54 protein-coding genes are annotated in these 55,712 nt (G+C 65.1%); 38 read left to right on the top strand and 16 right to left on the bottom strand.

Features of this window, described 5'->3' with window-relative positions; all coding sequences use genetic code 11:
• Window positions 1-1,320: 1,320 nt before the first annotated feature.
• Entirely contained in the window at window positions 1,321-1,548 is a 228-nt protein-coding gene (locus tag CVM73_RS27890; RefSeq protein ID WP_100235005.1) for a hypothetical protein, read from the bottom strand.
• A gap of 584 nt (window positions 1,549-2,132) precedes the next feature.
• Window positions 2,133-3,536 (bottom strand): MocR-like pyridoxine biosynthesis transcription factor PdxR, encoded by a 1,404-nt coding sequence (pdxR, locus tag CVM73_RS27885; RefSeq protein ID WP_100235004.1) that lies wholly within the window; start codon window positions 3,534-3,536, stop codon window positions 2,133-2,135.
• A 143-nt stretch (window positions 3,537-3,679) separates the two neighbouring features.
• Here pdxR and CVM73_RS27880 point away from each other — a divergent pair, with 143 nt between their 5' ends.
• From CVM73_RS27880 to CVM73_RS27865, 4 genes are all read left to right on the top strand, one after another.
• A complete protein-coding gene (locus CVM73_RS27880; RefSeq protein ID WP_100235042.1) occupies window positions 3,680-4,597 on the top strand; it encodes an NADP-dependent oxidoreductase in 918 nt (305 codons plus the stop codon).
• A 97-nt stretch (window positions 4,598-4,694) separates the two neighbouring features.
• A complete protein-coding gene (locus CVM73_RS27875) occupies window positions 4,695-5,348 on the top strand; it encodes a nitroreductase family protein (protein ID WP_245452447.1) in 654 nt (217 codons plus the stop codon).
• A gap of 711 nt (window positions 5,349-6,059) precedes the next feature.
• On the top strand, window positions 6,060-6,470 hold the full coding sequence (locus CVM73_RS27870) for a phasin family protein (RefSeq protein WP_100235040.1): 411 nt from the start codon (window positions 6,060-6,062) through the stop codon (window positions 6,468-6,470).
• A gap of 207 nt (window positions 6,471-6,677) precedes the next feature.
• Complete coding sequence (locus tag CVM73_RS27865) at window positions 6,678-6,872, top strand: hypothetical protein (protein WP_100235003.1); 195 nt, start codon at window positions 6,678-6,680, stop codon at window positions 6,870-6,872.
• Window positions 6,873-7,761: 889 nt separating this feature from the next.
• Here CVM73_RS27865 and CVM73_RS27860 read toward each other — a convergent pair.
• The 3 genes from CVM73_RS27860 to CVM73_RS27850 form a co-directional block, all read right to left on the bottom strand.
• Entirely contained in the window at window positions 7,762-7,944 is a 183-nt protein-coding gene (locus CVM73_RS27860; protein WP_146006668.1) for a hypothetical protein, read from the bottom strand.
• Window positions 7,945-7,955: 11 nt separating this feature from the next.
• Window positions 7,956-8,348: a hypothetical protein gene (locus tag CVM73_RS27855; RefSeq protein WP_100235001.1), complete on the bottom strand. Its 393-nt coding sequence runs from the start codon at window positions 8,346-8,348 to the stop codon at window positions 7,956-7,958.
• Between the two features lie 702 nt (window positions 8,349-9,050).
• On the bottom strand, window positions 9,051-11,072 hold the full coding sequence (locus CVM73_RS27850) for a YgiQ family radical SAM protein (RefSeq protein ID WP_100235000.1): 2,022 nt from the start codon (window positions 11,070-11,072) through the stop codon (window positions 9,051-9,053).
• Between the two features lie 210 nt (window positions 11,073-11,282).
• On the opposite strand from CVM73_RS27850, the gene CVM73_RS40510 reads away from it, so the two are divergent.
• On the top strand, window positions 11,283-11,447 hold the full coding sequence (locus tag CVM73_RS40510) for a hypothetical protein (protein WP_167407103.1): 165 nt from the start codon (window positions 11,283-11,285) through the stop codon (window positions 11,445-11,447).
• Window positions 11,448-11,453: 6 nt separating this feature from the next.
• On the opposite strand, the gene CVM73_RS27840 is transcribed toward CVM73_RS40510, so the two are convergent.
• Both CVM73_RS27840 and CVM73_RS27835 read right to left on the bottom strand, forming a co-directional pair.
• Window positions 11,454-12,131, bottom strand: a complete 678-nt coding sequence (locus tag CVM73_RS27840) for a GntR family transcriptional regulator (RefSeq protein ID WP_100234998.1) — start codon at window positions 12,129-12,131, stop codon at window positions 11,454-11,456.
• A 7-nt stretch (window positions 12,132-12,138) separates the two neighbouring features.
• Entirely contained in the window at window positions 12,139-13,551 is a 1,413-nt protein-coding gene (locus CVM73_RS27835; RefSeq protein WP_100234997.1) for an FAD-binding oxidoreductase, read from the bottom strand.
• 178 nt (window positions 13,552-13,729) lie between these two features.
• Here CVM73_RS27835 and CVM73_RS27830 point away from each other — a divergent pair, with 178 nt between their 5' ends.
• From CVM73_RS27830 to CVM73_RS27775, 12 genes are all read left to right on the top strand, one after another.
• Complete coding sequence (locus CVM73_RS27830) at window positions 13,730-14,614, top strand: dihydrodipicolinate synthase family protein (protein WP_167407102.1); 885 nt, start codon at window positions 13,730-13,732, stop codon at window positions 14,612-14,614.
• A 263-nt stretch (window positions 14,615-14,877) separates the two neighbouring features.
• Window positions 14,878-17,151, top strand: coding sequence for a TonB-dependent siderophore receptor (locus tag CVM73_RS27825; protein ID WP_167407107.1), 2,274 nt, complete (start codon window positions 14,878-14,880; stop codon window positions 17,149-17,151).
• A gap of 2 nt (window positions 17,152-17,153) precedes the next feature.
• Window positions 17,154-18,332, top strand: a complete 1,179-nt coding sequence (locus CVM73_RS27820) for a PepSY-associated TM helix domain-containing protein (protein ID WP_100234994.1) — start codon at window positions 17,154-17,156, stop codon at window positions 18,330-18,332.
• Window positions 18,333-18,403: 71 nt separating this feature from the next.
• Window positions 18,404-19,639, top strand: a complete 1,236-nt coding sequence (locus CVM73_RS27815; protein WP_100234993.1) for a rhodanese-like domain-containing protein — start codon at window positions 18,404-18,406, stop codon at window positions 19,637-19,639.
• 290 nt (window positions 19,640-19,929) lie between these two features.
• Window positions 19,930-21,174 (top strand): phosphoglycerate dehydrogenase, encoded by a 1,245-nt coding sequence (gene serA, locus CVM73_RS27810; protein ID WP_100234992.1) that lies wholly within the window; start codon window positions 19,930-19,932, stop codon window positions 21,172-21,174.
• Window positions 21,175-21,255: 81 nt separating this feature from the next.
• Complete coding sequence (locus tag CVM73_RS27805; RefSeq protein WP_167407101.1) at window positions 21,256-22,917, top strand: tannase/feruloyl esterase family alpha/beta hydrolase; 1,662 nt, start codon at window positions 21,256-21,258, stop codon at window positions 22,915-22,917.
• Between the two features lie 48 nt (window positions 22,918-22,965).
• The gene (locus CVM73_RS27800) at window positions 22,966-23,415 is read left to right on the top strand and encodes a MarR family winged helix-turn-helix transcriptional regulator (RefSeq protein WP_100234990.1); all 450 of its coding nucleotides are present in this window, start codon (window positions 22,966-22,968) and stop codon (window positions 23,413-23,415) included.
• Window positions 23,412-24,182 carry an enoyl-CoA hydratase gene (locus tag CVM73_RS27795; protein ID WP_100234989.1) on the top strand — a complete coding sequence of 257 codons (771 nt, stop codon included), beginning with the start codon at window positions 23,412-23,414 and terminating at the stop codon, window positions 24,180-24,182. The genes CVM73_RS27800 and CVM73_RS27795 overlap by 4 nt, the downstream gene beginning before the upstream one ends.
• 116 nt (window positions 24,183-24,298) lie before the next feature.
• Window positions 24,299-26,380, top strand: a complete 2,082-nt coding sequence (locus tag CVM73_RS27790; RefSeq protein ID WP_100234988.1) for a methyl-accepting chemotaxis protein — start codon at window positions 24,299-24,301, stop codon at window positions 26,378-26,380.
• A 287-nt stretch (window positions 26,381-26,667) separates the two neighbouring features.
• Entirely contained in the window at window positions 26,668-27,606 is a 939-nt protein-coding gene (locus CVM73_RS27785; protein WP_100235039.1) for a dihydrodipicolinate synthase family protein, read from the top strand.
• A 409-nt stretch (window positions 27,607-28,015) separates the two neighbouring features.
• Complete coding sequence (locus CVM73_RS27780; protein ID WP_100234987.1) at window positions 28,016-29,416, top strand: selenium-binding protein SBP56-related protein; 1,401 nt, start codon at window positions 28,016-28,018, stop codon at window positions 29,414-29,416.
• A gap of 83 nt (window positions 29,417-29,499) precedes the next feature.
• On the top strand, window positions 29,500-30,093 hold the full coding sequence (locus CVM73_RS27775; protein ID WP_100234986.1) for a hypothetical protein: 594 nt from the start codon (window positions 29,500-29,502) through the stop codon (window positions 30,091-30,093).
• On the opposite strand, the gene CVM73_RS27770 is transcribed toward CVM73_RS27775, so the two are convergent.
• The 3 genes from CVM73_RS27770 to CVM73_RS27760 are packed head-to-tail and all read right to left on the bottom strand — an operon-like array spanning window position 30,071 to window position 32,676.
• Entirely contained in the window at window positions 30,071-30,796 is a 726-nt protein-coding gene (locus CVM73_RS27770) for a DUF1045 domain-containing protein (RefSeq protein WP_100234985.1), read from the bottom strand. The two genes, CVM73_RS27775 and CVM73_RS27770, sit on opposite strands and share 23 nt — an antisense overlap.
• Window positions 30,797-30,814: 18 nt before the next feature.
• On the bottom strand, window positions 30,815-32,008 hold the full coding sequence (locus CVM73_RS27765) for an alpha-D-ribose 1-methylphosphonate 5-triphosphate diphosphatase (RefSeq protein WP_100234984.1): 1,194 nt from the start codon (window positions 32,006-32,008) through the stop codon (window positions 30,815-30,817).
• Window positions 32,005-32,676, bottom strand: a complete 672-nt coding sequence (locus CVM73_RS27760) for a transferase hexapeptide repeat family protein (RefSeq protein ID WP_167407099.1) — start codon at window positions 32,674-32,676, stop codon at window positions 32,005-32,007. The genes CVM73_RS27765 and CVM73_RS27760 overlap by 4 nt, the downstream gene beginning before the upstream one ends.
• A 173-nt stretch (window positions 32,677-32,849) precedes the next feature.
• Here CVM73_RS27760 and phnC point away from each other — a divergent pair, with 173 nt between their 5' ends.
• From phnC to phnE (CVM73_RS27740), 4 genes are all read left to right on the top strand, one after another.
• Entirely contained in the window at window positions 32,850-33,650 is an 801-nt protein-coding gene (phnC, locus tag CVM73_RS27755; protein WP_100234982.1) for a phosphonate ABC transporter ATP-binding protein, read from the top strand.
• Window positions 33,651-33,712: 62 nt separating this feature from the next.
• A complete protein-coding gene (gene phnD, locus CVM73_RS27750; RefSeq protein WP_100234981.1) occupies window positions 33,713-34,648 on the top strand; it encodes a phosphonate ABC transporter substrate-binding protein in 936 nt (311 codons plus the stop codon).
• A 73-nt stretch (window positions 34,649-34,721) separates the two neighbouring features.
• Window positions 34,722-35,606: a phosphonate ABC transporter, permease protein PhnE gene (phnE, locus tag CVM73_RS27745; RefSeq protein ID WP_100234980.1), complete on the top strand. Its 885-nt coding sequence runs from the start codon at window positions 34,722-34,724 to the stop codon at window positions 35,604-35,606.
• A gap of 29 nt (window positions 35,607-35,635) precedes the next feature.
• Entirely contained in the window at window positions 35,636-36,451 is an 816-nt protein-coding gene (gene phnE / locus CVM73_RS27740; RefSeq protein WP_430641321.1) for a phosphonate ABC transporter, permease protein PhnE, read from the top strand.
• 198 nt (window positions 36,452-36,649) lie between these two features.
• On the opposite strand, the gene phnF is transcribed toward phnE (CVM73_RS27740), so the two are convergent.
• A complete protein-coding gene (gene phnF, locus CVM73_RS27735) occupies window positions 36,650-37,381 on the bottom strand; it encodes a phosphonate metabolism transcriptional regulator PhnF (protein ID WP_100234978.1) in 732 nt (243 codons plus the stop codon).
• Window positions 37,382-37,500: 119 nt separating this feature from the next.
• On the opposite strand from phnF, the gene phnG reads away from it, so the two are divergent.
• Genes phnG through CVM73_RS27690 form a run of 9 tightly spaced genes read left to right on the top strand, consistent with a single transcriptional unit; the run spans window position 37,501 to window position 44,467 of the window.
• A complete protein-coding gene (phnG, locus tag CVM73_RS27730; RefSeq protein WP_167407098.1) occupies window positions 37,501-37,965 on the top strand; it encodes a phosphonate C-P lyase system protein PhnG in 465 nt (154 codons plus the stop codon).
• 4 nt (window positions 37,966-37,969) lie between these two features.
• The gene (phnH, locus tag CVM73_RS27725; RefSeq protein ID WP_167407097.1) at window positions 37,970-38,578 is read left to right on the top strand and encodes a phosphonate C-P lyase system protein PhnH; all 609 of its coding nucleotides are present in this window, start codon (window positions 37,970-37,972) and stop codon (window positions 38,576-38,578) included.
• Between the two features lie 3 nt (window positions 38,579-38,581).
• Entirely contained in the window at window positions 38,582-39,685 is a 1,104-nt protein-coding gene (locus tag CVM73_RS27720) for a carbon-phosphorus lyase complex subunit (protein ID WP_100234975.1), read from the top strand.
• Window positions 39,682-40,578: an alpha-D-ribose 1-methylphosphonate 5-phosphate C-P-lyase PhnJ gene (locus CVM73_RS27715; protein ID WP_100234974.1), complete on the top strand. Its 897-nt coding sequence runs from the start codon at window positions 39,682-39,684 to the stop codon at window positions 40,576-40,578. The genes CVM73_RS27720 and CVM73_RS27715 overlap by 4 nt, the downstream gene beginning before the upstream one ends.
• Window positions 40,571-41,368, top strand: a complete 798-nt coding sequence (phnK, locus tag CVM73_RS27710; RefSeq protein ID WP_100234973.1) for a phosphonate C-P lyase system protein PhnK — start codon at window positions 40,571-40,573, stop codon at window positions 41,366-41,368. The genes CVM73_RS27715 and phnK overlap by 8 nt, the downstream gene beginning before the upstream one ends.
• Window positions 41,369-41,376: 8 nt before the next feature.
• Window positions 41,377-42,075 carry a phosphonate C-P lyase system protein PhnL gene (gene phnL / locus CVM73_RS27705; RefSeq protein ID WP_167407096.1) on the top strand — a complete coding sequence of 233 codons (699 nt, stop codon included), beginning with the start codon at window positions 41,377-41,379 and terminating at the stop codon, window positions 42,073-42,075.
• A 12-nt stretch (window positions 42,076-42,087) separates the two neighbouring features.
• On the top strand, window positions 42,088-43,236 hold the full coding sequence (locus CVM73_RS27700; RefSeq protein WP_100234971.1) for an alpha-D-ribose 1-methylphosphonate 5-triphosphate diphosphatase: 1,149 nt from the start codon (window positions 42,088-42,090) through the stop codon (window positions 43,234-43,236).
• Window positions 43,233-43,829, top strand: coding sequence for a phosphonate metabolism protein/1,5-bisphosphokinase (PRPP-forming) PhnN (gene phnN, locus CVM73_RS27695; protein WP_100234970.1), 597 nt, complete (start codon window positions 43,233-43,235; stop codon window positions 43,827-43,829). The genes CVM73_RS27700 and phnN overlap by 4 nt, the downstream gene beginning before the upstream one ends.
• A gap of 26 nt (window positions 43,830-43,855) precedes the next feature.
• The gene (locus CVM73_RS27690) at window positions 43,856-44,467 is read left to right on the top strand and encodes a pyridoxamine 5'-phosphate oxidase family protein (RefSeq protein WP_100234969.1); all 612 of its coding nucleotides are present in this window, start codon (window positions 43,856-43,858) and stop codon (window positions 44,465-44,467) included.
• Between the two features lie 164 nt (window positions 44,468-44,631).
• Here CVM73_RS27690 and CVM73_RS27685 read toward each other — a convergent pair whose 3' ends face one another.
• The gene (locus CVM73_RS27685; protein WP_100234968.1) at window positions 44,632-45,363 is read right to left on the bottom strand and encodes an SDR family NAD(P)-dependent oxidoreductase; all 732 of its coding nucleotides are present in this window, start codon (window positions 45,361-45,363) and stop codon (window positions 44,632-44,634) included.
• Window positions 45,364-45,756: 393 nt separating this feature from the next.
• Here CVM73_RS27685 and CVM73_RS27680 point away from each other — a divergent pair, with 393 nt between their 5' ends.
• Window positions 45,757-45,978, top strand: a complete 222-nt coding sequence (locus CVM73_RS27680) for a hypothetical protein (RefSeq protein ID WP_100234967.1) — start codon at window positions 45,757-45,759, stop codon at window positions 45,976-45,978.
• Between the two features lie 21 nt (window positions 45,979-45,999).
• A complete protein-coding gene (locus CVM73_RS27675) occupies window positions 46,000-46,953 on the top strand; it encodes an aliphatic sulfonate ABC transporter substrate-binding protein (RefSeq protein ID WP_100234966.1) in 954 nt (317 codons plus the stop codon).
• Between the two features lie 14 nt (window positions 46,954-46,967).
• Here the strand turns inward: CVM73_RS27675 and CVM73_RS27670 are convergent, their stop codons facing one another.
• The 4 genes from CVM73_RS27670 to CVM73_RS27655 form a co-directional block, all read right to left on the bottom strand.
• A complete protein-coding gene (locus CVM73_RS27670) occupies window positions 46,968-47,471 on the bottom strand; it encodes a DUF6496 domain-containing protein (RefSeq protein ID WP_100234965.1) in 504 nt (167 codons plus the stop codon).
• 70 nt (window positions 47,472-47,541) lie between these two features.
• The gene (locus CVM73_RS27665) at window positions 47,542-48,324 is read right to left on the bottom strand and encodes an alpha/beta fold hydrolase (RefSeq protein WP_100234964.1); all 783 of its coding nucleotides are present in this window, start codon (window positions 48,322-48,324) and stop codon (window positions 47,542-47,544) included.
• A gap of 3 nt (window positions 48,325-48,327) precedes the next feature.
• Window positions 48,328-49,623: an O-acetylhomoserine aminocarboxypropyltransferase gene (locus tag CVM73_RS27660; protein WP_100234963.1), complete on the bottom strand. Its 1,296-nt coding sequence runs from the start codon at window positions 49,621-49,623 to the stop codon at window positions 48,328-48,330.
• Between the two features lie 133 nt (window positions 49,624-49,756).
• Entirely contained in the window at window positions 49,757-50,554 is a 798-nt protein-coding gene (locus CVM73_RS27655; RefSeq protein WP_167407095.1) for an IclR family transcriptional regulator, read from the bottom strand.
• Between the two features lie 141 nt (window positions 50,555-50,695).
• Between CVM73_RS27655 and CVM73_RS27650 the strand changes: the two genes are divergently transcribed.
• Genes CVM73_RS27650 through CVM73_RS27625 form a run of 6 tightly spaced genes read left to right on the top strand, consistent with a single transcriptional unit; the run spans window position 50,696 to window position 55,313 of the window.
• Entirely contained in the window at window positions 50,696-51,661 is a 966-nt protein-coding gene (locus tag CVM73_RS27650; RefSeq protein ID WP_167407094.1) for a Bug family tripartite tricarboxylate transporter substrate binding protein, read from the top strand.
• Window positions 51,662-51,664: 3 nt separating this feature from the next.
• The gene (locus CVM73_RS27645) at window positions 51,665-52,282 is read left to right on the top strand and encodes a flavin reductase family protein (protein WP_100234961.1); all 618 of its coding nucleotides are present in this window, start codon (window positions 51,665-51,667) and stop codon (window positions 52,280-52,282) included.
• Between the two features lie 53 nt (window positions 52,283-52,335).
• On the top strand, window positions 52,336-53,196 hold the full coding sequence (locus CVM73_RS27640) for a fumarylacetoacetate hydrolase family protein (protein ID WP_100234960.1): 861 nt from the start codon (window positions 52,336-52,338) through the stop codon (window positions 53,194-53,196).
• Between the two features lie 3 nt (window positions 53,197-53,199).
• A complete protein-coding gene (gene hpaH / locus CVM73_RS27635; protein ID WP_100234959.1) occupies window positions 53,200-54,003 on the top strand; it encodes a 2-oxo-hept-4-ene-1,7-dioate hydratase in 804 nt (267 codons plus the stop codon).
• A 25-nt stretch (window positions 54,004-54,028) separates the two neighbouring features.
• A complete protein-coding gene (locus CVM73_RS27630) occupies window positions 54,029-54,424 on the top strand; it encodes a RidA family protein (RefSeq protein ID WP_100234958.1) in 396 nt (131 codons plus the stop codon).
• A gap of 13 nt (window positions 54,425-54,437) precedes the next feature.
• Window positions 54,438-55,313: an amidohydrolase family protein gene (locus CVM73_RS27625; protein WP_100234957.1), complete on the top strand. Its 876-nt coding sequence runs from the start codon at window positions 54,438-54,440 to the stop codon at window positions 55,311-55,313.
• Window positions 55,314-55,712: the final 399 nt, after the last annotated feature.

Below are 55,712 nucleotides of genomic sequence, written 5' to 3'. Positions count from 1 at the left end.
CTGATCACTTGACGCAAGTTAAGTAGACGGAGGGCCACGCCGGTTTGATCGAGCGCAAATTCAGCTCAACCCTACGTGCTTGCCTGTAGGAATTGCCACGCGCAGGGTTGACGGAAGACCGTCGGAGCGGACGTAACCAAGCTCGCGCAGGCCCGCCACGACGCGCCGGAACACCCCGCGATTTGGATACGGCTCATCACCGTGACGATCCCAGATCGGGCATCGTCCGCCGATGCCAAAGCCTCGACGGGGCCAAGGAAGGCCAAGGAACGGTTCAAAGTGGCGTGGGGCAACTTCAAACGGAAGCGCGGGCCTGAGAAGCTGGAAAAAGCGGATGCCGAGATGGTGCTCGCGGATGGGGCGGGGCGGTTTCGGCGGCGATCAGTGCGCTCCGCTCCGCCTCGAGCACGCGGGCGCGAAGACGTTCCAGTTCGGACAACAGAGACGTGAGCTGCTCCAGGCGCTCATGCAGCAGCGCAGCGGCGTCAACCGCTAGACCATGATGTTCACGCATGTCGTGTAACCCCCAACCAAGCCCTTGAACGAGCCTGGATCATGGCCCGCCATTGGACCAATCGGGAAAATGATGCAGTCGCGACTGAAATCCGCCGACGCTGTTCCGGCATCTACATATGTGAATCGTATATTGCTCTAGCCGAAAGTTAATTCGGCGGAGACTGCGCCAGGCGCGGCGCGAAGGTGCGGCCGAAGTGTCCGGGGCGTGAGCGCCGTCCCACGGCGCGGCGCAGTTCGCAGAGGCGTCACTCTCGCTTGGACCGGGTTCTAAGGGGCACCACCTTGTCCGGCCCATTGGCGTCTGAACTCGCGCTCTGCTGCTTGATCACTAGTTCGAGCTCAAGAGCTTCAATCGCGAGTTCCTCCGCCAAGCGTCCGAACAGGTCTCGCTTTCCCGCGTCACTCGCCCGTCTGCTCATGAGGGCGAGATCTGCAGCATCGGCGCGGAGCTTCTCTAACCTTTCCCTGAGGTCCTTCATGGCATTTGGCTCAGGTTCCTAACCACCTCGCGTCCCGCGCGGGTCGTGTACAGTACAACGACAAGAACGCGCCACAGGTTCTCCAATTCAGAACGTTGAGAGGTGGCCGATGCTATACTCTTCATGGGGAAAAAGAGGCAACCAGAACTGAACCGGCGCCGTTCCAGGAGAGCCGATCTCGACCAAGAAGGTCACGGCCACGATTGCGCCGGCGGGCAACACAGGAGGGGCCATGGCGCCTCGCACATTGCGCAGCCCCGAAGCTCAATAGGCCACCTCGCGAAGCCCGGAATGTTTCAGGTCCGAGCGCGTCAGGCAATGAGACCTATCGCATGTCGATTTCCTTGATCGCCAAAGCTGCGATTTCCGCCGGATCATGGATATCGGATTGTGCAATCTCGATGACCTTTCTCGCAACGACGTCCGCAAGCGGGTCGTGGTCGTCGCGATCCTCGATGCAAAGCGTATGGAGCGCGCGCTTGTAGGCTGCCGTGATGCGGCCGACCATTTCCGGGTCCAAATCGGCGGTTTGCAAACGTAGGAAGGTAGACATTTCTTGCCTCCTAAGCCCACGAAGTACCAAGTGATAGGATACCACGGGAACTCGGTCGGGCCGCAGAAATCAGGTGCGCTTGGCCGCCCGCCGGGCAGCAAAAAGAACAGCCTCGTCGGAGCAACCCAAGGCACAACCCAAGGCACAACCCAAGGCCCTTGCGCGTTAAAGGCGGAGGAAAGCTGCGTGCACATCCAGAACGGTCGCAGCCATGGCGGACAGCCCACCAACCCGCGCCCATGGTTCACCCCCCGATATAGCGCCGGGGTATCGCCGGGCAATCTGCGACGAGATCGGTCAGCAGCTTCGCGGGACCCTTGCGGACGATCTCACCCCGCTACCATCGCGGCTGGAAGGCATGGTGGAGCGGCTGACCGAATTGGACGCCGACGCACCGTCGACCCCGCCGGATGGCCGGGACGATGCGCCATCCCGGCCACTCTGGAAATTTGTGTCGGCCCTTTGGCGGGTCCTCCGAAACGGGCCTCTAGGCCTCGGTGGAAGACGAGGCGCGCGAGGTCAGCAACGGGCCAAGCAGCATTGAAACGATCCGGCAATGCGTAGCCGCGTTACTTCGGTGAGCGCTATCGCGCCAATTCCAACAGCCTGCGACAGTCCGCCGGCAATCGCCTTTCGTTGAGATTGGTCACGCAGAGCAATAGTCCCTGCTGCCGGGGAGCTTGCATGCACCACACCGACATCGGACGCGGCGCGAGGCCAAACTCTCGCGCACGTGAAGCGATATCTACGTCTGACGCGGATTTGGGGAGGGAGATAACCACCGCAAGACCGGCGGTCGCCCGCACTTTTATCGAGTCTGGCGCCATTTCTCCCAAGTAACGAAGCAAGGTCTCTCGTCGGGCGGCATAAAGCCGCTTCATTCGGCGCAAATGGCGAAGATAGTGACCCTCCCTCAGGAATTCCGCCACAGCGAGCTGCATGCCCGCAGCCGGCGCCGGCGCCAGGGAAGCAGCCAGCTCAGCGAACCGACGACTCAGTTCCGGCGGCACGATCATGAAACCCAGGCGCAGCGAAGGGCTAATGGTCTTGCTGAAGCTGCCTATGTGGAGCACCCGTCCTCCATGATCGAGAGATGCAAGGGCGGGAGCCGCCCGTCCTTTCAGTTGCAGTTCGCTCAGGTAATCGTCCTCGATGATCCAGGCGTCGCTTCGCCGAGCCCAGTCGAGCAGTGCAAGACGCCGTGACAGCGACATCGTCATCCCGAGCGGCGCCTGTTGGCCCGGTGTCACAACTGCCAATTTCGCTCCGGCAGCGGTCTGGATACCAGCGGCAACATTTAATCCCTCTGCATCGACTGGGACAGCCGTCACAGCCATGCCGGCCAGGCCGAGTGCGGTGCGAGTAAGTGGGAAGCCTGGATCCTCGATCCAAGCTCCCATGCTTCCAAGTTGAAGTCCTCGGATCGCCAGACCGAGCGCACCGGAGAATCCACCCGTTATGAGGACCTGAGAGGGATTGCACCTGATGCCGCGAGCCAGCCCCAAATAAGCCGCGACCTCCTTTCGCAGCTCCGGATCGCCGCGCGGATCTGGATACGTCACCGGCGCTGCCGCGGCGCGCCTGGTCTCACGAGTGAGGATGCGCGACCACAGCTTGAACGGGAAGGCATCTTGAGCGGGTACGCCCATCTGAAAAACCAGCGGCGCGTTTCCGAACTCGTAGAAGAGGTCTGGGAGAGGCGCAGCGTCAGGCGACCAGTCGGCCATTGGGGATCGGGACGGCCGCTCGGCCACGCGCGTTCCTGCCGGCCCGAGACCGATCGCGAATTGCTCCGCGATGAGACGCTCGTAAGCCACACGCACGGTGCCGCGGGAGACGCCGAGTTGAGCGGCCAGATCCTGCCAAGAGGGCAACCGCGCGCCAGAGGCGAGCCGTCCGTCCTCGATGCCTTCGCGGATCGCCGAATAAATCTGGGCAGCCAGCGGAGTCGTTCTCGCACGATCGAGTCGGATGGGGAGGACAGCCATCGCGCGATGGTACAGCCGAAATCATCAATCTTGGTACTGTTTTATGACCAGGCGGAAGGCATCTATTGGGTGACACCAGCGACCAGAGCGATCTCTATCCCTCAGCTTGAGTGGGAGCCGGGTCGGCCGAGGAGAAAATTATCATGAAGGCAATTGTTGTGACGGACCGGGCGGCAGGAACCGCCGGGATGAAGCTGGTGGAGCGGCCAGAGCCGCGGGCAGCGATAAACGACGTCATCGTTCGGGTTCATGCGTCGGGATTCGTCCCGACTGAGCTGTCGTGGCCCTCGACCTGGACCGATCGCCTCGACCGTGACCGGACACCATCGATCCCCGGCCATGAGCTTGCCGGAGTGGTCACCGCTCTCGGCTACGGCACGACAGGGCTGTCGGTGGGACAGCGAGTGTTCGGCCTCGCCGACTGGTATCGCGACGGCTCCCTGGCGGAGTATGTAACCATGGAGGCCCGCAACCTTGCGCCGCTCCCGGGCGACGTCGACTTCACGGTGGGTGCGAGCCTGCCGATCTCGGGCCTCACCGCCTGGCAGGGACTGTTCCAGCATGGTCGCCTTCAGGCGGGGCAGAGCGTACTCGTGCACGGCGCGGCCGGCGCAGTCGGTTCGATGGTGACGCAGCTCGCACGAGAGTTCAGCGCCCACGTCATCGGCACCGGACGCGCCGCCGACCGTCAGACGGTGCTCGACTTCGGTGCGAAGGAGTTCGTCGACCTCGACAACGACGCCCTGGAAGGCGTCGGCAGAGTCGATCTGGTTTTCGATGGCATCGGCGGCGACATTGGGAAGCGGTCCGCACGTCTTGTTCGAGCCGGAGGAACGTTGGTGTCCATCGTCGGGCCGGTCGAGGCGCGGCTCGACGGCGGCCTCGCGGTCGACTTCGTCGTCGAGCCCGATCGTGCCCAACTGAGTGAGATCGTCCAGCGGGTGCGGGACGGACGACTGCGAACGAACATCGATAACGTCTCGACCCTCGACGATGCCATCGCCGCCTTAAACCCGACCAAGCGACGCAAGGGGAAGACGATCATCCGCGTTAGCGCCTGAGCGACGCAAACCCGTTGACGCACGCGACCGGCCGGCGCGCGCCGCATTCGGCGAAAACATGCCTCTACTTCAACTATCCCTTCCCACAGGAATCCCCATGACCGACGGAATCACCTCGACCGACGGAATCACGATGACCAACGCCGTCATCGAATGCATCCTGAGCCGCAGCGCTGCCAAGTACTACGACGCTGCTGCGACCTTGAGCGACGACCAAATTGGCGAGCTGGTGCGAATCGGCACCACGGCGCCGACATCCTTCCACTTGCAGAACTGGCGCTTCATCGCCGTACGCACGGCCGAAGCCAAGGCTCGGCTGCATCCGATCGCCTGGCATCAGCCGGCGATCACCGAAGCAGCCGTTACCTTCATCGTCTGCGGCCAGTTGGCCGATTCCAGCGTAATACCGGCGCGCCTGGCACCGCTGGTGGAAGCGGGCATCATGCCGGCAAAGATGGTGCCGGATTGGGAAATCCCCGCGCGCGACCTTTATATGGCGTATCCGCAGCGCCAGCGCGATGAGGCGGTCCGCTCCGGCACCTTCGGCGCGGCGGCGATGATCTACGCGGCCGTCTCGTTGGGCCTGGGTTCGACTCCGATGATCGGTTTCGATGCCGAAGCAGTGGCCCGCGAGTTCGCACTGGCCGCGGACGAAGTGCCGGTCATGCTGTTATCCGTGGGAGCGGTGCGTTCGGGAAACGCGCCTCAGAAGCCGCGCCGTCCGGTGGCTGATGTGCTGGAATTCGCATAGTTGCGAAGACTGGTCTTGACAGGGCGGCCGCCAGGCGGCGCGGGTTCGGGCTGCTGGCCAATGAACTCGCGAGCCACGAGTGCTCAACCTCATCTGAGGGATCAGACCGTGAGCAGCGCGTCCATGATCCTGACCGACCGCACGTTGACGCTCTCCATTGTGCTACAGCCAAGCGACCGCCCATCGGAGCGGATGTCCGCTTAGGGTCTTGGTTGTGTGCAAACTTTTTACACAGCCAGGGCCAGAAGCTGACATCGACCACCGCGTCTGCAGCGGTCAAAGGGATCGGTGATGCGAAGTCGGGACTGCGCTCAACGGCACGTTGCGTGATGTCCGTTCTTGCTCGAACGTAGCGCATCCCAACCAGGCCTCCTTTGCAATGCGAATGCTGAGGAAGGAACTTCCCAAGCCCTTGGGATATCCCTGTTATGCACACTCCTCACATATACGTTCGTTTGTATTGACAATCTTAAAAAAAGTTTGGGCGAGAGTCGCAAACCGAACCGACATTCCCGCTTCTCTTTAACAAAGTCGTATTGGGTCGGGGCTAAATCACGGCTCATCCAAAATCTGATCGAACACAGAGCGTGAGCTCTCGTGACGCAAGCGAGCGTCGCGAGGAATGCTTTCGCTTGAGAAAGGGAATGTTGCGTGAGTGAAAGCGAAATGAAATTGACGCCGAACGGAACGAATGTTTTCGGGATGCCATGGTTGGATTTCTCGAAGGTTGCCTTGCCTGGCGTGGGGCGCGAGCTTACCGAGCGAGGCCTCGCCCGCGCACGGGAAGGTTGCGAGAAGATCAAGGCCGCATCGGAAGAGATGACGGAGGCCCTGCGCGAGACCTATTCGAGCAATGCGAGATGCACGACCGACTACGGGCTCAAGGTGTTCGAAATCTCAAACGCCAATGTCGCTTCTGCGCTCGATTTCTTCGTCCATCTGTTCGGCAGCAAGTCAGCGACCGACGTCTATACCTTATCGGCGGCGCAAGCGCGCAAGGCGTTCGACACCGCCTCCGACCAGAACAAGGAATTGTGGGCGCTTGCCCAGAAGCTCGCGACGGAAACGGGTGAGCCGATCAGGAAGCACTTCACCAGGGTTCTCCACCAAGGCGGCGGCTAAAAAAGCGCGCTCAATTTCACATCCAGATTCGTTTGAGGAGGGACCCGGCCGGTTGGAGCAAGCCGAACTGAGCGAGCACGCCCACTGCCCCATGCTCGATCAACAAGGTGCGCGATGCCCCCAACCCCGCACCGACAAGAGGCGTATTCCAACCGGCCGGTGCTTTTCTGCAAAATACAACAAAGACAAATCGCAAGGGAGGGCAACATGGGAATGGTTATGGTCAAATGTCCGCAAACCGGACACGCGATTCCCACCGGTATCCAGACTGATCGCGAGAGCTTTGGACGCCGCGCGGTGTTTTTCTCGCGCACCCGTTGTCCGATCTGCCGCACCGATCACGCGTGGTTTGCGCGGGAAGCCTGGGTCGACGAGCCGGGCATCCGGATCGCGCCGTCGTAGCGGCGGCTCCCGAAAGTACTGGCGATGGCTTTGTTGACCTTGTCTCGGTCCCGGCGGTCTTCAGACACAAGCTACATGACCGGCGAGACATCACCCGTGGTCGCAGAAGGGTCAACAGCGCCGTATTGAACGCCGATCAGGGCTTTCCGCTCAACCCCGATCAGCGGACAATGGCCGCGCCTTGGCAAACTTCGCCTGCGGGCCACAATCTGACATCCACAGCACAATGCCAGACTCAAGACGGCAAAGTCATGGACTTGTCGGCCATAGCATCCGATGCGCTTTTTGATTGAGATATCGTCACTGCCACGACCACTCACCCATGACGCCGATAAACCAGCCGGCATTGAAGGCGACAACAAGCATGAGGAGACAGGTCAATGAAGAGGGCTCGACGTCCTGAACACCTTGAGCACGCCAAATTGCGAGTAGTCCCAGCGCACAAATTCCCGAGCAAGGAGCAGGCCAGATCGCTGCGAACCGCCCTTGACGGGTCCGTGGCAGATGCCTGGCCCGGCGAGACGCCACCAAGGCAGTCAAGGCCAACACTATCAGACGGGCGGTGAGCAGGTACATTCGACGGGCGTCCTGGCGCAACCGCCACCTCGAAGGTTGCGAGCGAACCACTAGCGTGCAATGATTTCCTCAACCTTAAAGCGATAGGAAAAACTGTCGTTCGTCCGCCAACGTCGTTACACAATTCGTCTTCATTCATTCTCACGGCGTCAGCTGAGATGGCGCCATGACAGGTCAGAAAGTCAGAATCTCTCGCAGAACCGATGCGATGCGCACATGTCCTCCGGACGGTCCACCGGGGCGCTCGATTTGAAGGGCTCAACTCAGAGTGCGGCTCGTCAGTTCGGCCTCCGGCTTACGCTATCGTGTCGTCTCAGATAAGGCCGAAAGTGATCGCGATTGAGAAGAATACGACCAACCCGATCGCGACCAGCTTGAAGATGTAAGCAGCCTCGACATCGTGCCCAAGCCATTCGAAGTCTGGCCCCCATAGGGTGGTTGCAACGAACCCCAGAACCAAGGTCGTGATCAGCAGGATCACGTAGACAGTGTCCATCAATTGAGCCTTCACTCGCGGAGGCTGGAGTGTCTCACAAGCTGAGGCACATCTGCGTGCTGTTCGTGCTCGGATCCGTACAGCCAAAGGCCGTAGCCAACGGCAAAATGAAAGAGAGTGAATAGAAGGAGTGCTTCCAATACGTGTCCATCCAGAGGGGATTGCTCAACAACGCCCCACCCGACGATCATAAAGAAACACTTCGCGAATACGATGCAAGCGAGCGCACGCCAAAATTTGCGAGGAAGGAAAGTCAATTCGAACGACATCAGCACAAGACCGATGGCCGAAAGTACCTCTATCGCAAAGTTGATGATCTGGCCCGGGTCATATGACCCTAAATAGCGAAGGCTGAAACTCGCGAGCAAAACATTGACGAGCGCAAAAAGCTTCCAAGCGCCCATGTTGATCTCCCACCACCAGTGCCACTCTAGGTAGATGGCATGAGTGAATTTCTCGGTTACAAAGATGGCTTAAGTAGAATTACGGCAATAGCTCAAAATTTTGAAACGCGACTGTGGAACCAGCCATCGAACCGAACACTCAACGTCCGCAACGGGTCACAAGCTGCCCATCCCGCTGACATCGGCTAACATCCGCGTTGCCTCGGAAAGCCGACGCCGATGAGCACAGTGAACCAAGATAGGAAGCACTTTGAACCCGGCGCCGGCAAGGCAGAGCCGGCGGCGGTGTTTCGCAGACGTTGCTGGGCTGCCGGGTGAGCAGGCGATCAAGGACGCCATCTCCTGCAGCGCGTCGAACAGCAGAACAGCCTGCGCGCGGGACGCGGTGTGAAGCTCGAGGATGTTGATACGGAGCAGCGGACGGGGCTCGCCCTATCCTGGTTCTTCCGATGCTGCCATCATGCCCCTGTTTTGCCCGACGGTGCAACAGTTTCGTAAAATCAGCAAAATGCGCAGCGGTCTTTCGAAAAGATCATGCTCGATCAACGAGCCAAGGGGCGGTGAGGATCGGTCCGATCCCATCGCGCTCTAAGCCATTGATCTTGCTGCCCCCGTCTACTGTGCATGGGGTTGTTTTCGACATTTTTATTTTGGAGGCGCGAAAGCGCCACGCCGAGCCGGATCTGGTCCGGCTCTCGCCCGCTACTTCATCACCCGTAGGCCCTTGGTCGTGAACCGCTGCGTCTTGCCGCCGGGCCGCACCGGCCGCCGCGTGCCGGCGGCTTTGCCGGTGCCGGGCGGCTGGTGCGCGGGGACGAGCTGGTGCGGCTGCGAGCCGATCAGGTCGGCGCGGCCCATCTCCTTCAGCGCCTCGCGCAGCACCGGCCAGTTGTCGGGGTCGTGATAGCGCAGGAAGGCCTTGTGCAGGCGGCGCTGGCGCAGGCCCTTGATCGCCTCGACCGTGTCGCTGCCGCCGTGGCGCACGCCGCGCAAGGGGTTGACGCCGGTGTGGTACATCGCGGTCGCGGTCGCCATCGGCGAGGGCAGGAAGGTCTGCACCTGGTCGGCGCGATAGCGGTTCTTCTTGAGCCAGAGCGCGAGGTTCATCATGTCCTCGTCGGTCGTGCCCGGATGCGCCGCGATGAAATAGGGGATCAGGTAATATTTCTTGCCGGCCTGCTCGGCCGCAGCGTCGAACATCCGCTTGAAGCGGTCATAGGCGCCGATGCCCGGCTTCATCATCTTGTCGAGCGGGCCGCGCTCGGTATGCTCGGGCGCGATCTTGAGGTAACCGCCGACGTGATGGGTGACGAGCTCCTTGATGTATTCGGGGCTCTCGACCGCGAGATCGTAGCGCACGCCGGAGGCGACCATCACCTTCTTGATGCCTTTGGTCTCGCGCACCTTGCGATAGAGCCGGATCAGGTCGTCATGCGAGGTGTTGAGGTTCGGGCAGATCTCGGGGAAGACGCAGGACGGCCGCCGGCACGCCGCCTCGACCTTCGGGTCCTTGCACGCCATCCGGTACATGTTGGCGGTGGGGCCGCCGATGTCGGAGATCACGCCGGTGAAGCCCGGCGTCTTGTCGCGGATCTTCTCGATCTCGCGCAAAATAGAACCCTCGGAGCGGTTCTGGATGATGCGCCCCTCATGCTCGGTGATCGAGCAGAAGGTGCAGCCGCCAAAGCAGCCGCGCATGATCGTCACCGAGAATTTGATCATGTCCCAGGCGGGGATTCTGGCCTCGCCATAGGACGGGTGCGGGGCGCGCGCGTAAGGCAGATCGTAGACCGCGTCCATCTCCTCGCTGGTGAGCGGAATCGGCGGCGGGTTGAGCCAGAGATCGCGATCGCCATGGCGCTGCACCAGCGGCCGCGCATTGCCGGGATTGCTCTCCCGGTGCAGCACGCGTGAGGCGCGCGCATAAGCCTCGCGGTCCTGCTCGACCTGCTCCAGCGCCGGCAGCCGGATCACGGTCGCGCCCTTCTGGCGCGAGGCGCCCTCGTCGGCGGAATCGAGATCGTCGGCGTGCAGCTCGGTGTAATCCTGGGGTACCTTGCGGAACAGCGCGACACCCCTGATGTCGTCGAGCTCGCGCGGCGCTTCGCCGGCAGCGAGCCGCTGCGCCACCTCGACGACGGCGCGCTCGGCATTGCCGTAGAGCAGCAGGTCCGCCTTGGCGTCGGCCAGCACCGAGCGGCGCACCTTGTCGGACCAGTAATCGTAATGCGCGATCCGGCGCAGCGAGGCCTCGATGCCGCCGAGCACGATCGGGGTGTCCTTGAATGCCTCGCGGCAGCGCTGGGCGTAGACGATGGTGCAGCGGTCCGGCCGCTTGCCGCCTTCGCCGCCCGCCGTATAGGCGTCGTCATGGCGCAGGCGGCGATCCGCGGTGTAGCGGTTCACCATGGAGTCCATGTTGCCGCCGGTGACGCCGAAGAACACGCGCGGCTTGCCCAGCGCCTTGAACGGCTCGGCCGAGTGCCAGTCCGGCTGCGCGATGATGCCGACCCGAAAGCCTTGCGCCTCGAGCAGCCGGCCGATGATCGCCATGCCGAAGCTCGGATGGTCGACATAGGCATCCCCCGTCACCAGCACGATGTCGCAGGCATCCCAGCCGAGCACATTCATCTCGGCGCGGCTCATCGGCAGGAACGGCGCCGGCTTGCGCGGCTGCGCCCGGGCCATCAGCGGCTTTTCGGCGGTGATCATCTGGATGTCCATGGCGCCTACGCATAGGGCTCCGGCCGGGCGAATTCAACCGGTGGCCGGTGGCGTCACAATGCGGGTTCCGTCCTCGCGACCGCCCAGATCCGAGATCGGCCATTGGAACCAACGGCACCCGCGAACATTCTGTTGAGGGCTCGATGCGGGCCCGGGTCGCGCGTGCCTGCATTTGGCGCTCGTGACGTCGCCTCTGGCGATGGGGGAATTGTGAGCACGGTCATAGAGAATTTGCTGTTGCGGAAGCAGAAGCTCGTGGAACAGCTGGAGACGGCGCCGTCGGTCGAGGATCGCGACCAGATCGAGCACCAGCTCGAACAGATCAACACCGCGCTGGATTTCCTGGACAGGCCGGGGCCGGAGGACGGGACGTAACGGCGCTCAGCCGACCTGCGCCTCTACTTTCAGCGCCTTGGCATAGACCACGCCCGAATTGGTGATGTGCGTCGTCATCAACTCTTCGAAGGCGGCGAACTCGCCGCGTGCGAACAAATCGAGCAGCTTGCGATGCTCGTCGAAGGAGGTGCGGGTGCGCACGTCGATCGGCGAGGTCAAATTGGTGCGGAGCGCGGCGACGCGGCCGGACACGAGCTGATAGGATTCGGCGAGATAGCGGTTGCCGCAATGGGTGAACAGCGCCTCGTGGAAGGCGGCATCGGCGCGGCCATAAGCAATGTTGTCCTTCGCTGCGACCGACGGCTCCATCGCCGCGATCGCTGCGCTCATTGTCGCGATCGCGCCGTCGCGATCGTGGCGGAAGGCGAGCTCGGCCGCCTTGGGCTCCAGCGCGATGCGGAAGGTGCAGAGCGCATTGATGTCGTCGGCGCTCGGCGTGAACACGAAGCTGCCGACCTGCGGCCGGATCACGACGAGGCCTTGCGCCTGCAACTGTCCCATCGCCTCGCGCACCGGCGTGCGGCTGACGCCGAAGGAGCTGGCCACCATCTCCTCGGAGATGGCGGCGCCCAGTGCGAACTCGCCCTCGATGATGGCCTGGCGCAGCCGCTGCATCACGCGCTGCGCCAGCGATTTCGGCGGATCGAGCTTGAGCGATCGCATGGTGCTCTCAGATCACCTTGCCGGGATTGAGCAGGTGATCGGGATCGAGCGCAGCCTTCAGCGTCCGCATCAGCGCGATCTCGGCCTCGCTCCTGGCATGGCCCAGCCACTGCTTCTTCAACGTGCCGATGCCGTGCTCGGCGGAGACGCTGCCGCCCATCTCGCGCACGAGACCGTAGATGATCGCATCCATCTCCTCCTTCGGCTGCTGCGCGACGGAGAGGCCGGTGACCCAGGAGACGAGATGCAGATTGCCGTCGCCGATATGGCCGTAATAGACGCTCTCGCAGCCCTTGATGCCGTCCGCGAGCGCGGCCTTGCAGCGCGCGACGAACTCGTCCATGCGCTTGACCGCAAGGCCGATGTCGTAGGAGATGTGCGGCCCCAGCACCTGGCCGAACTCGGCGCAGATGTCGCGCACGCGCCAGAAGGCTTGCGTCTGCGCCAGCGATTGCGCGACAGCGGCGTCGGCGAGCAGCCCGCGCTCCATCAGCTCTTCGAGCCAGCTCTGGAAGCGCGGCGCATCGATACTCTCGTCGGTGCCCTGCGCCTCCACCAGCACGTAAAGGCCGTGACCTGCGGCGACCGGCGGCTTCACCCCGGCGCGAATCGTGATGACGTCCCAATAGTCCGGCCACATCACCTCAAACGCCGACAGCAGCGGGCCGAGCCCGCTGCGTGCCGCGCCGAGCAGCGCGATCACCGCGGCATAGTCCTTCAGCGCACAGAGCGCAGCCATGGTCGAGCGCGGTTTCGGAAACAGCTTCAGCACCACGCGGGTGATGATGCCGAGCGTGCCTTCCGAGCCGATGAAGAGGTGCTTCAGATCGTAGCCGGCGTTGTTCTTCATCAGCTTGTTGAGGCTGGTGATGATGGTGCCGTCGGGCAGCACCACTTCGAGGCCGAGCACCAGCTCGCGCGTCATGCCGTAGCGGATCACGCGGTTGCCGCCGGCATTGGTCGAGAGATTGCCGCCGATCGCACAGGAGCCGCGCGAGCCGAGATCGAGCGGAAAGAAGAAGCCGGCTTCGTCGGCGGCCTTCTGGATCGTCTCCAGCGGCGTGCCCGCCTTCACCGTCATCGTCGCGGAGGCGCGATCGATCTCCTCGATGCCGGTCATGCGCTCCAGCGAGATCGCGACCCAGCCCGCTTCGGGCGAAGCGCCGCGGCACAGCCCGGTCAAGCCGCCCTGCGGCACGAAGGGCAGCCGTGCCTGCCGGCAGGTCGCAATCGCATCGGCCACGCCTTGCGCATCGAGCGGCCGGATCACCGCCAGCGGTGTCTGCGGCAGGCTCGCGCTCCAGTCGTTGCAATTGCGGGCGGGCACCTCGCCGCCTGTCAGCACCGCGGCCGCGCCGAGCTTGTCGCGCAACGCGCCGAGCACTTGGTCGGGGCCTTCAATGGGGGTCACCATGTTCATGCGAGACCTCCTCTGGATCGGCAGCGCCTCATGCGCGCCGTGAGGGTGGAAAGGGTTTGCGCGCGTCTTGTATGTAAGGTACAAGATCAAAAGTAAAGCAAAAACAAGGTCTCGCTAAGCGTGGAAGATCTTTGGAGATCAGCGGCTTAGTTCGAGACGGCAGCAAAAGGGCGGTGTGATGATGGAGGCAATTCGCGGGTTCTGGGTGGCGTCGGCGACGCCGCTGGCGGCTGATGGCGGCGTGGATCACGCCCGGCTCGCGGGCCATGCCAAGCACCTCTTCAGCAAAGGTGTCGACGGCGTCGTGCTGTTCGGCACCACCGGCGAGGGCACCTCGTTCAATGCCGCCGAACGCATTGCGACGATCGAAGCCCTGCTCAAGAACGGCGTCGCTGCGGACCGCATCGGCATCGGTGGCGGCTTTCCCGCCATCACCGACAGCATCGCGCTGACGCGCGCCGTGCTCGGCCTCGGCCTGCGCCACGTGTTGCTGTTGCCGCCCTACTTCGATCGCAACGTCACGCCTGAGGGCATCGAGGATGCCTTCGCCGCGATCATCGACGGCGCCGCCGACGATCGCCTGCGCGCTTATCTCTATCACATCCCGCAGGTCTCGGGCGTTGCGATCCCGACGACGGTTGCCGCAAGCCTGCGCAAGCGCTACGGCCAAAGGGTTGCGGGTCTGAAGGACTCCAGCGGCGACTTCAAGCAGTTCCAGGCATTCCGTGCCGCCGCGCCCGAACTCGCCATCACCGTCGGCAACGAAGCCGACATCACACGCGCGATCGCCGCGGGCGGTGCCGGCACCATCTGCGGCATGGCCAACGTCGTGCCCGAGCTGGTCAAGGGCATGGTTGACGGCAAGGAGATCGAAGCGCGCATGCAGGCGGCGATCGATGTCGTGGTGAAGACGCCGTCCCTGGTCGCGACGTTGAAAGCCATCCTCGCGGCGCAGACGGGCGATACAGGCTGGTTGCGCGTGCGCCCGCCGCTCCGCGCGTTGTCGGACGGCACCGCGTTCAAGCGGAAGCTCGACGCGTTGATGGCGCCTGCGCTCGCGTGAGCCTGTGCAGATAAGCGACGCGCGGCCGCGAATTCGCGTGCTGCGTGCCACGCTCGGCATGACGGCAATTGGAGATTGCCGTTCAGCGCCGATCTGTTCTTAGAACGATTCAATACTAGAGCGATTCAAGTCCGCTTACGGTTCTCTTCACGCATAGCGGCTGTTAGACGCGCGAGCTTCAATGCAGTGTCTGACCTGGAAGTGAATCGAACGTGCGTGCTCATCCGGATGGCCGCGACAGCGGCCATCAAACTCGTGCCGGCATGGGCCGTGCCGGTCTTCTCATCGGAGCGGCTGTGCTGCTCGCCGAATGTCCCTCCAGCATGACGACCGCGCAGGCGCAGTCGGCGTTGCCGCCGGTGACGGTTGACGCGCCAGCGCAGCGGCCGAAGCCGGCGCGGGCATCGGACCAGCCTTCGCGCCGCACGCAAACCGCCGCGCGCCAGCATAATCGCAATACCGCACCCGCAGCGCCGACGCTCTCGGAGCGAGCGGCCGCAGAGGTCGCCGCACAGCAAGCCGCAAAGCTCGGCTACCGCGCGATGCCGAGCGCGACGACGCTGCGCAGCGGCGCCTCGCCGCTCGACACCTCCCAGGCCGTCAATGTCGTGCCCGAGCAGGTGTTGAAGGACCAGCTGCCGCGCAACATCGACGATGCGCTTGCCAACGTCTCCGGCATCACCCAGACCAACACGCTCGCCGGCACGCAGGATGCGGTGATCCGCCGTGGTTTCGGCGACAACCGCGACGGCTCGATCATGCGCAACGGCATGCCGCTGGTGCAGGGCCGCAGCCTCAACCCTGCAGTCGAAAGCGTCGAGGTGCTGAAGGGCCCGGCCTCGCTGCTCTACGGCATCATGGATCCCGGCGGCATCGTCAACACCATCAGCAAGCGGCCCGAGCTTTACCAGCACGGCTCGGTCACGCTGCTCGGCTCGACCTACAATTCGTCCAAATCCGGCGCCGACGGTCTGCTCGACGTCACCGGCCCGATCGGCGATCAGGGACTTGCCTATCGCTTCATCGGTTACGGCGTCAGCGAGGATTACTGGCGCAATTTCGGCCGCCATCGCGAGATGCTGGTGGCACCGTCGCTGGCCTGGTACGGCCAGGACACCACGGTCCAGCTCAACTACGAGCATCGCGAGTTCATCACTCCGTTCGACCGCGGCACAGCCTTCATCAATGGCGCGCCGCTGGCGATCCCGGCGACGCGCCGGCTCGACGAGCCCTACAACAACATGTGGGGGACGTCCGACCTGATCCAGGCCTCGGTCGAGCATCGCCTCAATCAGGACTGGAAGCTGTTTGCCGGCTACAGCTACAATACCGAGACCTTCAGCGCGAACCAGCTCCGCATCACCGGCGTCAATGCGAAGACCGGCGTCGAGACGCGCAGCAATGACGGCACGCAGGGTTCGCTGAGCAATTCGAGCTATGGGACGTCCTACATCTCGGGCGGCTTCTGGCTAGGCGACATGCGCAACGAGGTGCTGTTCGGCGGCGACGGCCAGTATCGCACGATCTACCGCGACAACCTGATCCGGCAGGCGGCCCCGTCCTTCAATGTCTACAACCCGGTCTACGGTCTGATCGGGCCGGGCACGACGGTTTCGAACAGCGACAGCGCCCAGACCGACAAGCTCGGCCAATGGTCGCTGTTCTTTCAGGACACGCTGCATCTGACCGAGCGGTTCGCGCTGGTCGGCGGCGTGCGGTACATGGATTACGACCAGCTGGCCGGGCGCGGAAAGCCGTTCAAAACCAACACCAACGTGTCGGCGGATGCGGTGCTCCCGCTCGGCGGCGCGATCTTCAAGCTCACCGACCAGCTTTCGCTCTATGCGAGCTACAGCCAGTCGCTGAAGCCGAACTCGACCATTGCTCCGCTGAGCAATGGCGGCGGCGTCGTGCTCGGATCGAACATCGCACCCGAGGAGGGCACGCAGTACGAAGCCGGGCTCAAGTTCGATCTCAACAAGCGCCTCTCAGGTACGCTTGCGGTTTACGATATCGAGAAGCAGAACGTGCTGGTCAGCCAGCTCAACACTGTAACCGGCTTCAACGTGTACACCGCGGCCGGCAAGGTCCGTTCGCGCGGACTTGAGATCGACGTCACGGGGAGGCTCTCCGACAATTGGAGCATGATCGGAAGCTATGGCTACACCGATGCGCGTGTGACCGAGGATCCGACCTATGCCGGTAAGCAACTTCAGAACGTTGCGATGAACACGGCTTCGCTCTATCTGGTCTACGATTTTGGCGCGGTGATTCCCGGCCAGCTCAGGCTCGGCGGCGGCGCGCGCTATGTCGGCGACCGGCCTGGGGACGCGTTGAACACGTTCGTGCTGCCGTCCTATGTCGTCGCTGATGTCTTCGCGACCTATGAGACGAAGTATCAGACCCTGCCGGTCATCTATCAGCTCAACGTCAAGAACCTGTTCGACACCGTCTACTACACCTCCGCTGTGAACAATCTCAACGTCGCTATCGGTGATGCAAGACGCGTGTCGCTGTCGGCGACTGTGAAGTTCTAACCATGGCAGCGCGGTGGGGACACACGATCAAGGCGGTCCTCTTCCAGGTCCATTCCATGGTGGGCCTGGTTCTTGCGCTCCTGGTGTCCCTGATCGCGCTGACCGGCGCGATCATGAGTTTCGAGGACGAGATCGTCGATCATCTCAACGCCGGGATCATGCAGGTCACGCCGCATCAAGCGCCGGCGCTGATGCCGGATGACCTGATCGCGCGGCTGAAGGCGGCGCAGGACGTCGGCAAGGTCTCGGCTGTCACGCTGTCGAGCGATCCGGCGGCGGCGGTCCATGTCCGCTTCGCGCGTGACGAACACGGCGGCCGGCCGACCTCGCTCTATGTCGATCCCTATGACGCGCGCGTGCTGGGCTCGCCGCGCGGCGAGACGTTCTTCGCGACGGTGCGTCAGCTGCATCGCTGGTTGCTCGTTCCCGGCGACGGCAAGGGCTGGGGTCGCCCGATCACCGGCACCATCGCGCTCGGCCTCATCATCATGCTGGTGTCGGGCCTCGTGCTGCGCTGGCCGCGCCGGACGAGCAGTGTGAAGATGTGGCTGAAGCCGAATTTCGGGCTCGGCGGCCGGGGCTTGCACCAGTCGCTGCACACCGTGATCGGCACCTGGGTCCTGCCGGTCTATCTGATGATGACGCTCACCGGGCTGTGGTTCTCCTTCGAATGGTACAGGGACGGCGTGACCTGGCTGCTGGCGCGTCCGCACGTCACCGCTGCGAAGATGCCCGCAAAGTCGCCGCGTGGCCGAGCCGAGCCTGCGTCCCAGATCGGATTTGATCGGGCGTGGATGACGTTCCAGCGCGAGGAGGGTGACCGATTCTCCAGGGCCTTGCTGACGCTGCCGGCCGGGCAGGGCACGGCGATACGGATCCGCTCGTGGGGGAAGGCGTCGTTGCTCGAGACCACGCGCGACGAATTCCGGATCGACGCCGTCACCGGCCAGCTGGTGTCCGCGGAGCGCTATGCCGACAAGACATTCGGCGAAACGATCATCGCGGCCATCTACGACATCCATCGCGGCGCAATCCTGGGATGGCCGGGCAAGCTTGTCTTCATGGCTGCCGCCGCCTTGATGCCGCTGTTCTCGGTCACCGGCATCCTGCTCTATCTGTCGCGTCGCAAGCTGCGGCGCGCGGCGCAGCCGCCGCTCGGGCGGCTCGTTCCGGGCGAGTGAGCGGACAAGGCTAGCCAACGCGCTCTCAATCGTTCAAAAGCCCATGGCCTGTCCTTCCCAGGGTCCATGCCATGAAGCTTCCGACCGTTGCCCCCGCCGATATCCGCCGTGCGCTGCTGTTGCGCGAGGAGATCGCGCTGCTTGATCTCAGATACGAGGCGGCCTTCGCGACCGGCCATCCGCTGTTCGCCGCCAACATGGCCGTGGACCGGATCGCGGTCGAGGCCGAGGTCAGGCTGCCGCGCAAGGACGTGCCGATCGTCCTCTATGATGACGGGGAGAAGCCCGTCGTCGCGACCGGAGCCGAGCGTCTGGCTGCGCTCGGCTACACCAATATCAGCGCACTCGACGGCGGGCTGACGGCCTGGCGCGCGGCGGGCTTTGAGGTGTTCGAGGACGTCAATTCCTACGCGAAAGCGTTTGGCGAACTCGTGGAGTCGCGCCGCCACACGCCCTCGCTCAGCGCCGACGAGGTCGCAAAGCTCATCGCCGACAAGGCCAACATCGCCATCCTCGACGTCCGCCGTTTCGACGAATATGCGACCATGAACATCCCGGGCTCGGTCAGCGTGCCAGGCGCGGAGCTGGTGCTGCGGGCCGGGCGCGCCGCGCCCGATCCCGAGACGACGATCATCGTCAACTGCGCCGGCCGCACCCGCTCGATCATCGGCACCCAGTCGCTGATCAATGCCGGGGTGCCCAACAGGGTCCGCGCGCTGCGCAACGGCACCATCGGCTGGACGCTGGCGCGCCATGGGCTCGACCACGGCGCCGACAGGCGCGGCGCAATCGGCCCGTTCGAGGGCGGCCCGGCCAATGCCCGCGATGTCGCTTATCGCGCCGGTGTCCGCCATATCGGTGCGAACGAGATGGCTGCGCTTGCCGCGCAGACCCATCGCACGCTCTATCGCTTCGACGTGCGCGATGCCGAGGACTATGCGGCCGGCCATCTCCCCGGCTTCCGCCACTATCCCGGCGGCCAGCTCGTCCAGGAAACCGACATGGCCGCGCCCGTGCGCGGCGCGCGCATCCTCCTCACCGACGACAGATGCGTCCGCGCCGACATGACGGCGTCCTGGCTGGCGCAGATGGGCTGGGAGGTCCATGTGCTCGAAGGCGGCTATGACGGTGCGCTCGAGGTCGGCCCGCCGCACGCCTTGCCGAAGCCGGATCCGGCACACCGTTACCGCCGGCCCTATGAGGGAACCGACGTCGGGGAAGCCGCGATGCAGGCCTATCTCGACTGGGAATATGGCTTGGTCGACCAGCTCCGCCGCGACGGTACGCACGGGTTCTATGTGATTTGAGACCGGGCTAAACGCGCGCTGGACCGAGCACTACTCCATCACCGTCACCCTGAGGTGGCCGCTCCTTAGCGGCCCTCGAAGGGCGACGGCCCGGCTGCATCGAGGCCGTTCATCCTTCGAGGCTCCCGGCGCGAAGCTGCGCATCGCGCCACTCGCACCTCAGGATGACGGAACTAGCAGGGTGCCAAGCTTATCTACCCCGCCGTCTCCTCCCCGTATCCAAGCCCTATTGTGCCGCGCACCGTCGGCGGTCTATGAGCTGCGGCAAAGCTGCTACTTACGGAGATTCCATGTCAGCCCCAGGCCAAAGCCCTGAGCGAAGCGCCAAAGCGCTGCTGCTCGAAGGCGTCAATGACAGTGCCGTGGACCTGTTCAGGAGCGCGGGTTTCACCAATGTCGAGCGGCTGACCAAGGCGCTGGACGGCGAGGACCTGCGGCGCGCGCTCAAGGGCGTGTCGCTGCTCGGCATCCGCTCGCGCACCCAGATCACCGATGAGGTGCTCGCCGCCGCCGACCAGCTGCTCGCGGTCGGCTGCTTCAGCGTCGGCACCAACCAGGTCGATCTTGCGGCGGCGCGCAAGCGCGGCATTCCCGTCTTCAACGCGCCGTTCTCCAACACGCGCAGCGTCGCCGAGCTCGTGATCGGCGAGATCGTGATGCTGCTGCGGCGGATCTTTCCGCGCTCCGTGTCGGCTCATGCGGGCGGCTGGGACAAGTCGGCGACCGGCAGCCGCGAGGTGCGCGGCCGCACCCTCGGCATCGTCGGCTACGGCAATATCGGCTCGCAGCTTTCGACCCTGGCCGAAGCCATGGGCATGCGCGTGATCTATTTCGACCGCACCGACAAGCTCCGCCACGGCAACACCGAGCCGGTCGAGAAGCTGGAAGAGCTGCTGGCGCAGAGCGACGTCGTCAGCCTGCACGTGCCGGAGACGCCGGAGACATCAGGCATGATCGGCGAGAAAGAGCTGCGGGCGATGAAGCCTGGCTCCTTCCTGATCAACAACAGCCGCGGCACCGTGGTCGATCTCGATGCGCTCGCGCGCGCCCTGCGCGACGGTCACCTCGCCGGTGCGGCCGTCGATGTGTTTCCGGTCGAGCCGTCTTCGAACGCGGATCGCTTCAACAGCCCGGTGCAGGGCCTCGAGAACGTCATCCTCACCCCGCATATCGGCGGCTCGACCGAAGAGGCGCAGGAGCGTATCGGCGGCGAGGTCGCACGCAAGCTGGTCGACTATTTCATCACGGGCTCGACCATGGGCGCGGTGAATTTCCCCGAAGTGCAATTGCATCTTCGCCCCTCCGGCGCGCGCTTCAGCCATGTCCATCGCAACGTGCCGGGCATGCTGCGGCGGCTGAACGAGGTCTTCCTGGAGCGCGACATCAATATCGCCGCGCAATATCTGGAGACCGCCGGCGACCTCGGTTATGTCGTGCTCGACGCCGATCTCGGTGGGCAGGACTCCGGCGAACTGCTCCAGCAGATCCGCGCCCTCGACGGCACCGTCGGCGCGCGGCTGGTGTTCGAGCACTAGAGGCTTGTTGACGGCCGGCAGGAGGTCGCGTTCAATGCGGTCTCCTACAGATCGAACAAACAAAAAAGCTGGGTGGAAACGATGACGCTGACGAGGGCGAAGCTGTGCGCATGGCTCGTGGGGACGGCGGCTGCGCTGAGCGCGGACGCCGCGTTCGCCATGACATTGGCGGAGGATGCGGACACGGTCTGCAAGGGGCTCGTTGGCGGCACTGACACCGTAAAGATCGATTCCGCGACGCTGCAGACATCCTCGCAACTCGCCGTTGCCGAACGTGGACCCACCCCGTCGGGGCGCATCACGCCGGCCAATCCGCGCTTCTGCAAGGTGCTCGCTCATATCGACCCCACCGATTCCAAGGCGCCGCCGATCAAATTCCAGGTCAATCTTCCCGTCGAATGGAACGGTCGCTCGCTGCAATATGGCGGCGGCGGCTTCAACGGCGTGCTGATCACGGGACTTGCGCTGCCGCCGGCCTATCCCTTCGACAAGCCGTCGCCGCTCGCGCGCGGCTTCGTCACCTACGGCACGGACTCCGGCCACGAATCCAAGCCGGGCGAGCCGCCGCAGCTTTTCGCGCTGAACGACGAGGCCTTCGAGAATTTCGCCCATCGCGCCTACAAGAAGGTGCGCGACGCGACCGCTGCGCTGATGCAGCGCGCCTACGGCAAGAAGCCGGAGAAGATGTACTTCATGGGCTCGTCCGAAGGCGGCCGCGAAGGCCTCACCATGGCGCAGCGCTACCCCGACGATTTCGACGGCATCTTCGCCCGCGTGCCGGTCATCAATTGGGTCGGCTTGCAGCATGCCGGCACGCGCTCGGGCCTCGTCACCATGGGTGAGGGCTGGATCAATCCGGCGCAGGTGAAGCTCGTCGCCGACGCAGTGCGCGTGGCTTGCGACAAGGCCGACGGCTCCGACGACGCGCTGGTGCAGGATCCCGTCACCTGCAAGGCGGCATTCAAGGTCGAGACGCTGCGCTGCGCGGCGGGCAAGAGCGGCGATCAGTGTCTCACTGATGAGCAGATCAAGGCGATCAACACGCTGCACGCGACCTACAAATTCCCGTTCTCGCTCGCCAATGGTCTCGATGACTATCCGGGCTGGGGCGTGTCGGGCGAGGATACGCCGGCGATCGGGCCGACCGGCGGCTGGGTCGCCTGGTGGCTCGGCACCGCGCCGCCGGCGCAGCCACCTGCGCCGAACAACGGCATCGCCTGGATCTATGGCGCTGGCGGCATTCAATATGTGTTCGCGCGCGATCCCAAGCTCGACGTCACCACCTACAAGCCTGAAGAGCACAAGGCGCGGCTGCTCGAGGTGTCCAGCCTGATGGATTCGACGGATCCCGATCTCAGCCGTTTCCGCGCGCGGGGCGGCCGGCTGATCATGCTCGAGCACATGGCCGACTATGCGCAGAGCCCCTATGCCGGCATCCGCTATTTCGAGAGCGTCGAGCGCAAGATGGGCAAGGCCGAGACCGCCGAGTTCGCGCGGCTCTACACCGCGCCCGGCGTCGACCATGTCGGCTCCGGCGCGCCGGCCAATGTCGACATGCTGAGCGTGCTGCTCGACTGGGTCGAGCAGGGCAAGGCGCCCGGCGATCTCGAGGTTGCCGAGCAGAAGCTCGAGGCGCCGTCGTTTGCGGTGACGCGCGCGCTGCCGTTGTGCCGCTGGCCGGCTTGGCCGCACTACAAGAGCGGCCCAGTGACCGCGGCTTCGAGCTTTACCTGCGCGCCGTAGCGAAACGGCTCGTTTGACAACCGCCTCGCGTTCGACTAGATATTTCGCATGCGAAATAAAGAAGCTGGCGCGCGGCATCATCGGCTGATCTACCTGTTGAGCGTCGCGCACCGCCGGTTGCAGCGATGGATGGCGGCGCGGCCCGAGAGCGAGGTGACGCCGGCGCAGGCCGGGCTATTGTTCATCCTCGGCCGACAGGACGGCGTGCTGATGGGCGAGGCGGGCGCGGCGCTCGATCTTGGCCCGGCCGGCATTTCCGGGCTCGTCGACCGCACGGCGGCGGCAAAACTGATCGAGCGGCGAGCCGACCGCGAGGATGGCCGCGCCTGGCGTATCTGGCTGACGCCGAAGGGTCGCACCGCGCTGGCGCAGGCGAAGGCCAGCGCGGCCGAGGTCAACGCGGCGCTGACGGAAGGATTTTCGGCTGCGGAAATCGACATCGTCGCGCGCTGGCTGACGAGCATTCAGGACAAATTTCCAAGAGGAGCAGACGAATGACCGAGCATGTCCGGATCGAGAACAATGGCGGCATCCTCACCCTCACGCTGGCCCGCCCCGACAAGAAGAACGCGCTGACCGATGCGATGTACGGCAAGCTCGCGGACGCAATCGAATCCGCCGAGTTCGATCCGTCGGCCCGCGTGATCCTGATCCGCGGCGAGGGCGACATGTTCACCGCCGGCAATGACGTCGGCGAGTTCGCCGCAGTCGCAGCCGGCAAGTCCGAAGGCAGCCGCAACGTCGTGCGCTTCATCCAGTCGCTGGCGCGCTGCACCCGGCCGCTGGTCGCAGCCGTGCAGGGCCGTGCCGTCGGCGTCGGCACCACGATGCTGCTGCATTGCGATCTCGTCGTGCTCGCCGACGACGCGCAATTGTCGACGCCCTTCGTCAGCCTCGCGCTGGTGCCGGAGGCCGCCTCCAGCCTGCTGATGCCGGCGCGCATCGGCTATGCGCGCGCCTATGAGATGTTCGCGCTCGGCGAGACCGTGCCGGCAAAGTCGGCGCTGGAATGGGGCCTCGCCAACCGCGTGGTGCCGCTCGACAAGCTCGAAGCCGAGGCGCTTGCCCTCGCGCAGCGTCTCGCCCGCCAGCCGGCCGGTGCCCTCATCGCGACCAAGCGGCTGATGCGCAACGGCGAAGCGCTGGTCGCGCAGATGCAGGCCGAAGGCGAGCAGTTCGCGCAGCGCCTGCGCACCGCCGAGGCGCGCGAGGCGTTCACGGCATTTGCCGAGCGCCGTCCGCCGGACTTCACGAAGGTGGCGTGAGACGGTCCAAGAGGGCGGGCGACTCCGAGGCGCTTATCATTCGATATAAACCTTAACGAAACTTTGGCATGTCACCATGCAAGATGACCGCTCGTGACGAGTAGGTCTTTTGGTCCATGTCAGTTTTTAAGAAATCGGTAAGCACGCTCCTCCTGGTTCTGATGACACTGCTGGCCGCCGGCGCGCTGACCAGCACGGCGATCCAGATGTTCGGAGCATTCGGCCGCTACAGCGACAGTCTGGAGACCGAACGGCTCGCGAATGCCGACAAGGCGATTTTCCATGGCGTGCTGGCGTTACGCAACAATCGCGGCGATGCCCAGAGCGCGCTGCTCGGCGAGGACGATCCTCGCGCCAAGCTCGGCGCCGCCGAGAAGGCCGAGCAGGCCGGCTTCGACGCCATCATCGCGGCGCTCGCGACCGTCGAATTCGCCCGCCGCGACGAGCTCGCCAGCACGCTGAAGCAGCGCTGGAGCGAGGCTGCGCCGAAATTTCAGCTGTTCTACGACGAGGCGAAGCTGCCGCGCGCCGAGCGCAAGCTGGAGCGTACCAGCATCTGGTACGATTCCGTCACCAAGGTGATCGAGACCGCCAACCTGGCCTCCACCGCGGTGTCGAACAGCGCCTGGACGAACGATCCCTTCATCGCCCGCATGATCCAGGCCCGCCGCCTCGCCTGGCAGGTGCGCGACCGTTACGGCATCCAGTGCTCGACGTTGCGGCCGAACGTCAACGCCAGCAAGCCGCTCGACGAAACCCAGAAGCAGACCGTGGCCGGCTGGAACGGCATCGTCACCGCCGGCTGGACCGGCATGGAGGAGCTGCTGGCCGCGCCTGACGTGACGGCGGACCTCGTCAACACGGCCAAGGAGGCGCGCGCCAAGACCGACGGCGTCCTCAAGCGGATCGGTGAGCTGACCAAGTCCTTCGACGGCAGCGGTCGTCCCGCGATGCCCGCCTCGGAATGGAACGCGTTGTGCCAGTCGCCCTTTGCGTCCATCGTCGCGGTCGCCAACAAGGCGCTCGACCTGTCGATCGCGCGCGCCGAGGCGGTGCAGGCGAAAGCCCTGACCAATCTCATCGTGCAGTCGTTCGCGTTCCTGCTCGCGCTGGCCGTGACCCTGGCCGGCGTGTTCGTGGTGCGCACTCGCCTCATGCGGCCGGTGCGCGCCATCCTCGATGCCATCGCGCGCATCAGCGGGCGCGACTATGCGACGCCGGTGCCGCAATCACGTCATCCCGACGAGTTCGGCACCATGGCTGCGGCGCTCGAAAGCCTGCGCGAAAGCGCGGCGACCGCCGAACGCCTCGGCCAGGAACGTGAAGCGCAGCAGGCGCTTCAGCTCGCTCGCTCCGGCACCGTCGATGCGGCCTGCCGCAGCTTCGACGACACCGTGCAGGCGGTGATTCACAGCGTCGTGGCCTCGACGCGGGAGCTCGACGCCACGGCGGCCGGCGTGCGCTCGCTGGTCTCGGAATCGGGCAGCCAGACTGCGGCGGTCTCCTCCGCGGCCGAGCAGGCCACCAACAATCTCGAGACCATCGCGGCCGCGACGGAAGAACTCTCCGCCTCCGTCGGCGAGATCTCCGCGCAGGTGCAGTCGAGCGCGCGCGAGGCCCGCGAGGCCGTGGCACAGGCCGAGCAGACCAACGCGACGGTCGAGATCCTCGATCAGACCGCAAGCCGGATTGGCGAAGTCGTGAAGATGATCAACGCGATTGCCGCCCAGACCAACCTTCTGGCGCTGAACGCCACCATCGAGGCGGCGCGCGCCGGCGAGGCCGGCCGCGGCTTTGCCGTCGTCGCCGGCGAGGTCAAGAGCCTCGCGGCGCAGACCGCGACGGCCACGGAAGAGATCTCGCGCCAGGTCGAGGAAATCCAGGGCGCCACCGGCCAGGCGGTGGCCGCGATCCGCTCCATCGGCGGCGCCATCAGCGGCATCGACGAGAAGATGACGGCGATTGCCGCCGCGGTCGAGCAGCAGCGCGCGGCCACCACCGAGATCTCGCGCAACTTCCAGCAGGCCGCGCAAGGCACCCGCGAGGTCACCGACACCATCGGCAGCGTCGCGCGGCTGAACCAGGAGACCGGTAACGCCGGCACGGTGCTGTCGGACTCCGTCAAGAAGATGTCCGCCGACGCCGATCGTCTCCGCGTCGCGGTCGAGGGCTTTTTGGGAGCGGTGAAGACCGCGTAATGTGGCAGTTGAAAGGTGACCGAGTGTGCTCGGCCTGCATGGTTCGAGACGCCCGCTTTGGCGGGCTCCTCACCATGAGGGTCTGATATTTGGCCACGGACCGAGACCTCATCCTGAGGGCTCGCCGTAGGCGGGCGTCTCGAAGGATGGCCGCGAGCGGACTTCCTCTCAGTTCTCCATCCAACGTCGCGCGGGCATTGCCGCCGGTCCGCGCGACGGGTACATGTGTCACGCCTCGCTCGCAAGCGCGGCAGCAGACGTAAGACACATCAGGGATGGAGAGTTCGATGCCGGTCACCCCACACAAGGCCCAGCGCCCCTATCGCGGCGTGTTCCCGGTCGCGCCCACCATCTTCGATGAGCGCGGCGAGCTCGACCTCGAGGGCCAGCGCCGCTGTATCGATTTCATGATCGATGCCGGCTCGCACGGCATCTGCATCCTCGCCAATTTCTCCGAGCAGTTCGTGCTCACCGACGCTGAGCGCGAGACCGTGATGCATGCGGTGCTGGAACATGTGGCCGGCCGGGTTCCCGTGATCGTCACCACCACGCATTTCAGCTCGGCCGTGTGCGCGGCGCGCAGCAAGCAGGCCGAGGCGGCCGGCGCCGCCATGGTGATGGTGATGCCGCCCTATCACGGCGCCACCTTCCGGGTCCCGGAGAAGGGCATCGTCGAATTCTTCAAGGTGCTCTCCGGCGCGATCAATATTCCCGTCATGATCCAGGACGCGCCGGTGGCGGGCACGCCGCTCTCGGTCGAGCTGCTGGCGCGGCTGTCGCGCGACTTCTCCAACATCCGCTATTTCAAGATCGAGGTGCCCGGCGCGGCTGCAAAGCTCCGCAGCCTGATCGAGGCCGGCGGCAAGGACATCGAGGGTCCCTGGGACGGCGAGGAGGCGATCACGCTACTCGCCGATCTCGACGCCGGCGCCACCGGCGCGATGACCGGCGGCGGCTATCCCGACGGCATCCGCCAGATCATCGATCCCTATTTCGCCGGCAAGCGGGAGGAGGCGAAGGCCGCTTACGAACGCTGGCTGCCGCTGATCAACTACGAGAACCGCCAATGCGGCCTGATCGCCTGCAAGGTCATGATGCAGGCCGGCGGTGTGATTAAATCGGACGCGGTGCGTCATCCGCTCCAGCCGTTGCATCCGGCAACGCGGGCAGGGTTGCTCGAGCTCGCCAAGGAGCGCGACGCGCTGGCGCTGCGGTGGGGGAAGTAACGCGCCACTCGCTCCGCTGCGGCTAGGCATCTCCGCTGTCGTCCCGGACAAGCGCGCGCCGATCCGGGACCCATAGCTACAGGGAGAAGTTTGGCGAAGACTCGGAGTTACTAGTCTTGCACCACAACCCCTCCCTGTGGTTATGGGTCCCTGCGCCCCGTGCGCAATTGCGCACTAGGCAGGGACGATCCTGAATGGGATGCACGAGTGTTCCGCCGATCCCCGGTTTGCATTCGGCCGTAGGCGTCGAATTAACGCGATTCCGCCAGTTTCGCGCAGCGCGGCGATGGCATATTGTACGCGGGCCAACCGGCCCTGCGGAGAATCCCAAGACATCGCGTAACAGCTCATCTTTTGCCGTTATCCCGAGCCAGGTTGGCGCGAACCGACAGAACAGGGAGGCAGTGCCATGACGATGAGGCCGGATCCCACCTTTCACGCATCGCCCAAGCTTGCGATGGAAGCGCCTGCGGAGAACTTTGCCTACACCTTGCTGCTCAGTCCGGATTTCTCCAAGCCGGATGCTCTCGCGGTCATCGACGTCAAGCCGGGATCGCCGACCTACAGCCAGATCGTCCACACCGTGACGATGCCCAACAAGGGCGACGAGTTTCATCACTTCGGCTGGAATGCCTGCTCCTCCGCCTTGTCGCCGCTCGCGGGACATGCCTTCATCGAGCGGCGCTATCTCATCATCCCCGGGCTGCGCTCGTCGCGGATCTACATCATCGACACCAAGCCCGATCCGACCCAAGCCAAGATCCACAAGATCATCGAACCAGAAGAAGTCTTCAAGAAAACCGGCTATTCGCGGCCGCATACCATCCATTGCGGGCCGGACGGCATCTATGTGAGCACGCTCGGCGGCGGCGGCAAGGACGGCACCAACGGTCCTCCAGGTGTCTTCATCATGGATTGCGAGACGTTCGAGGTGCTTGGACGATGGGAGATCGATCGCGGTCCGCAGACCCTGCATTATGATTTCTGGTGGAATCTGCCGCGCGACTACATGGTGACCAGTGAATGGGCGTTGCCGCCGCAGTTCGAGAACGGGATCGTCCCGGAGGATCTGCTTGCGAATAAATATGGCCATCGCCTCCACTTCTGGGATCTGCGCGCTCGGCGCAACGTCCAGACCATCGACCTCGGCGCCAATCATCAGATGGCGCTGGAGGTGCGGCCCGCGCACGATCCGGTTCGCGAGTACGGCTTCGTCGGCGTCGTGGTCGACACCACCAACCTCGAAGCGTCGATCTGGACGTGGTGGCGCGACGGCGGAAAATTCCATGCCGAGAAGACGGCGACGATCCCGCCCGAGCCCGCGCCCAAGGAGAAGCTCCCGCCGCTGCTGCAGGGATTTGGCGCCGTGCCGCCGCTGGTGACCGACATCGACCTGTCGATGGATGACCGGTATCTCTATGTCTCGTGCTGGGGCACGGGCGAAATGCGCCAGTACGACGTCAGTGATCCGCGCAAGCCGAAGCATGCGGGCTCGGTCCACATCGGCGGCATCGCGCGCCGCACGCCGCATCCGAACGGCAAGGCCTTCGCGGCCGGTCCGCAGATGGTCGAGATCAGCCGCGACGGCAGGCGCGTGTACTGGACCAATTCGCTCTATTCCACCTGGGACGACCAGTTCTATCCCGATGGGGTTCCGGGCGTGGAGGTCATGGCCAATGTCGGTGGCAACGGCGGTCTCGAGCTCGACAAGGACTATTTCGTGAGCTTCCCCGACGGATATCGTGCGCACCAGATCAGGCTCGAGGGCGGCGATTGTTCGACGGATTCCTTTTGCTACCCGTCGGTCTAGATTGGGGGCACGCGAGCCCGGCACTCGGCTGGCTGTGGCTCGCGCTTGTTGCGAGCGGTCTCTACCACGGGGTCAATCCGGGCATGGGATGGCCGCTCGCGGTTTCGGCCGGGCTCATGGACAAGAGCCCGCGCGCGCTCTTCCGCGCCTTGTGGGCTCTGGCGGCCGGGCATCTCCTCGCAACGCTGCTCGTGCTGCTACCATTCGCGTTCCTGCTCGTGCTGGCGGAGTGGCAGCGTCCGATCCAGCTGGTCGCGAGCCTTCTCGTCATCGGCTTCGGCGTCTATCGGTTGATCGTTCGGCGCCATCCCCGTGCGCTGGCACGCATTCCGCCGACGCAATTGGTGCTCTGGTCGTTTGCCGTCGCCATTGCTCACGGCGCCGCCTTGATGCTCGTGCCGATCTATCTCGGGCTCTGTCAGGCCTTCGAGCTCGATGCCGGGCATCAGGCGGCGGGCGAGTTGATGAAGGCAAGTGTCGGAATGGCGGTGCTGGTGTCCCTGGTGCACGTTGCCGCCATGGTCGGTGCCGGCGGATGTCTGGCCTGGCTCGTCTACCGCTATCTGGGATTGAAGTTCGTCTCGCGCAGCTGGTTCAATCTGGATGTAGTCTGGGCGACCAGCCTGGTTCTGGTCGGCGCCGTGGCGCTCGCCTTCAATCTGGTGAGCTGGCGCTGAGATCCGCCCGTGCCAAAGCCCACTCGCCGACAATGCGGAAGCGCACCTTGGCATCATCCTGCTTGAACAGGGCGAGGCGGTCGATCGCCAGCGTATCGAGACGAAGCGCCGCAAACCGCGCCCGCAACATCTGAAGGATCGGCCCGCGCCGCTCCGCGTCCAGCCGTCCCGTCAGCGTCATGTGAAAACGGAATTCCTCCATCACGTAAGGATAGCCCCAGCGGTCGAGGTACTCTCGTTGTCGCTCGCTCAGCTTCTCCGGCCTGCGCCGTGCCCGATCCTCAGCGGTCAGCTCGGCGCGAAAGCAATCGAAATCGCGGACGCAATCGGCAGCGAGCTCTTGAAGTGCGCCGACCGGCTCGGCTGGAATGACCGCAATGAAGCCGCTGATGACATCGACGACCGGACGGATGACCGGAATCGGTCGTGTCTTACCGGCGAAAGCCGCGCAGGCTGCGACCAGCTCCGTTTCGGTGTTGCCTGATGCTAACGCCATGGGCGCCTTCAGCGTGGCGTGAAAGCCGTATTTGCGGGGATCGGCGCTGACGTCGCGCCAATCGGCAGCAATTTGCAGCGCCTCGCGCGGGAACGGCACCTCGTCGCCGGTGTAAGCGTCGTAGCCGAGCAGCGCGGCGCCGAAGCGGGAGAGGGCGCTGTTGCTGCCTGCGGCAAAATAGATCGCGTAGCGGGGAAAACCTGTCATCGCCTCAGCATAACCAATTTATGCCGCCGCGACAGCCTCGCGCGGCGCCGCCACAGCAGTGAGCAGCCGTGCCGCATCGGTGAGATGCACGAGCTTGCCGCCCGATATCACAGCAATGATCCGCGGCCGCAATCGCACGCTGTCGTCGACGAGCAGGATGTCGGCGCGGCGTCCTTCCGCGATCTCGCCGCGATCGGTGAGGCCCGTCGCGCGCGCGGGGCCGGCGGAGACCAGATCCCAGGCCTGTGCCAGCGGCACCACGCCATCGGCGGCGAGGCGGAACGCGGCGAGCAGCTGTGCGGGATAGTAATAGTCCGACGCCAGCACCGAGCAGAGCCCCTTGGCGATCATGTCGGATGCCCTGGTCCAGCCGGTGTGGCTGCCGCCGCGCACAACATTCGGCGCGCCGTAGACGATGGCATCGCCATGGCTTGCCGCCGCCCGCGCAGTCTCCTCGTTGATCGGGAATTCGGCGATCATCGCGCCGAGATCGCGAAACGCCTGACGCACCGCTGGCGTCGCATCGTCATGTGAAAGCATCCGCACCTCGGCGGCGCGGGCCGCCGCCGCGAGCCGCGACACAGAAGCCGGCACATCCGCAGCGCGCGACACGATGTGTCCGACCAGCCGGTCGAAATCCTCAGCTGACAGCCCCGTGCGCTCCACCATGCGGTTGCGCTTGCGGGGCTTGGCCATGTCGGCGACGGTGCCGTCCATGTGGTCGTTGAAGGCGAACAGGTCGACGCGGCCCTCGGCGAGCCACTGGCTGATCTCGGCCTCGGCGTCGAGATTGTAGATCTCGTGCCGCAGATGGAAGCGGGCGTCGGCGGCGAACTGCGGACGCTGCCGCTCGATCGCTTCCATCAGCGCGCGCGCATTGTCGGCGCTGCGCAGGCCCGGCTCCCACGAGCAGGTCGTGGCGTGGAAGACGGTTGTGATGCCGTTGCTGATCGCCTGGCGGTCGCTGTCGGCGAGCGCGACGTCGATCGGAAAATCGACACCGGCGCGCGGCATCATCTGCCGCTCGAAGGCATCGCCGTGCAGATCGACGATGCCGGGCAGCACCAGCAGGTCGCGGGCATCGATCGCCAGCCGCGCACGGCCGCGCGAAGCATCGACCTCTGCAATATCCGTTCCGGACACGAGAAGGGAGGCTTCGACCAGTTCGGCGCCGATCAGGGCCCGGCCGCCTTCAAGGAATATGTCTGTCACGCGACCGCGCTTCGTCTGTTGGCAGGAGAACTGGTGAGAGAGCTCGCCCGTGCTTCGTATGTCGAAAGAAAATCTTCAATCCCGAGCTTGCGGAAATCGGGCAGCGCCTCGCGCAATTTGTCGTGATCCCAATCCCACCAGGCGAGCTTCGCGAGGCGCCCCGCGACCTCCTCCGAGAACCGCCGCCGCACGATCCGGGCCGGATTGCCGGCGACGATGGTGTAGGCCGGCACGTCCTTGGTGACGATGGCGCCGGCGGCGATCACCGCACCGGTGCCGATGTTACGGCCCGGCAATACGATCGCGCCATGGCCGATCCAGACGTCGTGGCCGATATGAACATGATGCTGTCGCCGCCAGTCGAAGAATTCGGCGTCGTCGCTCTCGCCTTCGAAATAGGCGCTGGAGCGGTAGGTGAAGTGCGCTTGTGTCGCGCGGTGCATCGGATGGTTGCCGGGATTGATGCGCGTCATCGCCGCGATCGAGCAGAACTTTCCGATGGTGGTGTAGGTGATCTGCGAATCGTTCACGACATAGGAGTAATCGCCCATCGCCACTTCATGCAGGATCGTGCGCGCGCCGACCTCGGTATAGGCGCCGAGCCTGGTCTCATGCAGTTTGGCCGAGGGATCGATGGTCGGCTCAACCGAAAGAGCTTTGGCGGCCATGTTGCATCCGAATTGCGAGGGCGGGGGTCTCTCTTCGAGCGGCTTGATGACGATGTCATGACGCCGAGATGACAGGGGATGAGGTGTGTAGGATCGCCGCACCGCAACGCGCGTGTCACACAAGTGTTAAGCGCGGGCGTTAGCGGTTGGCTCCAGCTACTCTGGAGCCCTGCATGCTGGTGGTGGATGGTCTGACGTGTCGCTTCGGCGCAAAAGCCGCGGTGGACGACGCTTCGTTTCAAGTTTCCCCCGGCGGCTTCGTCGGTGTGATCGGGCGATCCGGCGCCGGCAAGTCGACATTGTTGCGGACCATCAACCGCCTTGTGACGCCGACCGGCGGCCGCATCCTGTTCGATGGCGTCGACGTCACCTTGCTGCGCGGCAAGGAGCTGCGGCAGTGGCGCGCGCGCTCGGCAATGATCTTCCAGCAGTTCAACCTGGTCGGCCGACTCGACGTGCTCACCAATGTCCTGATGGGACGGCTCGCGACGATGCCCGCCTGGCGTTCGCTGTCGCAGGCCTGGCCCGAGCAGGACAAGGCGCTGGCGATGTCGGCGCTCGAGCAGTTCGACATCGCTTCGCTCGCCGCCCAGCGCGCCGACCAGCTCTCCGGCGGTCAGCAGCAGCGCGTGGCGATCGCGCGTGCGCTGGTGCAGCAGCCCGACATCATCCTCGCCGACGAGCCGATCGCCTCGCTCGATCCGCGCAACACCAAGATCGTGATGGATGCGCTGCTGCGCATCAACAAGCATTTCGGCATCACCGTGCTCTGCAACCTGCATTCGCTCGATCTGGCGCGGACCTATTGCGACCGCCTGATCGGCATGGCCGCGGGCCGCGTGGTGTTCGACGGCGCGCCGTCCGCGCTGACCGATCACGTCGCGCGCGAGCTCTACGATCTCGAAGCCGCCGACGTCATGGGCGGCATGCCTGTCCCGGCGCCCGCCGGCGTCCCGGCGGCGGCCGCCGCCTGAGCCGCGCCTGTTTTGTTGCAAGTCTTTGCGTCAACCGACCCCCAACCGATGAAGAGGGTACCATGATCACTCGCAGATTCATTCTTGCCGGCGCCGCCGCGCTCGCGCTCACGGCCTCCGCCTCCGCGGAAAATTGGAAGGCCAAATATCCCGAGCTGACCTTTGCGGTCGTCCCGGCCGAGAACGCCTCCGGCGTCACCGAGCGCTGGGCGCCGTTCGTGAGCTATCTCTCCAAGGAGCTGGGCGTGAAGGTCACGCTGCGCATCGCCAACGACTACGCCGCTGTCATCGAAGGCCAGCGCGCCGGCAACATCCAGATCGCGAGCTACGGCTCGGCCTCGTTCGCCCGCGCCCGCCTGACCGGCGTCAAGACCGACGCCTTCGCCAACGACATCAACGCCGACGGCTCGACCGGCTACTACTCCGTGTTCTTCGTCAAGGCGAGCAGCGCCTACAAGAAGGTCGACGACCTCAAGGGCAAGAACCTCGGCCTGGTCGATCCCAACTCGACCTCCGGCAACAACGTGCCGCGCTTCGAGCTCGACAAGATGGGCATCCACGATGCCGAAGGCTATTTCAGCAAGGTCGTCTTCACCGGCAGCCACGAGAACGCCATGCTGGCGCTTTCGCAGGGCACGGTCGACGTCGCCGCCAACCAGTGGACCAGCGACGACGATTCCACGCTGGCGCAGATGCTGACCAAGGGCATGCTGAAGAACGCCGACGGCTCGGCGATGAAGAAGGATGATTTCCGCATCATCCACAAGTCGGCGCCGATCATCAACGGTCCCTATGCCTACAACTCCGACCTGCCGGAAGACGCCAAGGCCGCCATCGCCAAGGCTTTCTTCGACGCGCCGGCCAAGGACAAGGCCGCGTTCGACCGTCTCTCCGACGGCCAGAAGAAGGGTTTTCATCCCGCCACCACCAAGGACTGGGATGGCACGATCGAGCTGATCAAGTTCGTCGATGCGCTGCGTAAAAAGAAGGCGTCCTGAGTTCTTAGGACGATGCACTGGAGCCGGGTCCTTAAGGACCCGGCTCTTTCTTTGACCGGACCTGTTTCGACCGATGACGACAGCGGTTTCGATCCTCCCCGAGCAGCAGCTCGCCGTGCTCAATGCCGCCTATCGCCAGGCGGTCGCGCGCAGGCGGCTTCGTCTCCTGTTGGGAGCCGTCATCTTTGCCGCCGCGCTGGTTCTCGCCGCGATCGGCGCCGAAGTGAATCTGCGCACGCTGTTCACCTATTTCGGCAACTTCATCAGCTATTTCGATCGCATCCTCACGCTCGACAGCGGCCAGCGGGTCTGGACCGATGTCGGCGAGTGGCTCTGGGGCTGGCGCAAATGGCTGAAGATGCTGGGCGAGACGCTGCTGATCTCCTATGTCGGCACGCTGATCGGCGCGACTTTCGCATTCTGCCTGAATTTCTTCGCGGCCGAAAACACCTCGCCCGCCCCCTGGCTGCGCTTCATCGTGCGGCGTCTGCTCGAGTTCGCCCGCACCGTCCCCGGCATCGTCTTCGCACTGGTCTTCGTCATCGCCTTCGGCCTAGGGCCAATGGCTGGCGTGCTGGCGATTGCAATCCACTCCACCGGTGCGCTGGGAAAACTGTTCTCGGAGATTGTCGAGAACGCTGACATGAAGCCGGTCGAAGGCATCCGTTCGACCGGCGCGAGCTGGTTGTCCTGCATGCGATTTGCCGTGGTGCCGCAGGTCACTGCGGGCTATGCCAGCTACGCGCTGCTGCGCTTCGAGATCAACGTCCGTGAGGCCTCCGTGATGGGCTTTGTCGGCGCCGGCGGCATTGGCCAGGAGCTCGTCGTCGCTATCCGCAAGTTCTACTACTCCGACGTCAGCGCCATCCTGCTCACCATCATCGTCACCGTCTTCATCATCGACATCACCACCGGCTGGCTGCGCGGCCGCCTGTTCGGCAAGGAGGCGCGGGCGTGACGAAGCCGCAGCAGGTCGATACGCGCGAGATGCGCGCGCGCTACCCCGATGTGTTCGACCGGCCGGCCTCGGCGCGGCTCGCAACGCCGGCGATGATCGTCGCGGCGTTCGCGATCCTTATTTACGGCCTCGTCGATCTCGACTTCTCGCCGTCGCGCTTCTTTGCCGGCCTCAGCCAGCTCGGCTGGATCAGCCTGATGATGATCCCGCCGGATCCCGGCTCCTCGCTGCCGGTCTATCTGAAGGCGCTGGGCGAGACGTTGTCGATCGCGCTGCTCGGCACCACGCTGGCGGCGCTGTTCGCGCTCCCGGTCAGCCTGCTGGCGGCGCGCAACATCGTGCCGTCGAACATCCTGCGCTTTCCCGTCAGGCGGTTCCTCGATTCGATCCGCGGCGTCGATACGCTGATCTGGGCGCTGGTGTGGATCAACGTGGTCGGGCTCGGCCCGTTCGCCGGCGTGCTCGCCATCGCCGTGTCGGATTTCGGTGCGTTCGGAAAATTGTTCTCGGAGGCGATCGAGGGTGCCGACCAGAAGCAGGTCGAGGGCATCCGCGCCGCCGGCGGCAGCCCGCTGCACGAGATCCGCTTCGGCCTGCTGCCGCAAGTCCTGCCCGTCATCGCCGGCCAGGTGCTCTATTTCATCGAATCCAACACCCGCTCGGCCACCATCATCGGCATCGTCGGTGCCGGCGGCATCGGCCTCCAGCTCGCCGAGCAGATCCGCGTGCTGGAATGGCAGAAGGTGTCGTTCCTGATCCTGATGATCCTGGTCGCGGTCGCCGCGATCGATTTCATCTCCGGCAAGCTGCGGTTTGCGATCATCGGGCCCAGGGCGGTGGCCTGATCGCAGCCACGAGCTCCGCTTCCCTTCTCCCCTTGCGGGAGAAGGTGGCGCGAAGCGCCGGATGAGGGGTTCTATCGGCGAATTCAACAGGCGTTAGTGAGCGCGGAGAGAGACCCCTCACCCGTCTCGCCGCTATGCGGCGAGCCACCCTCTCCCACAAGGGGAGAGGGGAAGACAGCGCACCGCTCGACGAAAGGCTCACCCGTTCTCCACCAGAAACTCCACCCGTTCCGCAGCAAACCGCGAATGCTTGGTCACCAGCGGCTTGCCCGTGAGATCGTGGTCGGTCGCATCGACCACCAGGATCGGACGCCCCAGCGCGAGATCGAGCCGGGCGGCGTCGGTCGCGTCGACGATGCCGGCGGTGATCCGGGTCGCGCCGCGGCGATAGTCGCGCACGCCATAATGTGCGAGCAGTTTCGTCATCGAGCGCGTCGCCGCGAACACGGCGCCCGCATCCGGAAACAGGTCCGCCGACAGCCAGGTCGTGGACACGCAAATCGGCGTGCGGTCGGCGAGCCGGATCGCTTCGATCCGCACGAGGGGCGCGCCGGTCTTCAATCCCAGTTCTCGCGCGAGCTCGCGCGTCGCGACATCATCGCTCGCCTCGATCAGCCGGCCGTGCGGTTCGCGCCCCTCGGCGCCGACGATCTCGGAGAAGCGCGTGCGCGAGCGCAAGGGATAAGCGAGCTTCTGTGCCTCGACATAGGTTCCGCTGCCGCGCTCGGCGCGCACCAGGCCGCGCTCGGCAAGGGCTGCCAGCGCGCGCCGCACGGTGTGGCGGTTGTCGCGGTAGGTTTCGGCGATCTCCCTCTCGCCCGGCAGCTTGTCGCCCGCGGCAAAGCGGCCGTCGGCGATGCCGCGCTCGATGCCGTCGGCGACGAGGCGCCACAAAGCGACGCCCGAAGAGGCTGTGTCCTGCATGCTCATGTCGTCGGTCAGCCTAGCCCGAAAATCACATCTTTGTCACGAAACAGTCATGGCGCGTCCGTATGAAGTTGTCTATTATCATAGACAACTTGGAATCGGCAAGTTTTGTCAAAGGCGCGGTGGATCAGGTGACCCAGCACAATACCCAGCAAGCCCAGCGCAAGGCCGCGATGGCCGTGCTGGCGCACGCGGAGGCGGGCGAGATCGCCGCTCGCCTCCGCGATCTCACCCTGCCGGCTCATCAGGATCTGCGTGCGCCGGAGAACGGCCTCGTGATGCTGCGCGGCCGGGTCGGCGGCGACGGTGCGCCGTTCAACCTCGGCGAAGCCACGGTGTCGCGCGCGGCGGTGCGGCTTGCGAGCGGCGAGGTCGGGTTCGGCTACACGCTCGGGCGCGACGGCGAGAAGGCGCGGCTGATCGCGCTGTGCGATGCGCTGGTGCAGTCCCGCGATTTCGGCGGGCTGGTCGAGCGCAGCGTTATCGCGCCGTTGCGTGAGCAGCTTATGGTCCGGCACAAGCGGGCGGCAGAAGAGACCGCCGCGACGAAGGTTGATTTCTACACCATGGTGCGCGGTGAGGGGTGAGATCATGACCACGATTGCGGAACTGCCGCCGGGTTTCGCCGACAAGGTGCTGTCGGCGCAATCGACCTTTCGTTCGGTCATGGACGCGATGGCGCGGCCAGGCTCGGTCCAGCGCATCGTGCCGATGGCGGGGGCGCCTGATACGATGATGCGCGGCACAGCCGCGATCGCGCTGACGCTGTTCGATCACGACACGCCGCTCTGGCTCGAAGCGCGGATGGCGGAGAGCTCGGACGTGGTGAAATGGCTGAAATTTCACACAGGCGCGCCGGTCGTGCAGGATTGCTCGATCGCGAGCTTCGCGCTGATCAGCGATGGCGCGGCGCTTCCGCCGCTCGAGCGCTTTGCGCTCGGGACGAGCGAGTATCCGGACCGTTCGACCACTTTGATCATTCAGGTCGAAAGCCTGGTCTCGGGGCGCGGCTTCGAGCTGCGCGGCCCCGGCATCGATGGGGTCGCCACGCTGCAGGCGTCGGTCAAGCCGTTCGACCTGTTCGAGCGCCTGCATATCAACGAAGCGCTGTTTCCGCGCGGCATCGACGTCGTGCTGGTCGCCGATGATGCCGTGGTCGCGATTCCTCGCACCACGCGCGTCGTGAGCAAGGGAAGCTAACGCATGTATGTCGCAGTCAAAGGCGGCGAACGCGCCATCGAGAACGCCCATCGCCTGCTCGCAGATAGGCGGCGCGGCGACCAACGCGTTGCGGAGGTCACCCTCGACCAGATCTCGGAGCAGCTCGGTCTCGCCGTCGACCGCGTCATGAGCGAAGGCTCGCTCTATGATCGCGAGCTCGCTTCGCTCGCGATCAAGCAGGCGCGCGGCGATCTGATCGAGGCGATTTTCCTGGTCCGCGCCTTCCGCGCCACCCTGCCTCGCTTCGGCGCCAGCGAGCCGGTCGATACCGGCGCCATGCGGGTGCAACGGCGGGTGTCCTCGACCTTCAAGGACATTCCCGGCGGGCAGATCCTCGGGCCGACCTTCGACTACACACACCGCCTGCTCGACCCCTCGCTCGCCGAAGGTTTTGTGCCGGAGACACCGGCGACGGCTGAAGCCTCGACCGCGCCGACGCCCCGCGTCACCGACATTCTGGGACGCGACGGCCTGATCGAATCCTCGCCAGAGGCCGAGGACGGCGCCAGCGTCGGCGATCTCACCCGCGAGCCGCTGAATTTTCCGGCAGGCCGCGATCTGCGCCTGCAGAATCTGGCGCGTGGTGACGAGGGCTTCCTGCTGGCAATGGGCTATTCCACCCAGCGCGGCTATGGCCGCAACCATCCCTTCGCCGGCGAGATCCGCTTCGGCGAGGTCGAGGTGGAATTCTTCGCCGAAGACGCCGGCTTCGCCGTGCCGCTCGGCGCGATTGAGCTCACCGAGTGCCAGATGGTCAACCAGTTCAAGGGCTCGGCAACGGAGGCGCCGTGCTTTACCCGCGGCTACGGCCTCGCCTTCGGCCAGAGCGAGCGCAAGACCATGTCGATGGCGCTGGTCGATCGCGCGCTGCGCGCCCGTGAGCTCGGCGAGGAGGCACTCGCACCAGCGCAAGATGAAGAATTCGTGATGTCGCATTCGGACAACGTCCAGGCGACCGGCTTCGTCGAGCACCTGAAGCTGCCGCACTATGTCGACTTCCAGTCCGAGCTCGGCCTCTTGCGCAAGCTGCGCAAGGAATTCGCTGATGCCAACACGCCCGTTGCCATGAAGGAGGCCGCGGAATGAACGCGCCCGCCTACAACTTCGCCTATCTCGACGAGCAGACCAAGCGGATGATCCGTCGCGCGATCCTGAAGGCGATTGCGATTCCCGGCTACCAGGTGCCGTTCGCCAGCCGCGAAATGCCGATGCCCTATGGCTGGGGCACCGGCGGCGTGCAGGTCACCGCCGCGATCCTGGGCCCGCAGGATGTGCTCAAGGTGATCGACCAGGGCTCCGACGACACCACCAACGCGATCTCGATCCGAAAGTTCTTCGCCAAAACCGCCGGCGTTGCGACGACAACCGCGACGGACGAAGCGACGGTGGTCCAGACCCGCCACCGCATCCCGGAGACAGCGCTGAACGCGAACCAGGTGCTGGTCTATCAGGTGCCGATCCCCGAGCCGCTGCGCTTCCTCGAGCCGCGCGAGACCGAGACGCGGCGCATGCATGCGCTGGCCGAATACGGCCTGATGCATGTGAAGCTCTACGAGGACATCGCGCGCTTCGGCCACATCGCGACCGCCTACGCCTATCCGGTCAAGGTCAACGCGCGCTACGTGATGGACCCGTCGCCGACGCCGAAATTCGACAACCCCAAGATGGACAATTGCCCGGCGCTGCAATTGTTCGGTGCCGGCCGCGAGAAGCGCATCTACGCGATCCCGCCCTACACCCAGGTGGTGTCGCTCGATTTCGAGGATCATCCGTTCGAGCCGTATCGCTTCAACGCGCCCTGCGCGCTATGCGGGGCGGAGAACTCCTACCTCGACGAGATCGTGACAGACGACAAGGGCGGACGCATGTTCGTTTGCTCCGATACCGATTATTGCGAGGGCCGCCAGGCCGCCGGTCATCACGGTGCCTTGAGTGCTGCGCCGTACAAGGAGAAGGCGCAGGAGGCCTCGAATGGCTGATCAGAATCTGGGCGAGAATGACGAGCCTCTGCTGGTCGCAAAATCTCTCAGCAAGTCGTTCGGCCGCATCGCCGCCTGCCGCGACGTGTCGTTCTCGCTCTATCCGGGCGAGGTGCTGGCGATCGTCGGCGAGTCCGGCTCGGGCAAGTCGACGCTGCTGCAGATGCTGTCGGGCCAGCTCGCTGCCAGCGCAGGCCACGTCTCCTACCGCATGCGCGACGGCGTCACTCGCGATCTCGCCACCCTTGGCGAGGCCGAGCGGCGCCTCCTGTTCCGCACCGATTGGGGCTTTGTCCATCAGGACCCTGCGCAGGGCCTGCGAATGGCGGTCTCCGCCGGGGCCAATGTCGGCGAGCGGCTGATGGCGGTGGGGTGGAATCACTACGGTCGCCTCCGTGAGACCGCGTCCGACTGGCTGACGCGCGTCGAGATCGACATCGCCCGCATCGACGATGCGCCGCGCACCTATTCCGGCGGCATGCGCCAGCGCCTCCAGATCGCCCGCAACCTCGTCACCGAGCCGCGGCTGGTGTTCATGGACGAGCCGACTGGCGGGCTCGACGTCTCCGTGCAGGCCCGCCTGCTCGATCTCCTTCGCAGCCTCGTTGCCGAGCTACACCTCGCCGTCATCATCGTCACCCACGATCTCGCGGTCGCACGCCTGTTGTCGCACCGCGTGATGGTGATGAAAGGCGGCCTGGTCATCGAGACCGGCCTTACCGACCAGGTGCTCGACGATCCCCGCGAGCCCTATACCCAGCTCCTCGTCTCCTCGATTCTCCCGCCATGAGCTTTTCGATGACCGCCATGATCGACGTTGCCGATGCGCAAAAGACCTTCACGATGCACCTGCAAGGCGGCGTCGAATTGCCCGTCGTCAGCGGCGTGACCTTCCAAGTCAATCCGGGCGAATGCGTCGTTCTGTCGGGCCCGTCAGGCGCCGGCAAGTCGTCGATCCTGAAAATGATCTTCGGCAATTACCGCTGCGACTCCGGCCGCATCGGCATCCACCATCGCGGCGCTGTGGTCGATCTCGCCACAGCCGAGCCGCGGCAGGTCCTCAACATCCGCCGCTCCACCATCGGCTATGTCAGCCAGTTCCTGCGCGCGGTACCGCGCGTTGCCACCATCGACGTTGTCGCCGAGCCGCTGATCGTGAACGGTATGAGCCGGACCGATGCACAGGCGCGCGCCGGCGAGCTGCTGCATCGTCTCAACATCCCCGAGCGTCTGTGGCAGCTTCCGCCCGCGACCTTCTCCGGAGGTGAGCAGCAGCGCGTCAACATCGCGCGCGGCTTCATCTCGGACCTGCCGATCCTGCTGCTGGACGAGCCGACCGCCTCGCTCGATGCCGCCAATCGCGCTGTGGTGGTCGACCTGGTCGCCGAGAAGAAGCGCCAGGGCGTTGCCATGGTCGCCATTGTCCATGACGACGAAATCCGTCATCTGATTGCCGACCGCATCGTCGACGTCACCAGCTTTGCCGCCGCGGCCTGAAGGAAGAGGGAAATGAATAAGGAATCCGTGATCGCCAATGCCAGGATCGTGCTGGCTGACCGGGTGATCGAGCAGGGCTGGCTCGCGCTTGCCGACGGGCGCATTGCGGAGATCGGCGAGGGCAGGGCGCCCGCCGGCGCCGAGGATGCCGGCGGCGACTTGATCATGCCCGGCCTGATCGAGCTCCACACCGACCATCTCGAAGCGCATTACGTGCCGCGGCCAAAGGTGTTCTGGAATCCGGTCGCGGCCGTCGTCTCCTATGACGGCCAGCTCGCGACGTCAGGCATCACCACGGTGTTCGATTCGCTCAGGGTCTGGCGCGAGGACGGCGCCGAGGAAGTCGATGGCCGCGCCGGCGTGCTCGCCGCCGCGATCACGACCGCGCGCGAGGCCAGCCTGCTGCGTGCCGACCATTTCCTGCATCTGCGCTGCGAAATCCCGATGCCGAGCGTGGTCGAGGAGGCCAGGGAGCTGATCGACCGTCCCGACGTCAAGCTGATGTCGCTGATGGACCACACGCCGGGCCAGCGCCAGTTCCGCGACGAGGTCAAGCTGCGCGACTATTATCGCGGCAAGGGCGGCGGCAAGACCGACGCCGAGCTCGATGAGCTGTTCGCAAAGCGCTTCGAGTACCAGCGGCTCTATGCTGCGGCCAACATGCGCGAGATCGTGGCGCTGGCGCACGAGTACAAGATCCCGCTGGCGAGCCACGACGACACCACGGAGGAGAACGTCGCGGACGCCGTGCGCGACCGCGTCTCGGTGGCGGAATTCCCGACCACGCTGGAGGCCGCGCGCGGCCTGCACCAGGCCGGCATCGACATCCTGATGGGCGCGCCGAACGTGGTGCGCGGCGGCTCGCACTCCGGCAACATCGCCGCGGTCGATCTCGCCCGCGAAGGCCTGCTCGACATCCTGTCGTCGGATTACATTCCGTCCAGCCTGCTGATGGCCGCGCTGCAATTGCCGGAGCATGTGCCCGCGATCAGCCTTCCGGCGGCGGTTCGCACCGTGACGAAAGCGCCCGCCGAAGCGGTCGGCCTCACCGATCGCGGCGAGGTCGCGACCGGCAAGCGCGCCGACCTGATCCGTGTGCATATCGCAGGCCACGTTCCCGTCGTCCGCAGCGTCTGGCGCGAAGGACGCCGCGTCGCATGAGCGAGACCGTGACCACGGCGCAGGACGAGGCGGGTGCGATCGGCCCCGGCCGGCTCGTGCTCGTGGTCGGCCCCAGCGGCGCCGGCAAGGATACCTTGCTGCGGCTGGCGCAGGCGGCCTGCAGCGACGATCCCGACATCGTCTTCCCACGCCGTGTCGTGACGCGTGCGTCCTCGACCGATGAGGACAACATCGCGCTGAGCCAGGACGACTTCCGTCGCGCGCGCGAACATGGCGACTTCGCCGTGCACTGGGAGGCGCATGGACATGCCTATGCGCTGCCGCTCGAGATCAACGACGATATCCGTGCCGGTCGTGCCGTCGTCGTCAACGTTTCACGTACCGTGATCGCCGCGTTGCGCCACGCCTATGCCGATGTCGTGGTGGTCGCGATCACGGCGCCGCCGGACGTGCTGGCGCAGCGGCTTGCCGCGCGCGCCCGGCATAGCGACGGCAATATTGCCGATCGCCTTGCGCGCAGCGTCGACGACGCTTCGGCCAATGCCGACGTCACCATCCTCAATGCGGGCAGCGCGGACTATCACAGCCGCCAGCTCGTGCGCGTGATCAGGAATGAAGGCTGGCAAGACTAGTTGCCAGTGCAAGAAGGAGAGGTGGAATGACGGTGATCGAAACGGTCGAACAGCTAGAAGCCATCTATGGCGATACCAATGACGCCTCGATCGTGAAAGTCGCCGACCATGTCACGCCGCTCTACCGCGTCTTCATCGAGAAGGCGCCGTTCGCCGCGCTCGCGACGATCGGGCCCGAAGGCATCGATTGCTCGCCGCGCGGGGATCTCCCCGGCTTCGTCCGCATTCACGACCCCAAGACGCTGATGCTGCCGGACCGTCGCGGCAACAACCGGGTGGATTCCCTGCGCAACATCGTGCGCGATCCCAGGGTATCGCTGATGTTCCTGATCCCGGGCTCGGGCAACGCCGTCCGCGCCAACGGCCGCGCGCATCTGTCGATCGATCCGGAGCTGCTGGCCTCGTTCAAGGTCGAGGGCAAGGCGCCGCGCAGCGTGATGGTGATGAACGTGGAGGAAATCTACTTCCAATGCGCCCGCGCCATCGTCCGCTCCGACCTCTGGAATCCCGACAAGCGCGTCGATCCGAAGACGCTGCCGACGCCGGGCCAGATCCTCGCCGAGATGAGCGAGAACAAGGTCGGCGGCGCGGAGTACGATCGTGCGTGGCCGTCGCGCGCCGCCGCGACGATGTGGTGAACGCCCGCGCTCTATCCTCTCCCTCTCCCCGTTCTTACGGGGAGGGGGTCGGGGTGAGGGGCTCTCTCCACACGGGCGAATGTTGAGGGACCTGTACCCCCTCACCCGGATCGCAAGAGCGATCCGACCTCTCCCCGCAAGCGGGGAGAGGTGAGCGCCGCCCCTCAATTAAACGCCATGCCCCCGCTCAGCGCGATCGTCTGCCCGGTCATGTACGCGTTGTCCACCAGCAGCATCACCGCTTTCGCCACCTCATCCGCCGTGCCGAAACGGCCGAGCGGGATGCGGCTGACAAGTTGCGGCTGTCCGCTCATCATGTCGGTCTCGATCAGCGAGGGCGCCACCGCGTTGACGGTGATGCCCTCCTTCACAAGCCGCGCCGCATAGCCTCGCGTCAGGCCCTCCATCCCTGCCTTGGACGCATTGTAGTGCGGGCCGATTGAGCCGGCACCGCGTGCCGCCCCGGGGGAGATGTTGACGATACGGCCCCATTTCCGCGCGCGCATCGATGGCAACACCGCCTGCGTGCACAGGAAAGCGGATTTCAGATTGACCAGAATGGTGCGGTCGAAATCGTCCTCGGTGAGGTCGTCGATGCCGCGCGTGATGGCAATGCCGGCATTGTTGACGAGGACGTCGATCGGTCCGAGCCCGGCCGTGACGCGCTCGACCATTGCGGCCACGGCCTCGGCTTGTGAGACGTCGGCGGCAACCACGATGGCGCGGCCGCCTTGCTTGCCGATCTCGCCCGCCAGCTGCTCGGCCTCGCCGATTCTCTCGCGGCAGTTGATCGCCACCGCCGCACCGGCTTCGGCCAGTGCACGGCAGACGGCTGCGCCAATTCCGCGCGAGCCGCCGGTCACGAGCGCCGTGCGCCCTTTCAGAGCATCCGCCATGCCTGGAACCTCTCAAATCATCGACCTTGTGGTGCATCGAGCGTATCACGCTTGCTGTTCGCGCGCGTTGAACTCATCGCGAGATGAATCCGTCTGCCAGTGCTCGCGGCGGGAGAAGCGCCCCAGCGTGCCGTTGCCAAATATGGATAGCCATTTCATTGACCAATCGTGCCAACCGCTCGATATTCGGAGCGTAGAGACTGCTCCTCGAGCTTGATGCCGCGATATGAGAATTGATCACCAGCGTAACCAAGGCGACATGCATGCGTGCATGACGCGGCGCTGTTTCTCGGCGGCAACGGGCGCCTGTTGTTGTTGCTGACCGTCTCCTAGCAGCACCTCACACCGGAAACTCCAAGACAGGAACGCCGAAATTTCGGCGCACGAGCAGTCATGTCCCAGACCCAGTCCAACGCCTACATCATCGAGATCCACGATCGCGCCGCCGGCATCATCACAAGAGATGAGCGCGGCTTCCGCTTCTTCTCCTCCGAGCGCCTGTTCGACAGCCTCGAAGGCCGCCAGTTCCGCTCGGCGCGCGAGGCCGAGCGCGCCGCCCGCGCCGTGTTCTCCGAGCGTAGCCGTCGCGCGAACTCGCAACTCTTCGCCAACTGATCCCAACGAAAGGACCACGTTATGATCTCTCGACGACATATCCTGGCAACCACACTCCTGCTCACGACGGCCCTTGCGCTCCCCGCGCGCGCCGAGGACAGGCCGGCGGAAATCCGCATCGGCACGCAGAAGGGCGGTTTCTTCCCGGCCGTGCGCCAGCGCCAGACGCTCGAGAACGCCTTCAAGCCGCTCGGCATCGAGATCAAATGGGTCGATTTCCAGTTCGGGCCGCCGCTGCTGGAGGCCATCAATGTCGGCAGCGTCGATTTCGGCTATGTCGGCGACTCCCCGCCGATCTTCGCGCAGGCCGGCGGCGCCAAGATCCGCTATGTCGCCGCGGTGAAATCCGAGGGCAACACCCAGGCGATCATCGTGCCGAAGGATTCGGCGATCAAGGCGCTTGGCGATCTCAAAGGCAGGCGCGTCGCCTTCGGCAAGGGATCGAGCGCGCATAATCTGCTCGTCGCGGCGCTCGAGAAGGCCGGCCTGTCCTGGTCCGACATCACGCCGGCGCCGCTCGCGCCGGCCGATGCGACGGCCGCCTTCGTCAAGGGGTCGGTCGATGCCTGGTCGATCTGGGATCCGTATCTCGCGCTCGCCGAACTGAAGGAGAACGCCCGCGTCATCGCTTTCGACAAGGACGTGCACAAGCCGAACGCCTTCTACATCGCCAACACGGATTTCGTCGAGAAATATCCGTCGCTGGTCGCGAAGCTGAACACGACCTTTGCGTCCGAAGGCGTCTGGGCCAACGAACACCACGAGGACGTCGCCAAAGCGCAGGCAGACGCGACCGGCGTTGACATCGAGGCCGTCAGGCGTTTCGTGGATCGCTCCAACTTCCGCGTCGTGCCACTGGATGCCGAGGTTGTCGCAAGCCAGCAGGCGGTCGCCGATCGTTTTGCAAAACTCGGACTGATCCCGAAGCCGGTCAACGTCTCCGAGATCGTCTGGAAATGGACGCCGGGCTCGTGAGCCAGCGCGATTGATCAACCCTTGCGGCGCGCCCTGGTGCGTGCCGCCTTCTTCGCGGCGGTGGACCGGACCTTGGCGCCCTTGGTGTGGCTCGCTTTCCGAGCGGCGGCCGAGCGGGACGCTGCGGTTCGGCGGCTTGCGGCGCGCTTGGCCTGCTTCGACAGCGCGCCGCGCGATGCCGTCGAGCGCGGTTCCTTCTTCAACACGCCTTCGACGGCGCGTGACACGCGCGGCCGCCGCTTGGGCGTGCGCTTGCCCTGGCCGACCTCATAGGCATATTTGGCGCTGCGGCGCGTCGCCTTCTTGGTGCGCCCCTTGCGCGGCGGCGGCAGATCGACGCCAGCGCGTCGCGCCTCGGACAGGCCGATGGCAATGGCCTGCTTCGTCGAGCGTGCGCCGTGCTTGCCCTTCCTGATCTTGTCGATCTCGTCCTTGACGAATTCGCCGGCCTGCGTACTCGCCGATTTGCCGGCACGCTTGTCCTGCCTGGCTTTGCGGATGACTTCTTGTCTTGGCATGGTCGAGTTCCCCTTCGTGATTGGCAGGGATACCTGACCGCAACGCGCAAGACGGACGATCGATCCTTTTTCAGTTCCTCAGCGCCGCCAGCAGCTCATCCGGGCGCTCGGCCATGATCATGTGGCCGGCGCCGGGCACCACGACGGTCCTCCCATGCGGGATCGCGGCCGCGAGCGCCTTGCCGGCTTTCGCCGGCGTCATCATGTCTTTCTCGCCGAGGATCAGCGTCGTCGGCACCTTCACGCTCGCCGCAGCGGTCAGCGCATTCGCGTAGGCATTGCAGGCCGACAAATCTCTGAACAGCACGCCAGGCTCGCAAGCCTTCAGCACAGCCTGCGCACCGCCATGCATCCACAGGCCCGGCGCGAGGCTGCCGCCGAGTTCCGCGTTGAAGCCGAGGCCCCAGATCGAGACCATGTCGTTGGCATCCTGCGAATTGGCCTCGGCCGCCTTCAAGAGATCCGGGCCGACCGTCATGGTCGCGGCGGTGCCGATCAGGCTCAGCGCGGAGACCTTGTCGGGATGGCGCGCAGCGGTCTCCAGCGAGATCAGCGACCCCATGGAGTGGCCGATCAGATGCGCCTTCGTAGCGCCCGCTGCATCCAGCAGCGCCGCCGTCCAATCGGCCATCTCGGCGATGGTCGAGAGCGAGGGCCCCGCGGAGCGGCCGTGGCCGGGCAGGTCGGGCGCGAGAACGGAAAAACCATGATGGGCGAACCAGCGCGTATGCAGCGCCCAGGTCGAATGGTCGAAGCCGGCGCCGTGGATGAACACGACCGCGGGCAGGGACTTGTCGAAGTCGCGGCCGCCGGTTGCGACGAACACATCGTTGCCGTTGACGGAGAGCTTCATGGCTTAGACCTTTTGCGAGATGCGCAGCGCTTGGGCGAGATCGTCGATGATGTCGCTTGCCGTCTCGATGCCGACCGACAGCCGCACCAGCTCCTCGCCGACGCCGGCGGCCTTGAGCTGCTCGGCATCCATCTGCTGATGCGTGGTCGAGGCCGGGTGGATCACCAGCGTCTTGGCGTCGCCGACATTGGCGAGATGGCTGATCATGCGCAGGGATTCGATGAACTTGCGGCCCGCAGGCCGGCCGCCCTTGATGCCGAAGGAGATGATCGAGCCGGCGCCACGCGGCAGTAATTGCTTGGCGAGCTGATAGTCGGGGTGATCCTCCAGCGAGGGGTGCAGCACCCAGTCGACGGCCTTGTTGGACTTCAGCGCCTCCAGCACCAGATGCGTGTTCTGCATGTGCCGGTCCATGCGCACGCCCAGCGTCTCGACGCCCTGGAGCAGCTGGAACGCATTGGTCGGCGACAGGCAGGCGCCGAAATCGCGCAGGCCCTCGGTGCGGGCGCGCATGATGAAGGCTGCGGTGCCGAACTGCTCGTCGAAGACGATGCCGTGATAGCCGCCATAGGGCTCGGTCAGCACGCCGAATTTGCCCGATGCGCGCCAGTCGAACCGGCCGCCGTCGACGATGGCACCACCGATCGCGATGCCGTGGCCGCCGATCCATTTGGTCGCCGAATGCATGACGATGTCGGCGCCCAGCTCGATCGGCCGGCTGAGATAGGGCGTTGCAAAGGTGTTGTCGATCAGCAGCGGAATTTTCGCATCATGCGCGATCGCCGCGACCTTGGGAATGTCCAGCACTTCCAGCCCAGGATTGCCGATGGTCTCGCCGATCACGAGCTTCGTATTCGGCTTGATCGCGGCGCGAAACGCGTCGAGATTGCGCGGCTTGACGAAGCTGGTGGTGATGCCGAAGCGCGGCAGGGTGTGCGCCAGGAGGTTGATGGTGCCGCCATACAGCGAGCTCGACGCCACGATGTGGTCGCCGGCATTGAGCAACGTGGCGATGGCCAGATGCATCGCCGCCTGGCCACTCGCGGTGCAGATCGCGCCGACGCCGCCCTCGAGTGCCGCGAGCCGCTCCTCCAGTACGCCGGTGGTGGGGTTGGAGATGCGCGTATAGATGTGGCCGGCGCGCTCCAGGTTGAACAGCGCCGCGGCGTGGTCGGAATCCTGGAACACGTAGGAGGTGGTCTGGTAGATCGGCACCGCCCGGGCGCCGGTCACGGGATCCGGATGCTGGCCCGCATGCAGGCTCAGGGTCTCGAAAGCAGGCGGTTTTGGCGCGGGCATGCGTGGCCTCGTTGGTCGGTCGGTGATGGCGGCCGTTGTGCCACAAAACTGTGTGCCAAGTCAGCCCATTGACAGCGCCCCGTTCGCGGTGCGCCCCTCGCCCCGCTTGCGGGGAGAAGCGAAGGAAGCAGCGTCAACCGATCGCCTGCTCGATGATCCGCGCTTCCCGCAGCAATATCTCCGCGACCTCCTGCTCGCGGCGGGGGCCGAGCCGCGTGCGAACGGCGGAGACGGTCATCGCCGCGGCGGGCTGCCCGTCCGGAGTCTTGATCCAGGTCGAGATCGATTTCGTGCCCTGCACCAGGCCGATCTCTCTCATGCCGTATCCCAGCCGTCGCGCGGCGGTGACCTCGCCGAGCACCGTCGCGACGTCGGTCCGGTAGGCCTCGAACCGCTTCTCGTTGGCTGCGACGATCTTCCGCGCCTCCTGCGCCGGCATCGCGGCGAGGATGGCGACGCCGGCGCTGGAGACGCCGAGCGGCCGGCGTGCGCCGACCTCGATCGACAGCACCTGGATCGGATAGACGCCAATCCGGCGATCGACGCAGAGCGTGTCGTTGCCGGTGCGCACCGTCAGGAACAGCGTGTCGCCGATCTCGGCAGACGCGCGCTGCAGCGACGGATTTGCGGCGACCAAGAGCCGCGAGGGCCGCGGCCGGGCCAGCGCCAGCTCCGGCACCTGGTTGCCGATCGCGTAGCGGCCGCTCCTGCCATGCCGCTCGACGATGCCTTCCTCGATCAGCACGTGGACGATGCGATGCACGGTCGGGCGGGTGAGGGCCGTCGCCCGGATCACCTCGGCCAATGGCACACCCTCTTCGCGACCTGCGGCAAGGATGCGCAGCACCGCGAGCGCGCGCCGGATCGCCTGCGCGCCCTGTCGCGGTTCCACGGCGCTGCGGACCGATTTCGCTGAGCGTCTCTTGTCCATAATATGGACAAGAACGCCACAATTCACTCGACAGGGCAAGCGCGCATCTGGAGATTGCGCTCCGATCGGAATGCCTTGTGGGCCGTCTTGCGCGACGTCGGGGCATTCGACGTGAATTGGAAGCGCCGCCGGGAGGTTAACATGAGATTAATCTGGATTGCCATAGCTGCCGTCACCGCGATGCTGGCAGGGCCGGCCTCTAGCCAGCAATGGCCGGCGCGCAACGTCAAGCTGATCGTGCCCTATCCCGCCGGCGGCAATGTCGACAGCGCCGCACGCATCGTCGCCGACAAGCTCCAGGAAAAGCTCGGCCAGCCCTTCGTCATCGAGAACAAGGCCGGTGCCGGCGGCATGATCGCGGGCGAGGCCTTCGCGAAGTCGGCGCCCGACGGCTACACGCTGTTCGTCGGTGCCAACGGCCCGGTGCTGTTCGCGACCGAGATCAACAAGCGCGATGCCTATAATTGGAAGAAGGACTTTCTCCCGATCTCGACGATCTCGATGACGCCGCTGGTGCTCGAGGTGCATCCGTCGGTGCAGGCGACCACGCTCAAGGAGTTTCTCGATCTCGCCAAGCGCGAGCCCGGCAAGCTGACCATGGCCTCGCCCGGCCCCGGCACCACCAACCATCTGCTCAGCGAGCTGATGCAGTCCAGCCTCGAGCTGCAATGGGTCACGGCGCACTACCGTGGCAATGCGCCGGCCATCAACGATCTCCTGGGCGGCCAGGTGCAATTCGCGTTCGACCAGCTCACGGTCAGCCTGCAGCACATCAAGGCCGGCCTGTTCCGCGCGCTCGCGGTCACCAGCCCGCACCGGCTGAAGTCGCTGCCTGACGTGCCGACCTTCGCCGAGCTCGGCTACAAGGACTTTGACGGCCAGACCTTTACCGGCCTGTTCGCGCCCGCCGGCACGCCGGCGCCGATCGTGGACAAGCTGCACGAGACGCTGGTTGCGATCCTGAAGGACCCCGCCGTGATCGACAAGTTCGAGAAGCTCGGCGGCGAAGCCACGCCGATGACGCCGGACGAATTCAAGGCCTATCTCGAACGCGAGGACGCCAAGTGGATTCCGGTGGTGCGCAAGGCCAATATCAGGGCGGATTGACCGATGCGGATCGATCCCACCGAGCTCGGCGCCGAGCGCATCTACCGGCTGATGACCGGCATCGTGGTGCCGCGCCCGATCGCGTGGGTGACGAGCCTGTCGCGCAGCGGCGTGCTCAACCTCGCCCCGTTCAGCGCCTTCACCTTCGTCTCGCAGAAGCCGCCGATGCTCGCCATCAGCGTCGGCCGCAAGGGCGCCGATTACAAGGACACCGCGCACAACATCCTCGATACCGAGGAATATGTGATCCACATCGCCGACACCCCGCTGATGTCAGCGGTGCACGACTCATCCGTCGAGCATCCGCCTGAGATCAGCGAGGTCGAGCATCTCGGGCTGGAGACGCTGCCCTGCGATCTCATCAAGGTGCGCCGGCTTGCCGCCGCGCCGGTCGCGATGGAGTGCCGCTTCCGACAGTGCCTCGAGTTCGGCGAGGCCCGCAGCCGGCTCATCGTCGGCGAGGTCGTGATGTTCCACATCCGCGACGGCCTCGTGAATGACGGCAAGGTCGAGACCAAGGCGCTCGACCCGATCGCACGCATCGGCGGCCCGCGCTACGCCCGCCTCGGCGAGATCGTGACGCTCAACACCGTCTTCCAGACTCCCAAATCGAAAGATTGAGCGCGCGAGCCTGTCTCGAGCCCAGCTGCCTCAAGATCATTGGAGGAAATACAATGCGACTCCTGAGCTATCTCCTGGACGGCGAGCCGCGCTACGGCGCGGCCGTTCAAGGCGGCGTGGTCGATCTGACCAAGCGCATCGGCCGCGACTATTCGGATGTGAAGGCGCTGATCGCGGCCAATGCGCTTGCCGACGCCCAGGAGGCGGTCGCCGGACAGAAGCCGGACTATACGCTGGACAAGCTCGTCCTGTTGCCGCCGGTGCTGGCGCCGGAAAAGCTCTGGTGCATCGGTGTCAATTACGCCGAGCGCAACGCCGAATATAAAGACAATTCCGACCTTCCCAAATATCCCAGCCTGTTCGTGCGCAGCATGTCCTCGATGACCGGCTCCGGCCAGCCGATCGAGAAGCCCAAGGTGTCCGACCAGCTCGACTACGAAGGCGAGCTTGTCATCGTGATCGGGCAGGGCGGTCGTCACATCGCGCGGGAGAAAGCGTGGTCGCACATCTTCGGCATGACGCTGTGCAACGAGGGCACGATCCGCGACTGGCTCCGCCACGGCAAGTTCAACGTCACGCAGGGCAAGAATTTCGACCGCTCCGGCAGCATCGGCCCGTGGATCGTCACAGCGGACGAGCTCGACCCGCGCGGGCCGCATGACATCACCACACGCGTCAATGGCGAGGTGCGGCAGCAGGACACGACCGAGCGGCTGATGTTCCCGTTCGACTTCCTGATCTCCTATCTCTCCACCTTCGCAACCCTCAAGCCCGGCGACATGATCGTGACGGGCACGCCGACGGGCGCGGGCGCGCGCTTCGATCCGCCGCGCTGGCTCAAGGTCGGCGACGTCGTCGAGGTCGAGTCCAGCCGCATCGGCGTGCTGCGCAACACCGTGGCCGCGGAGAGCTAGATCATGCTGGACGCTGCTACGATCGAGCGCCTCGCCGCGCGCCTCGATGAGGCCGAGCGCACCAAGGCACTGATCCCGATGTTCTCGAAAGAGTATCCGGATTTCAGCATCGAGGATGCCTACGCCATCCAGCGCGCCTGGACAAAACTCCAGCTCGGTCGCGGCCGCGTCATCAAGGGCCACAAGATCGGCCTGACTTCGAAAGCGATGCAGAACGCGGTCGGCATCAATGAGCCCGATTACGGCGTGCTGTTCGCCGACATGTTCTATGCCGACGCTGCGCCTGTTCCGTTCGACCGCTTCCACGCGCCGCGCATCGAGGTCGAGCTCGCCTTCGTGCTGAAGGCGCCGCTGCGCGGGCCCGATTGCACCATCTTCGACGTGCTCAACGCCACCGACTACGTCACGCCCGCGCTGGAGATTCTTGAGACGCGCATGCATCGCGTCGACCCCGAGACCGGCAAGACGCGAAAAGTCATGGACACGATCTCGGACAACGCGGCCAATGCCGCACTGGTGCTCGGCGGCCGGCCGATCCGCCCGATGGATGCGGATCTGCGCTGGATCGGCGCGCTCTTGTTCCGCAACGGTGAGGTCGAGGAGACCGGCCTTGCCGCCGGTGTGCTCAATCACCCCGCCAACGGCATCGCCTGGCTCGCCAACCGCCTCGCCCCGCATGACGAACATCTCGCCGCCGGCGAGGTGGTGCTGGCGGGATCGTTCACGCGTCCGGTCGACATCCGCCGCGGCGACACCTTCCATGCCGACTACGGCGCGTTCGGCTCGGTGTCGTGCCAGTTCGTCTGAACCAACAACAAGCAGGGAGCGCACCATGACCGGTCACACGCGGCGCAAGAGCATTCACATCGGCGGCTTCAAGCACGTCAATCCGATTCCGAACGCCTGCCGCATCGGCAATCTCGTGATGTCGGGCGCCATCTTGGGGCGCGATCCCGCGACCAACGCGATGCCCGAGAGCCTCGACGCCCAATGCGCCAACATGTTCGCGCATATGAAGGCGACGGTGGAGGCCGCCGGCGGCACCACCGACGACATCATCAAGATGACGGTGTGGCTGAAGGACCGCTCGCAGCGCGGACCGGTCAATGTCGAGTGGCTCAAGATGTTTCCGGACGAGCATTCGCGTCCCGCGCGCCACGCGCTGCCGATGGACACTATGGACGGCGGCGCGCTGGTGCAGTGCGACTTCACCGCCGTGATCGACTGAGGGAGTTTTGCGCATGCCGACCTATCTGCCGTTCGATCCGAACCCGCGCCGCCCTATCAAGGCGCCGCCACCGAAGACCATCGATAGCCAGTTCCACGTGCTGGGTCCCATCGACAAATATCCGGAGCGCCCCGGCGCCGCCTATCGGATGCCGACCGCGACCTGGGAAACGGCGCTGCGCATGCACAAGACGCTCGGCATCGAGCGCGGCATCATCGTGCAGACCACGACCTACGGCGCCGACCATGCCGTCGTGCTCGACGGCCTCGCCGCCATGGGCCCGAACTATCGCGGCTGCGCCAATGCGCTGGTGTTCGCCGAGGCGAACGATGCTTATCTCGCCAAGCTGCATGATGCGGGCGTGCGCGGCGCGCGCTTCAGCTTCCGCCAGGAGCTCGGTGCCGTGCTGTCGGACGCCGATTTCGCCCGCGCCATCGCGCGCATCCGCGAGCTCGGCTGGTACGTCAAGATCCAGCCAGAGAAGGACGGCATCATGTCGAGCGTCGCCAAGTACGAGAACCTCGACGTGCCCGTGTTGATCGACCACATGGCGCGCCCCGATCCCGAGGCCGGCAGGAACGATCCGAACCTGCGCAAGATGCTGGAGCTGCTGGCCAAGGGCAATTTCTGGGTGATGCTGTCGCTCGGCGAGAAGACCTCGAAGACTGGGGCTCCCTACGACGATGTCATTCCGATCGCGCGCGCCTATATCGAGGCTGCACCCGACCGCTGCGTCTGGGCCAGCGACTGGCCGCATCCGGTCTCGGTGAAGCAGCCGCCGAACGACGCTGATTTGCTCGAATTGATGTACCGCTACGCGCCGGACCAGGCCGAACTGGAGAAGATCCTGGTGCACAATCCGGCCAAGCTGTTCGGGTTTGCGGATTAGAGAGCTTCGACGCTCGCCACGAAACGCGGTGCGCTCCCTCTCCCGCTTGCGGGAGAGGGTCGGGGTGAGGGCTCTCACCGCATGGGGGGCTCGCCCGCGGAGCGCCCGCCTCGTCCTTCGAGACGACCGCTTCGCGGTCTCCTCAGGATGAGGCTACTCGGCATCGGTGCCCCATCGAATTGCTGCCGCAAACTCCGCCCTCATCCTGAGAGCGTGAGAATCTTTTGGCAGCATTTGCCACAGAGGCGAAGCTGTGATTCGATCGCATGGCGCGAAGCAGGGGCTGATGATGGCTGACGAGCAGTTGTTCGAGGGGTTACCCAAGCAGGAAGGACCGCAGGCCGAGAGGCGAGGTGCGCTGCGACTGCGGGTGCCGGAACGCAGTCAGATCGGCATGCA

Source organism: Bradyrhizobium forestalis (assembly GCF_002795245.1).
GTDB lineage: Bacteria > Pseudomonadota > Alphaproteobacteria > Rhizobiales > Xanthobacteraceae > Bradyrhizobium > Bradyrhizobium forestalis.
This window is presented reverse-complemented; position numbering and strand designations above follow the sequence as displayed.

Excerpts from the sequence above, each read along its gene's own strand:
- CVM73_RS27890 (WP_100235005.1), bottom strand. The coding sequence starts at position 1,548 with ATGTCTACCTTCCTACGTTTGCAAACCGCCGATTTGGACCCGGAAATG.
- pdxR (WP_100235004.1), bottom strand. The coding sequence starts at position 3,536 with ATGGCTGTCCTCCCCATCCGACTCGATCGTGCGAGAACGACTCCGCTG.
- CVM73_RS27880 (WP_100235042.1), top strand. The coding sequence starts at position 3,680 with ATGAAGGCAATTGTTGTGACGGACCGGGCGGCAGGAACCGCCGGGATG.
- CVM73_RS27875 (WP_245452447.1), top strand. The coding sequence starts at position 4,695 with ATGACCGACGGAATCACCTCGACCGACGGAATCACGATGACCAACGCC.
- CVM73_RS27865 (WP_100235003.1), top strand. The coding sequence starts at position 6,678 with ATGGGAATGGTTATGGTCAAATGTCCGCAAACCGGACACGCGATTCCC.
- CVM73_RS27860 (WP_146006668.1), bottom strand. The coding sequence starts at position 7,944 with ATGGACACTGTCTACGTGATCCTGCTGATCACGACCTTGGTTCTGGGG.
- CVM73_RS27855 (WP_100235001.1), bottom strand. The coding sequence starts at position 8,348 with ATGGGCGCTTGGAAGCTTTTTGCGCTCGTCAATGTTTTGCTCGCGAGT.
- CVM73_RS27850 (WP_100235000.1), bottom strand. The coding sequence starts at position 11,072 with ATGGACATCCAGATGATCACCGCCGAAAAGCCGCTGATGGCCCGGGCG.
- CVM73_RS27840 (WP_100234998.1), bottom strand. The coding sequence starts at position 12,131 with ATGCGATCGCTCAAGCTCGATCCGCCGAAATCGCTGGCGCAGCGCGTG.
- CVM73_RS27835 (WP_100234997.1), bottom strand. The coding sequence starts at position 13,551 with ATGAACATGGTGACCCCCATTGAAGGCCCCGACCAAGTGCTCGGCGCG.
- CVM73_RS27830 (WP_167407102.1), top strand. The coding sequence starts at position 13,730 with ATGATGGAGGCAATTCGCGGGTTCTGGGTGGCGTCGGCGACGCCGCTG.
- CVM73_RS27825 (WP_167407107.1), top strand. The coding sequence starts at position 14,878 with ATGGGCCGTGCCGGTCTTCTCATCGGAGCGGCTGTGCTGCTCGCCGAA.
- CVM73_RS27820 (WP_100234994.1), top strand. The coding sequence starts at position 17,154 with ATGGCAGCGCGGTGGGGACACACGATCAAGGCGGTCCTCTTCCAGGTC.
- CVM73_RS27815 (WP_100234993.1), top strand. The coding sequence starts at position 18,404 with ATGAAGCTTCCGACCGTTGCCCCCGCCGATATCCGCCGTGCGCTGCTG.
- serA (WP_100234992.1), top strand. The coding sequence starts at position 19,930 with ATGTCAGCCCCAGGCCAAAGCCCTGAGCGAAGCGCCAAAGCGCTGCTG.
- CVM73_RS27805 (WP_167407101.1), top strand. The coding sequence starts at position 21,256 with ATGACGCTGACGAGGGCGAAGCTGTGCGCATGGCTCGTGGGGACGGCG.
- CVM73_RS27800 (WP_100234990.1), top strand. The coding sequence starts at position 22,966 with ATGCGAAATAAAGAAGCTGGCGCGCGGCATCATCGGCTGATCTACCTG.
- CVM73_RS27795 (WP_100234989.1), top strand. The coding sequence starts at position 23,412 with ATGACCGAGCATGTCCGGATCGAGAACAATGGCGGCATCCTCACCCTC.
- CVM73_RS27790 (WP_100234988.1), top strand. The coding sequence starts at position 24,299 with ATGTCAGTTTTTAAGAAATCGGTAAGCACGCTCCTCCTGGTTCTGATG.
- CVM73_RS27785 (WP_100235039.1), top strand. The coding sequence starts at position 26,668 with ATGCCGGTCACCCCACACAAGGCCCAGCGCCCCTATCGCGGCGTGTTC.
- CVM73_RS27780 (WP_100234987.1), top strand. The coding sequence starts at position 28,016 with ATGACGATGAGGCCGGATCCCACCTTTCACGCATCGCCCAAGCTTGCG.
- CVM73_RS27775 (WP_100234986.1), top strand. The coding sequence starts at position 29,500 with ATGGGATGGCCGCTCGCGGTTTCGGCCGGGCTCATGGACAAGAGCCCG.
- CVM73_RS27770 (WP_100234985.1), bottom strand. The coding sequence starts at position 30,796 with ATGACAGGTTTTCCCCGCTACGCGATCTATTTTGCCGCAGGCAGCAAC.
- CVM73_RS27760 (WP_167407099.1), bottom strand. The coding sequence starts at position 32,676 with ATGGCCGCCAAAGCTCTTTCGGTTGAGCCGACCATCGATCCCTCGGCC.
- phnC (WP_100234982.1), top strand. The coding sequence starts at position 32,850 with ATGCTGGTGGTGGATGGTCTGACGTGTCGCTTCGGCGCAAAAGCCGCG.
- phnD (WP_100234981.1), top strand. The coding sequence starts at position 33,713 with ATGATCACTCGCAGATTCATTCTTGCCGGCGCCGCCGCGCTCGCGCTC.
- phnE (WP_100234980.1), top strand. The coding sequence starts at position 34,722 with ATGACGACAGCGGTTTCGATCCTCCCCGAGCAGCAGCTCGCCGTGCTC.
- phnE (WP_430641321.1), top strand. The coding sequence starts at position 35,636 with ATGCGCGCGCGCTACCCCGATGTGTTCGACCGGCCGGCCTCGGCGCGG.
- phnF (WP_100234978.1), bottom strand. The coding sequence starts at position 37,381 with ATGAGCATGCAGGACACAGCCTCTTCGGGCGTCGCTTTGTGGCGCCTC.
- phnH (WP_167407097.1), top strand. The coding sequence starts at position 37,970 with ATGACCACGATTGCGGAACTGCCGCCGGGTTTCGCCGACAAGGTGCTG.
- CVM73_RS27720 (WP_100234975.1), top strand. The coding sequence starts at position 38,582 with ATGTATGTCGCAGTCAAAGGCGGCGAACGCGCCATCGAGAACGCCCAT.
- CVM73_RS27715 (WP_100234974.1), top strand. The coding sequence starts at position 39,682 with ATGAACGCGCCCGCCTACAACTTCGCCTATCTCGACGAGCAGACCAAG.
- phnK (WP_100234973.1), top strand. The coding sequence starts at position 40,571 with ATGGCTGATCAGAATCTGGGCGAGAATGACGAGCCTCTGCTGGTCGCA.
- phnL (WP_167407096.1), top strand. The coding sequence starts at position 41,377 with ATGACCGCCATGATCGACGTTGCCGATGCGCAAAAGACCTTCACGATG.
- CVM73_RS27700 (WP_100234971.1), top strand. The coding sequence starts at position 42,088 with ATGAATAAGGAATCCGTGATCGCCAATGCCAGGATCGTGCTGGCTGAC.
- phnN (WP_100234970.1), top strand. The coding sequence starts at position 43,233 with ATGAGCGAGACCGTGACCACGGCGCAGGACGAGGCGGGTGCGATCGGC.
- CVM73_RS27690 (WP_100234969.1), top strand. The coding sequence starts at position 43,856 with ATGACGGTGATCGAAACGGTCGAACAGCTAGAAGCCATCTATGGCGAT.
- CVM73_RS27685 (WP_100234968.1), bottom strand. The coding sequence starts at position 45,363 with ATGGCGGATGCTCTGAAAGGGCGCACGGCGCTCGTGACCGGCGGCTCG.
- CVM73_RS27680 (WP_100234967.1), top strand. The coding sequence starts at position 45,757 with ATGTCCCAGACCCAGTCCAACGCCTACATCATCGAGATCCACGATCGC.
- CVM73_RS27675 (WP_100234966.1), top strand. The coding sequence starts at position 46,000 with ATGATCTCTCGACGACATATCCTGGCAACCACACTCCTGCTCACGACG.
- CVM73_RS27670 (WP_100234965.1), bottom strand. The coding sequence starts at position 47,471 with ATGCCAAGACAAGAAGTCATCCGCAAAGCCAGGCAGGACAAGCGTGCC.
- CVM73_RS27665 (WP_100234964.1), bottom strand. The coding sequence starts at position 48,324 with ATGAAGCTCTCCGTCAACGGCAACGATGTGTTCGTCGCAACCGGCGGC.
- CVM73_RS27660 (WP_100234963.1), bottom strand. The coding sequence starts at position 49,623 with ATGCCCGCGCCAAAACCGCCTGCTTTCGAGACCCTGAGCCTGCATGCG.
- CVM73_RS27655 (WP_167407095.1), bottom strand. The coding sequence starts at position 50,554 with ATGGACAAGAGACGCTCAGCGAAATCGGTCCGCAGCGCCGTGGAACCG.
- CVM73_RS27650 (WP_167407094.1), top strand. The coding sequence starts at position 50,696 with ATGAGATTAATCTGGATTGCCATAGCTGCCGTCACCGCGATGCTGGCA.
- CVM73_RS27645 (WP_100234961.1), top strand. The coding sequence starts at position 51,665 with ATGCGGATCGATCCCACCGAGCTCGGCGCCGAGCGCATCTACCGGCTG.
- CVM73_RS27640 (WP_100234960.1), top strand. The coding sequence starts at position 52,336 with ATGCGACTCCTGAGCTATCTCCTGGACGGCGAGCCGCGCTACGGCGCG.
- hpaH (WP_100234959.1), top strand. The coding sequence starts at position 53,200 with ATGCTGGACGCTGCTACGATCGAGCGCCTCGCCGCGCGCCTCGATGAG.
- CVM73_RS27630 (WP_100234958.1), top strand. The coding sequence starts at position 54,029 with ATGACCGGTCACACGCGGCGCAAGAGCATTCACATCGGCGGCTTCAAG.
- CVM73_RS27625 (WP_100234957.1), top strand. The coding sequence starts at position 54,438 with ATGCCGACCTATCTGCCGTTCGATCCGAACCCGCGCCGCCCTATCAAG.